Below are 55381 nucleotides of genomic sequence, written 5' to 3'. Positions count from 1 at the left end.
CCACGAGGACGGCGCCGCGCAGCTCGAGATCAACCTGCGGCACGGCCATCCGGTGGAACTGGCCGATCAGGTCTTCATGTTCAAGCGCACGATCCGCGAAGCGGCCATGAAGCACGATATCTACGCGACCTTCATGGCCAAGCCGATCCAGGGGCAACCCGGCTCGGCCATGCATATCCACCAGTCGGTGGTGGATCGCGGTTCGGGACGCAACATTTTTTCCGACGCCGATGGCGCCCCCTCGCGCCACTTCTTCAATTTCATCGGCGGCATGCAGCGCTACGTGCCAGCGGCGCTGGTCATGATGGCGCCCTATGTGAACTCCTACCGGCGCCTGACCCACGGCATGAGCGCGCCGACCAACAATGCCTGGGGCTACGATAACCGCACCACGGCCTTCCGGGTGCCGACCTCCGAGCCCGCGGCGCGCCGGGTCGAAAACAGGCTCCCCTCCTCCGACGCCAACCCCTATCTGGCGCTCGCCGCTTCGCTGGCCTGCGGCTATCTCGGCCTGACGCAGGAGATCGAGCCGGACCAGCCGACCGACCGGACCGTCAATGAAGACGGGATCATCTCCCTGCCGCGTGGGCTCCTGGAAGCCGTCGCCGCCTTCGAGGCGGAGGACTCGTTCCAGGAGGTGCTCGGCCGGGAGTTCCTCGGAACCTATGCCGGCATCAAGCGGGGCGAGTTCGAAACCTTCATGCAGGTGATCAGCCCCTGGGAGCGGGAATTCCTCCTCCTCAATGTCTGAGCGCCCCTACCAGTCCCCCATTTCGCCCGGACGTTCCTATTACGAGGACTCGGTCGCGGCCCGCCCGCGCCACCCGCCCCTTCAGGGCGACGCATCGGCGGATGTGGCCATTATCGGTGGCGGCTTCACGGGCCTGTCGGCCGCCGTCCACCTGGCGCGCGCCGGCGTCTCCACCATTCTTCTGGAGGCGCACCGCCTGGGCGATGGCGCCTCCGGCCGCAATGGCGGACAGTTCGGGACCGGCAACCGGCTCTGGCCCGAAGAGATCGAGCCGCAGATCGGCCTTGAGCGCAGCCGCCTCCTCTTTGCGCTGGCGCAGGAGGCCAAGCAGCACGTCCTGGATTTTGCGGCCGAGCACGCAATCGAAGCGGACATCGCCGCAGGACAACTTTCCGTCATTCATCGCCGTCGCTTCGCCGATGACTACCGGCGGCATGCCGACCGGATGGCCGAGGCTTACGACTATCCGCACCTTTCCTGGCATGCGCCGTCAGGCCTTGCGCCGCTGCTTGGCTCCACCGCCTATCATGGCGGGCTGCGCGATGCCGGAACCTACCATCTGAACCCGCTGAAGCTGCTCATCGGCACCGCCCGCGCCGCGCAGGCTGCCGGCGCACGGCTCCACGAGGATACGCACGTCGACCGCATCCGCCGGACCGGATCGGGCTTTGCGCTGGATACGCCCCACGGCATCGTCACCGCTTCCCGCGTGCTGATGGCCACCAATGCCCATGGCGGCACGCTCGACGCGGCGGCAGCCGCGCATATCATGCCGATCCGTTCCTACATGGTCGCGACCCAGCCCCTCGACGATCCGCAATCGGTCCTGCCCGGCGGCGAGGCGGTCGACGACTCCCGCTTCGTGGTGCGCTATTTCCGCAAGAGCGCGGATGGCAGGCTGCTCTTCGGCGGGCGCGAAGCCTATATGAGCGGCGACGGCGACATAGCCGGCCCGATCCTGCGCCAGATCGCGGAGATCTATCCGCACCTGGCCGCCACCGGAGTAACCCATGCCTGGGGCGGTTCGGTGGGGATCACCATGACGCGCATGCCCTATGTGGCCGTGCCCCAACCGGGCCTGACCGTGCTCGGCGGCTTCTCGGGCCACGGGGTAATGCTGTCCAACTATTTCGGGCGGCTCTATGCACAAGCGGTTTGCGGCGGCGAGGATCGCCTGCTTGCCTACCGCGACTTGCGCGTTCCAGCGTTCCCGGGCGGGCGTCGATTCCGCAACCCGTTGTTATTTCTTGCCATGAGCTGGTTTTCCCTTCGCGATCGTTTGTGATAGGCGGCGCCTATGGCTTGACGCAAAGGTGGCCCATGTCGAAACCCGCACCCGACAGATCCTCGCTCCGCTTTCTTCTGAGAGAGGGGACACGGGAGGAACATGATGGGCTCGACCGCTCCTTTGCCGCGCTGCTCCCCCCGCGCGACCGTGCCGTCTACCATCACTTCATCCGCATGAACCACGCGGCGCACGAAGCCGTCGAAACCTGGCTTGCCGATGGGCCGCTCATTGCCTGGCTGCCGGAATGGCCGAGCTGGAGCCGGCTCGACGATCTGCGCAGCGACATGGAGCATATGGGACTGGAGATCGTTTGCCGGCCACGCTTTTTACCGGGCGCATCCGCACTGCCCCAAAGCGTGGGCGTGGCCTATGTTCTGGAAGGCTCGCGCCTCGGCGCCGTCTACATTCACCGCGAAATGATCCGGCACGCCATCATGGACCATTGGCCGCAGGACAGCTTCGCCTACCTTGCCAAGTCAGGAGAGGGTCGCCATTTCACGACCCTGGCGACGCGCATGGTGGATCTGGACTTTTCGCCGGACGATCAGGCGCTGTGCATCGAAGCGGCGCGTGCGACCTTCGGCTATTTCGAAACGCTGCGCCAGCTGACCGGCCAGCCCGCGGACAAGGTGACGGAGACAGCTTGAGCCCTGACACCAGCGCGGTCGACTTCGTGGTGGACCTGACCAATTGCGACCGGGAGCCGATCCAGTTTCTCGGGTCCATCCAGCCTATCGGCTTCCTCCTGTGCGTTTCGACGGACTGGCTGATCCAGAGGGTCTCGGCCAACATTGCCGACTATGCCGGACAGAGCGTGGACGCGCTTCTGGGTGAACCGGTGGAGGCCCTGCTGCCGCAGGGCACCATTCACATGCTGCGCGGGCGCCTGCAGCTGCTGGCATCCCCGGATACACCCGAGCGCATCTTCAACGTCGACATCTTCGAGGATGATCGCCGCTTCGACGTGAGCCTTCACATTTCCGGCCAGTCCATCGTCATCGAGGTCGAGCCGCGCGCGGCGGAGACGGGAAATCCCGGTGCCTTGATCAAGACCATGATCACCCGGGTCCAGAAGGCGGAGACGCTGGCCAATCTGCACCGGGAATGCGTGCGGCAGCTGAGGGCCGTCACCGGCTTCGACCGGGTCATGCTCTACCGTTTCTCGGCCGACAATTCGGGACATGTCGTGGCCGAAGCGGCCCGGACGGGCATCGGCTCCTTCCTGGATCTTCATTATCCGGCATCCGATATTCCGGCGCAGGCGCGCACCCTGTACCTGCGCAACCCGATCCGGGTGATCGCCGACATCGATGCCCCTGGCGTTCCCGTCCTGCCGCTGCTCGATCCTTCGGGCAAGCCGCTGGACCTGTCGCTTGCTGGCCTGCGTTCGGTGTCGCCCATTCATCTGGAATACTTACGCAATATGGGCGTCGGCGCCTCCATGTCGGTGTCCGTCATCATCGATGGCAAGCTGTGGGGTCTTTTCGCGCTCCATCACTACCAGCCCCGCGTACTCGGCATGGAACTGCGCGCCGCCGTCGAGCTCTTTGCGCAGATGGTGTCCCTGACGATCGAGGGGCGGCTCAACAAGGAGCGGCGCCTGGCCGAGGAAGCCGCGCGGGAACTCCACGACCGTTTCATCTCCAAGATCGTGGCGTCCATGCCCTCCGCCGATGCCATGGCCGATTTCGGCGAAGAGCTGCGCGGCATCATCGCCTGCGACGGGTTCGTGGTCTGGGCCAAGGGCGAGGCCAAAGCATCCGGGCGCTGCCCCGGCACGGATGAGATCCGCCAGCTGGCCCGGTTCCTCAACCGCGCCGGTGCCAGCCGCATCTACGCCGCGGACAACTTGAGCGCTGTGCATCCGCCGGCCGAAGCCTATGTGGACGAAGCCGCGGGGGTCCTTGCCATCCCCATCTCACGCGCCCCGCGCGACTACATGCTCTTCTTCCGCCAGGAGATCGTCCAGACGGTCACCTGGGCCGGCGATCCCGCGACCAAGGAAAAGCAGATCGGCCCGCATGGTGCGCGGCTGACGCCGCGCAAGAGTTTCGACGCCTGGAAGCAGACGGTCTATGGCCGGTCCGAGCCCTGGTCGGAACGCGATCTGAAGGCCGCCGAGGCGCTGCGCGTCTCGATCCTCGAAATCCTCCTGCGCTTCAACGAGGAAACCGAGCGCCAGCAAGGTCTTGCGACGCAGCGCCAGGAACTGCTCATCGCCGAGCTGAACCACCGCGTTCGCAACATATTGAGCCTGATCCGCGCCATCGTGGCGCAGTCCAAGCCCGGCGCCAAGTCGGTAGAGGATTTCGCCCGGATCATCTCCGGCCGAGTGCAGGCCCTGGCGCGCGCGCATGACCAGATCACGACCGACAGTTTCCAGCCGGTTTCGCTCGGCAGCATCGTGCACACCGAAGTGTCGGCCTATATCGGCAACAAGGCCTCGCGCGTGGACGTGTCCGGGCCGCGGCTGGTGGTGGAGGCCTCCGCCTTCTCCACGCTGGCGCTGGTGTTCCACGAGCTCGTCACCAACTCGGCCAAATACGGCGCCCTGTCGGATTCCCGCGGGAGCGTGGCAGTTTCCACCATGGTGGACGATCATGGGAGCTGCCACATCGTCTGGCGCGAAAGCGGCGGCCCGGCGGTTCAGGCGCCGACACGGCGCGGCTTTGGCTCGACCATTATCGAACGGTCCATCCCGCACGATCTGGGCGGCGAGGCGAAGCTCGATTACCGGCTGGGCGGGCTCGTCGCCGAATTCATACTCCCGCCCAACACGTTCCGTCACGAACCGGATGGCGCTACCATCCAACAGACCGGCCGCGCCGGGGAGGCTGCCAATACCATGACCGACGCACCCGCACTCAGCCTGGACGGGCTGTCCGGCCTGATCGTGGAAGACAATATGATCATCTCGCTCGATGCCGAACAGCTCATGCTGGACAACGGCATGCGCACCGTCTTCACGGCGGCGAGCGTTGCCGATGCCGAGCGCATCATCGAGGAAGAGACGATCGACGTGGCCCTGCTCGACGTCAATCTCGGGCCGGAGACGTCCTTCCCGCTGGTCAAGCCGCTCAATGCACGCGGCGTGCCCTATGTCTTCGTGACGGGCTACGGCGAAAAGGTGGAATTGCCGGCGGAAGCCGCCGGGACAACGGCGATCAAGAAGCCCTTCGCCTCCGACGAGCTGATCGCCGCGCTGCGCAACGTGTTGAAGGACCGTTCCTGACGCCGCCGGCGTGACGACGGGCTTGCCTAAAGGATCAGGTCAGCCCGCGCGAGCGGCAGAACTGCGCCCGGTCGAACATGTTGTCGGCCTGCAGCTCGGAGTAATAGGCACTGCCATCCGGCGCGTGGGTCAGATATCCGCCAAACAGCACCATCCGCGCATCGGTGCCCGTCTGGTTCTTGGACTGGGCCAGGCCGCAGAGTTCCACGGCGCCGGAGGGTCGGCTGCGCGCCTGAAGCCGGACGATCCGCGCCGATTGCGGATCGGACCAGTTCGATCCGACTTTTGCCAGGATGGCCGCGACATCGCCTTCGCCCGGCTGGTAGGGCGTGCCGAGCTGCGGCTTCTTGTCCTTGCGCGGGAACGGCGTCAGCCGGGAATAGTCGTAAGTCTGCAGCGCGCTGGCCGCATCGAAGGGCTGCGGCATGGCCGATTGGGTACAGCCCGCCGGGATGAAGGCGACGAGCGCCACCGCCATTCCCCTGCCGATCGTCGACCCACGCTTGCCCACGCGCTGAACTCCCCTCGTTTACGTTCGGGTGCAACATACGCCTTCCGGCCATGTCGGCAGAGGGTGGGCGCGGTCACTTTGTCTATCGCTGCGACTCCGAGAGTGAGGTCGTGTCGAAGGCGACCTTCCGATAGACATAGGGTCCGAGCCGGCCGATATGCTTGGGGGCAAGGCGGAGCTGCGTGCGCGCGCGCCGCAGGTGGAAGGGGATCGTCGCCAGACGCAGCGGCAGGCGCGTGCGCGCCGCCTGCACCGAGGATGCGACGGTGCCGGCCTGCCCGTTCCGCGCGGCCATCACATGTTCCTGAATCGCCATGGCCGGCTCGCAGATCATGCTGGCAAGCCCCGTTTCGGCATGCAGGAAGGCATCGGCCGGCGCGCCCCCCCGCTGCGCACGCGCCAGGAGCTTGCGGGCCCCATGCGGCCACAGGATGTAGGCCGCCGAGCCGGCCTTGTCGCGCACCAGCGGAACCGCGTCGATCCCGTCGCCAAGACTGATCCGGCCGCCGCGCCGCAGGAAACGGCGCTTGCCGAAATCCTCGAGGTTGAGAAGGTCGACCCCGTCGAGCCCGGCCGCCCGGTCCAGCACCGCCGTCACGCGCGGCGACAGGATGACGTCATCCTCCAGGATGAGCATCGGCGCCTCGCCGCGGGCGACCATGTCCCAGGCGCGGTAATGGGACAGGAAGCAGCCGAGCTCCGGCGCGCTGAGCGGCCGCTCCCAACTGCGGCCGAGCCCCTCCATCTCTTCGGCGGAAATATCGGCGGCCGCAACCGCTGGCAGGCGCTCCAGGGACAGGCCGAGGGCCGCGGCGCGGTCCTGCATGCGGGCCCTGCGTTCCGGCGCATGGTCGAGATTGATGAGCAGACAGCGCATCAGCGCCCCCTCCAGAATGCCGGCGACAGGAGAATGAGCACGGTGACGATCTCCAGCCGGCCGACCAGCATCAGGAAGACCAGAACCCAGAGAGCATGATCGTCGATAGCGGCGAAATTGCCGGCCGGCCCGATAATGTCGCCGAAGCCCGGACCGGTGTTGGCCAGTGCCGTCAGAGCGCCGGAGAAAGCGGTGACGAAGTCGAGGCCCAGCGTAGCGAGGGCGCCGGTGCCGATCATCAGGAGCGCGAAGAAGAGCGAGATGAAGATGGTGACGCTCTGCACCCCATCGGCCGAAATGTCGCGGTGCCCGTAGCGCAGCGGCTGGATGGAGCGGGGCCGCAGCAGCTTGCCGAAGCCTGCCTGGACAACGCTCCACAGAATGAGGATGCGGTTGACCTTGATGCCGCCCGATGTCGATCCCGCGCAGCCGCCGATGAACATGGCGATGAAGAAGATGCCCACCGCCGCATGCGACCAGCCGGTGAAGTCCTCGGAGGCAAAGCCCGTCGTGGTGATGATCGACACGAAGTTAAAGGCCGAGGATACGAAGGCATCCCAGGGCCCGACGTCGTTGTGCCACAGGCGCATGGTGATGAGGATGACCGTGCAGATGACGGTGATCCAGAGAAAGAGCGCAACCTGCGGATCCTGCCAGCGCTGGAACTGGCGCGGCAGGAAGAAGCGGATATAGAGCACGAAGGGCAAGGCCCCGAGCAGCATGAAGACGGTGGCGACGAGCAGGATTCCGTCGCTGTCGAAATAGCCGAGGCTCGCATCGTGGGTGGAGAAACCGCCGGTGGCCACCGTGGCCATGGCATGCGCGACGGCGTCGAAATCATCCATGCCGAAGGCGCCGTAGGCCACGGCACAGGCGACCGTCAGCACCAGATAGATCGAGATGATGCCGCTGGCGAGCTGCTGCACACGCGGCAGCATCTTGTCCGACCGGTCGGAACTTTCCAGATGGAACAGGGACAGGCCACCCACGCGCAGGGACGGCAGGATCAAAAGCACCATGCCGATGATGCCGATGCCGCCGAGCCAGTTCAGCAGCGCGCGCCACAGGAGAATGCCGCGCGGCAGCGCATCCAGCCCGACGATCACCGTGGCGCCGGTGGTGGTCAGGCCGGAGACGGATTCGAACATGGCATCCGCAACGCTGAGGCCGATCGAGGCGAGATAGAGCGGCACGGCCGCCACCACGCAGGAGACGAGCCAGACGCCCGTGACGAGGACGAAGCCGAGCTCGGGCGTCGGCTGGATGCGCTGGCCGCGCGTCGCCACGGCCACCAGGCTGCAGACCGAGCCGATCAGCGCCGCGGAGCCCAGGAAGACGCGGTAGTCGTCATTGCCGTCGGCAAAGTCCAGGAGAGCGGGCAGGAGCATGGCGCCGGCCAGCGCCAGCCCGAAAATGGACGACACGTGGGAAACGGTTCTGAAAATTGCGTTGTTTCCCCTGCCGGCAGACCGATCGTCTGCTTGTAACCCGTCGCGGCTGGCCTGCCTACCGGCCGCCGCGACGAGATGGACCTCAGGCCGCCAGGCCCGACCCGCTCTGATGCTCCGTCAGGCTGCGATAGATGCCGCCATTGAGGGTCATCAGCGTATCATGCGTCCCGTCCTCGACGATCCGGCCCCGATCGAAGACCAGGATCCGGTCGAGCGTGCGCACGGTCGACAGACGGTGGGCGATGACGAGCGAGGTGCGCCCGGCCATCAACCGCTCCATCGCCGCCTGGATGAGACGCTCCGATTCCGAATCGAGGGCCGAGGTCGCCTCGTCCAGGATCAGGATCGGCGCATCCGCCAGGAAGGCGCGCGCCAGGGCCACGCGCTGCCGCTCGCCGCCCGACAGTTTCACGCCCCGCTCCCCCACCAGCGTGCCATAGGCTTGCGGCAGGCGCAGAATGAAGTCGTGGGCGGAGGCGAGCCGCGCCGCCTCCTCGATCTCTACCTGCGACGCGTCGGGGCGGCCATAGGCGATGTTCTCGGTCAGGCTGCGGTGGAACAGGATGGATTCCTGCGGCACCACCGCCACGTTGCGGCGCAACGAGGCCTGCGTGACCTGGTCGATCGCCTGGCCGTCGATCCGGATTTCGCCGCCGGTCACGTCGTGCAGGCGCTGGATCAGCTTGACGAAGGTCGTCTTGCCCGATCCCGAATGACCGACTAGCCCGACCCTCTGGCCGGCCGGGATGGTGACCGTCAGCCCGTCATAGAGCGGGGTGGCGTGGCCCCCATAGCGGAAGTGCACCCGATCGAAGACGATCTCCCCGTGCGTCACCGCGATCGGCTCGGCGCCAGGCCGGTCGGCCACCGCGGGCACCTCGTCGTGCAGATCGACCAGTTCCTCCATCTCGTTCACCGAGCGCTGCAGGTTGTTCACATGCATGCCGATGTCCCGCAGATAGCCCTGCACCACGAAATAGGTCGTCAGCACATAGGTCACGTCACCGGGTGTCGCCTGCCCGATGGCCCAAAGATACACGGACAGGCCGGCCAGCCCGATCCGGACGGCCCAGAGCAGCGCCGTCTGCAGGGTCGCGGCCCAGGTGAAGCGCATCCATGTCACGTCGGTGCGGCGCTGCCACTCCGCCACCGCATCGGACAGGCGCGTCTCTTCCCGCGCCTCGGCGGCGAAGGTCTTGACCACGGCGTTGCAGGCGAGCGCATCGGCGAGCACGCCGCCGACGCGCGTGTCCATCTTGTTGGACTGGCGCGCCACGGGGGCGATCCAGCGCAGCGTCAGGAACACGGTGAGGAAGATATAGGCGAGCGCCCCTGCCCCCATGGCCAGGCCCATGATCGGCCACTGCCAGCCCAGAATCGCCACCGCGCCGACCAGCACCACGACCGAAGGCCACAAGGCCAGCAGAAGCACGTCATGGAGGATGTCCAGCGCCCACATGCCGCGCGTGATCTGCCGCACGGTGGAGCCGGAGAAGCTGTTGGCGTGCCAGTCGGCGGAAAAGCGCTGGACCTGCGCGAACCCCGCCTGGGACACCCGCCCCATGATGCGCAGTGTCATGGGCACGACCGCCGCCCAGGCCAGATGCCGCAACCCGACATAGGCAAGGCCGAGCCCGGCCATGGCGGCCAGCGCGTTCAGCGCCGAGGAAAGGCCCGCCTCCCGGTCGACGGAGGCGACCGCATCGACCAGCCGGCCGGCAAAGACGGGCATGGCGATATCGGCCAGCGTCGCCAGCGTAATGGTACACAGGATCAGGCAGACCAGCCGCCACTCCTGGCGCCAGTTGCCGATGGTGAAGGCGAGCACGCGGCTCATGGCGCTGCGCGCACGTGTCTTGGACTGGGTCATGATCGTCTGCGGCGGGAAAGCCGCTCCTCAATGCGGGCGAATCGGACGCCCGTCAGCGATGGGGATTGCCTTGCAGGGGTGGGCAAGCAGCGAAGCCGGATGGGCAGAGGGGCCTATCGAGCGGGAAACGAAAGGCAGGCCGTGTCAGGCCTGGATCGTCGAGGGGCGCGCGAACATCGGATATCTCATCAAGCCGCCCCCTTTCCTGGTGCGTCGTTGCAAGGTCTCCCAAATTAGCAGCGCCCCGCGCGGATGGTCAACCGCCGGCCCGGCCGCCGGAGGCGGGACGCGGACAGGACTGTGGCCAACGTGCAACCCTTGTTGTCTCCACCGCAGGCGTCCTCTATTGAAGGAGCACGATGCAGGGGCCACCTGCGACGCAGCACCGACCATCGAAAGTATCAAGCCATGACTGCCGAGCGTCACGCGGAGATTCTGATCATCGGGTCCGGCCCGGCCGGCTACACGGCGGCGATCTACGCCGCGCGCGCCATGATGAAGCCGCTCATGGTCGCCGGGCTGCAGGAGGGTGGCCAGCTGACCATCACCTCCGATGTCGAGAACTATCCCGGCTTCGCCGATCCGATCCAGGGCCCCTGGCTCATGGAACAGATGAAGGCCCAGGCCCTGGCGATGGGCACCGAGATGGTGGCCGACCTGATCGTGGAGGCCGATCTTTCGGTGCGCCCCTTCCGCCTGCGCGGCGATGGCGGGGCCGTCTACACCGCCGATGCGCTGGTCATCGCCACCGGGGCACAGGCCCGCTGGCTCGGCCTCGACAGCGAAGCAGAGTTCCAGGGCTTCGGCGTTTCGGCCTGCGCGACCTGCGACGGCTTCTTCTATCGTGGCAAGGATGTCGTGGTGGTGGGCGGCGGCAACACGGCCGTGGAGGAGGCCCTCTATCTGTCGCACATCGCCCGCAGCGTTACGGTCGTCCATCGGCGCGATGCCTTCCGGGCGGAGCGCATCATGCAGGACCGTCTTCTCGCGCGGGAAAACGTCTCCGTCATCTGGAATGCGGAGATCGCCGATGTCGTCGGCATGACGCATCCCATGCGCCAGGTCACCGGGGTCCGGCTGCGCGACCGCACGAGCGGCGCCGTGACGGAGCACCCGACGGACGGTGTCTTCGTGGCCATCGGCCATGCGCCGGCCACGGAGCTCTTCGCCGGCCAGCTGCGCATGAAACAGGGAGGATATCTCTGGGTCGAGCCCGGCACGACGCAAACCTCGATCGAGGGCGTCTTCGCGGCGGGCGACGTGGCGGACGATGTCTACCGCCAGGCCGTCACGGCCGCAGGGCTCGGCTGCATGGCCGCGCTGGAAGCGGAGCGCTGGCTGGCCGCACGCGCGCCGGCGACAGGCGAACGGCAGGCCGCGGAATAAACGACACGTCGGACAGGCGGGACGCAACGGGAGGCGGACGACACAATGGCGCTGGACTGGGACAAGCTGCGCATCTTCCACGCGGCGGCGGAGGCCGGCTCGTTCACCCATGCCGCCAACGCGCTCAATCTCAGCCAGTCGGCCATCAGCCGCCAGGTCGCCGCACTCGAGCAGGAAATCGGAGCCCCGCTCTTCCATCGCCACGCCCGTGGCCTGGTCCTGTCCGAACAGGGCGAAATCCTGTTTCGCACCGCCACGGACGTGCTCAAGCAGCTCGAAACCGTGCGCATGCAGCTCACCGAGACGAAGGAAAAGCCGAGCGGCAAGCTGCGCGTCACGACGACGGTGGGCCTCGGTTCCGGCTGGCTCACCCACCGTGCCCAGGAATTTCTCGAACTCTACCCGGAGTTGGAGCTGCAACTGGTCTTCGACAACGAGGAGATCGACCTGACCATGCGGAAGGCCGATTGCGCCATCCGCCTGCGCCAGCCCCAGCAGCCCGACCTGATCCAGCGCCGGCTCTTCACCGTGCATCTGCATGTCTATGCCGCGCCGAGCTACCTGCAACGCTACGGACGGCCCGAGACCATCGCCGATCTGGACCGGCATCGGCTCATCACCTTCGGCGAGCCGGCCCCGCCCTATCTGCGCAACCTGAACACGCTGGAAACGGTCGGCTTGCCCGACGGCATGTCGCGCAGTGCGATCCTGCAGATCAACAATCTCATGGCGGTCAAGTCGGCGATCGAGCGCGGCATCGGGGTGGCCCTCTTGCCCGACTACATGGTCGACAAGGACTCCAAGCTCGTGCAGGTCCTGCCGGAAATGGAGATGCCGGCTTTCGATACCTATCTCTGCTACCCGGAGCAGTTGCGCGACTCCGCCAAGCTGAAGGTCTTCCGGGACTTCCTCATCGCCAAGGCGCGGACCTGGGCCTTCTAGGGAACCCGATGCCCTGCCGCATGTTATGACGGTGGCCGGATCACTCCGGCCGGGGGTGTCATGCTTAAAACGCATGACTGGCATGCGCAGACCGCTCTGGTGGACCAATCGGGGCGTGTTATTCTTGCCATCAGTCGGGGCCGGGGAATACCTCCTCCCATTCCTCCGCCCGACCGTTTCCTCCCAAGGGTTTGCCTATGTAGGCCCTTCGATTGGCCGGGTTCTTCGAACCCGGCTTTTTTTTCAATCGATTTTACGGTTCTTTCGGACGACGGTTCCCGTAGCTGCGGACCGCTCGCCCGCAGCCATGCCACATCGCGCCGGGGAACACACACGGCCGAGCACCAGGCAAAAGAAAAGCGGGCCGAAGCCCGCTTTCCGAACCGTCATCGCACCGTTGATCAGCGCAGGCTGGCGGCGAAGCGCTGGATGCGGGTGCAGGCTTCCTCGAGCAGGGCTTCGGAGGTCGCGTAGGAGATGCGGAAGTTCGGGCCGAGGCCGAAGGCCGAGCCGTGCACCACCGCGACACCTTCCTGTTCCAGGAGTTCGGACACGAAGTCCTCGTCCGTTTCGATCCGCTTGCCGGACTGCGTGACCTTGCCGATCAGGCCCTGGCAGGACGGATAGACGTAGAAGGCGCCTTCCGGCGTCGGGCATTCGATGCCCGTGGCCTGGTTCAGCATGGACACGACCAGATCCCGCCGCCCCTGGAAAATACCGCGATTGCGCTGGATGAAATCCTGCGGGCCGTTGAGCGCCTCGACGGCGGCCCATTGCGCGATGGAGCAGGCGCCGGAGGTCTGCTGCCCCTGGATCATGTCCATGGCCTTGATCAGCTTGGCCGGGCCGCCGGCATAGCCGATGCGCCACCCCGTCATGGCATAGGCCTTGGACACGCCGTTGATGGTGAGCGTGCGCTCGTAGAGCGCCGGCTCCACCTCGGCCGGCGTGGCGAAGGTGAAATCGCCATAGACGAGATGCTCGTACATGTCGTCGGTCATGACCCAGACATGCGGGTGGCGCATCAGCACATCCGTCAGGGCCTTGACCTCGTCGTGGCTGTAGGCACCACCGGACGGGTTCGAGGGGGAGTTGAAGAGGAACCACTTGGTGCGGGGCGTGATCGCCTTTTCCAGCGCCTCGGCCGTCAGCTTGAAGCCCGTGTCGATCGTCGTTTCGACGAAGACCGGCGTACCGCCGCACAGGAGCACCATTTCCGGGTAGCTGACCCAGTAGGGCGTGGGGATGATCACCTCGTCGCCAGGGTTCAGCGTCGACATGAAGGCGTTGAAGAGGACCTGCTTGCCGCCCGTGGAGACGATGGTCTGCGCGGGCGTATAGTCGAGCCTGTTCTCGCGCTTGAACTTCTGCGAGATCGCCTCGCGGAGCTGCGGGATCCCGGATACCGGCGTGTACTTCGTCTCGCCGCGCTGGATGGCATCGATGGCCGCGGCCTTGATGTTGTCGGGCGTGTCGAAATCGGGCTCGCCCGCGCCCAGTCCGATGACATCGCGCCCCTTGGCTTTCAGGTCCCGCGCCTTCTGCGATACGGCGATGGTTGCGGACGGCTTCACGCGGTCGAGCGCGGCGGCAAGGAAGGCCATGATCCTCAAAACTCCGGTATGGCATGAACTGTCGTCTTGCGGGCCCCTCCCGCAAAATCGGCGGACCATAAGCGCATTTGCCCGCTCGAAGGAAGACCCGCGCGAGACACATACGCGCCGCCGTGCCGCGCCGCAAACGCATTGTGACGATCCGAACCATCAGCGGCGGTGATGCCGGGGTCGCAGATTATGAATTGGAGCCGGCCGGCGCGCCCGCCTAGAACAGGGTGAACCACCATGGTGGCCTACACGGGAGCGGCGATATGCGGATCTTCGGAATGCTGGACAGCGGCAATTGCTACAAGCCGCGCCTACTGCTGGCCCTGACCGGCCAGGACTTCGTCCATGTGGAACAGTCCACGCGGGATGGCTCGACACGCGCGCCCGGTTTTCTCGCCCGCAACCCGATCGGCCAGTGCCCGCTCCTCGAACTCGACGATGGGCGCTTCCTGGCCGAATCCGGGGCCATCCTGCATTATCTGGCAGCCGGAACGGCCTACCTGCCGACCGAGCGCTACGCCCATGCGGCCATGCTGCAATGGATGTTCTTCGAACAGAACCAGCACGAGCCCGCCATCGCCGTGCGGCGTGCGATCAGCGTCTACCCGGAACGGCAGGCCGTCGCCACGCCGGAACGGATGGGCCAGTTGATGGAGCGCGGCCTTGCGGTGCTGGCCGTGATGGAGAGGGTCCTGGCACAGCAGGACTTTATCGCCGGCCCTGTGCCGACCATCGCCGACATTGCCCTCTATCCCTATACGAAAGACGCCCCGGAGGGCGGCTTCGACCTCGGGGCGTTCCACCATGTCATGCAATGGCTCGGCAGGATCGAGTCCCTGCCCGGCTACCGCCCGAAGGACTGGACGCCCGCCGCATGACGGGCGCCCCGATCCGCCGGCTGGGCTCAGTCGCGGCCGAGCACCATGGAGTCGACATCGACGTCCTGCGCGTTTTCCAGCTCGGCGCGCGTCAGGAGCGGCGCGTCGATCCGCAGGTCGTTGTCCTGCACCTTGATATCGAGCGCATTCCAGTCGACGAGCACGTCCTTCTCGCCGATGCCCAGGAAGCCACCAACCTCGATCACCACGGCCGCGATGCTGCCGTCCGTGCCGACGACGAAGTCCTCGATCTCGCCGACCTTCTCGCCATCCGCGCCGTAAACATTCTCATCGTCCAGATCGTCGATCAGGAAATGCGCCGGGGCTGCGCCCTGCGTGGCCGGAGGCAGCACCACGATGACCGGGTTGCTGCCGGCCGGGGTCGTCGCCGCCGTCGCAGCGGCCGGGGTCTCGGCGGGGGTCGCGGTCTGTGCGAGGGCGGTACCGCCCATCAGTGTGGCAAGGCCTGCGGCGATCAGAAGCGTCTTCATGAAATCCTCGTAGAAATTGAGCGGAGCGTAGCGCTCGCGCCTCACAAGAAGGCGCTGATGGCCAAAACGGTTCCATCACCGGTCGGCTCGGCTGCCCACACCCATCACATCCGGTTGAGGCCAGCCGCATGACCCGCCTTCAGGCGAACCTGCTCCTGCTGCTGGCGGGGATGATCTGGGGCCTCGGCTTCGTGGCCCAGTCCACCGCCATGGACAAGCTCGGACCCTGGACCTACACCGGCGTGCGCTTCCTGATCGCGGCCGCGGCACTTCTGCCGCTGGCGCAGCGCGAAGCCCGCCGGGACGCGCAGCCGCTGACGCGCCGGCAACGGACGGGCCTTGCCGCCATTGGCTGTTTCCTCTTCGCCGGCTCGATCCTGCAACAGATCGGCATGGTCACCACGAGCGTCACCAATGCCGGCTTCCTGACCGGGCTCTACGTGGTGCTGACGCCACTGATGGCCCTGACGCTGTTTCGCGTGCGTCCGCACGCCGTGGTGCTGGTGGCCGCGCCCATGGCCTTTGCCGGCATCGCCATGATGGGCGGCGCGCATCTCGGCCCCCTGTCGCCGGGTGATCTCCTGGTCATCGTCGGCGCCATTTTCTGGTCGCTACAGATCCTCTTCATCAGCCGCTTCGCGGCCGATACGGGCCGCCCCTTCGGCCTGTCCTGCGTGCAGTTCGCCGTAGCGGGTGGCCTGTCGCTGATCGGCGCGCTCCTGCTGGAGCCCTTTGACCCGCCCGCCATCCTGGCCGCCGCGCCGGAGATTCTCTTCGCGGGCCTCGTCTCCGCCGCCATCGGCTTCACCATCCAGAGCTTCGCCCAGCAATATACGAGCGGCCCACAGGCCGCCGTCATGCTGTCGTCCGAAACCCTCTTCGCCGGCCTGTTCGGGGCACTCATCCTCGGCGAAAGGCTGGGGCCGGTCGCCCTGGCGGGGTGCGGCCTGATCTTCGCGTCCATGCTGCTGGTCGAACTTGGCCCCCCACTCATGTCGCCTCGTCGGCATCCGGATGCATGATGGAAGGGCCGTGCTAGCACGCATCGTGCGCGATACGCCGGATGCCGCCGTCCCCTCGCGCCGCGGATGCGTCGCCAAATTGAACCGGCCCCCGTCATGCGCTACGCGAAAGGCAAGCGGTGACGATGTTGCAGAATCGCGAAAGGACAGCGCATGGGCGAGAATGTCGAAGAGCCGGCCGGGCAGTTGACGGTGCGGGTCCCGGCCATGCCGGCGGATGCCAACGCGGCAGGCGATATTTTCGGGGGCTGGGTCATGTCGCAGATGGACCTGGCCGCCGGCATTCGCGGTGCGGAGCGCGCGCAGGGGCGGGTGGCGACGGTCGCCGTCGACAAGCTCACCTTCCGCAAGCCCGTCAAGATCGGGGACACGCTCTGCGTCTACACGGCGATCGATCATGTGGGGCGCACCTCCATCCGCATCCGGGTGGAAGCCTGGGCGCTGCGTTACCTGACGCGGGAGCGTACCATGGTGACGGAGGGCGTCTTCACCATGGTCGCGCTGGATCATTCCGGTACGCCGACCCCCGTACCGGCCGAAGCCTGACCTTCACTTGCAGACGGGACGCATCCGGGCCTTCAGGTCCAGGTGGAAATGGTCGTCATGGGCGCGGTTGTAGCCCGGTCCGAGGACCGTGCCGAAATGCCGGCAGCTCGCCTGGCGCACGCTGTTCTGGAAGCCGCGCTCGCGGAACCGGAAGAAGCCCTTGGGCTCGACGCGGACCGTCGAGCCATCGGAAAAGCGGAAACCGGCCACATCCAGCGCATTGCCGCCTGCATGTTCCGACACGGTCCGTGAGCCGGCAATGCGCGAGCAGCGGTAGGACGAGGCATTGATGAGCCCGGTCGGGTTCTTGAGGAGCCGCCACCGCGCGGCCGAACGGACATCCTCGTCCAGCCAGCGGGCAACGGCCAGCGCCGTGCGACAATTCAGCGTGGCGGGTGGCTGCATGGCGATTCCGCGCGCAGCCGTGTGCACCTTGAGCGCATAGGGAACGCCGCAGGCATTGCTGCTGCGCACGGAACCCGCTTCGGAAAATTGCGCGCCGAGCCGCGCCAGGGCCTTGCGGCACATCGCCTCCCCTTCCGGCAGGCTCCGGTAGCCGGACGGCGCCCCTGCGACCGGCGGCGCCTGTTGCACCGGCAGGCCACGGTCCGGCACATAGGGCTCGCTTTCCAGCGCGGCGACGGATTCATCTTCCGCGCCGATGGGCGGCAGGAGCTCAGCATTGCGTGGGGGCGACGCACGCAGACCAGGAGTCCGAGGGGCCGGCGGCGCAGGCTGCACGGGCGCAGGCGTTTCGAAGCTCGGCACATAGACCGTGGACTGGCCGGGCTGAGGCATGGCTGGGACGCGGACACCCCAGACGAGATCACCGCGCGGGCGGCCGGCTGGCGGGCCTGCCGGGGCGGCGCCGGATGAGAGGGTCGGCATGTTCCCGTCCATCGGCGCCAGTCCCGTGGCGGCGGCGGGAAAGACTGTGCTCGCCGTCGCAATACACGCAGCGGCGAGCACAGTCGGTTGCCATCTCCTGTTACGCAGTACCATGGGGGATGGCCTTCTCATCTCCCGCGAACTCGAGCGGACGAAAGGGAGCCTAGAACAGGGTTGGTAAGCGAATGGTGAAGATGGGCCGAGGTCTTTCCTCCGCCCCTGGCAAGGACCATATTGGGCTCATGGTCGACCCTCAGAAAAAGCCACCGCGGCGCTCGCCGATCCTCGATTACTCGGACGCGTCCGAGCCGCTGCGCCCACAAGGCGGCATGGAAGAGGCGCCCGCCGCGCCCTTCGATGCGACGCCCTATGACGGCCCCATCTCCGGCTGGGCGGAGGCCATTGCCGAACAGCTCGAAGACGGCGCCGAACGGAGCGCCGATGCCGCCGACACGGCCGGCCCGGCGGCAGAGACGGGGTCCGCCCCGCAACGCAGCCGCAAGCCGAAGGCGGCCGGCGGCAAGAACGCTGCCGGCGGCAAGAGCGCAGCCGGCAGCCGCACCGCGCGCGGCACGTCCATGGGCGGCGCGGCCGACCCTGCGTCACGCGCGCGGGCCGGGCTCACGCCCGTGGCCGGCATGGATGTCTCCCTGGAGGAAGCGGCCGCCCTGCCCGAAAGCGGCGTCACGGCGACGGTCGAGGCGCTGACCCGGCTGATCAGCGAGGGCAACCCCCTCCTGAAGAACGGCGAGATCTGGGTGCCGCACCGGCCGCACCGACCCCAGAAGTCCGAAGGCGGCCGCCCGTTCAAGATCGCCTCGGACTACACGCCCAAGGGCGATCAGCCGCAGGCCATCGCCGACCTCGTCGCCGGCATAGCGGATGCGGACCAGACCCAGGTTCTGCTCGGCGTGACCGGATCGGGCAAGACCTTCACCGTCGCCAATGTGATCGAGGCGACGCAGCGCCCCGCCTTGATCCTGGCGCCGAACAAGACGCTGGCGGCGCAGCTCTACGGTGAGTTCAAGAATTTCTTCCCCGACAATGCGGTGGAGTATTTCGTTTCCTACTACGACTACTACCAGCCCGAAGCCTATGTGCCGCGGTCCGATACCTTCATCGAGAAGGAAAGTTCGATCAACGAGCAGATCGACCGGATGCGCCACTCGGCCACGCGCGCGCTGCTGGAGCGCGACGACGTCATCATCGTGGCCTCCGTCTCCTGCATCTACGGTATCGGATCGGTCGAAACCTACACGGCCATGACCTTCCAGATGACGGTCGGCGACCGCCTGGACCAGCGGCAACTGCTCGCCGATCTGGTCGCGCAGCAATACAAGCGCCGCGACATGGATTTCACGCGTGGTTCCTTCCGGGTGCGCGGCGACACGATCGAGATCTTCCCCGCCCACCTGGAAGACCGCGCCTGGCGTATCTCCCTGTTCGGCGACGAGATCGAGCGCATCGACGAGTTCGACCCGCTGACCGGGCAGAAGTCGGATTCTTTGAAGAGCGTGAAGATCTACGCCAATTCGCACTATGTGACGCCACGTCCGACGCTGCAGCAGGCGGTCAAGTCCATCAAGGAGGAGTTGCGGCACCGGCTGGTGGAGCTGAACCGCGCCGGCCGGCTCCTGGAGGCGCAGCGTCTCGAGCAGCGGGTCAATTACGATGTGGAGATGATCGAGGCGACCGGCTCCTGCAACGGCATCGAGAACTACTCCCGCTACCTGACCGGCCGCCAGCCCGGGCACCCGCCCCCGACCCTCTTCGAATACATGCCGGACAACGCGCTCGTCTTCATCGACGAGAGCCATGTGACCGTGCCGCAGATCGGCGCCATGTACCGGGGCGACTTCCGCCGCAAGGCGACCCTGGCGGAATACGGCTTCCGCCTGCCCTCCTGCATGGACAACCGGCCGCTGCGCTTCGAGGAATGGAACGCCATGCGCCCGCAGACCGTCGCCGTGTCGGCGACGCCCGGACCGTGGGAAATGGAAGAGGCGGGCGGCGTCTTTGCCGAGCAGGTCATTCGCCCGACGGGGCTCACCGATCCCCCGGTCGAGATCCGGCCGGCGCGCAGCCAGGTGGACGACCTCGTGGGCGAAATCCGCGAGACGGTGGCGAACGGCTACCGCGTCCTGTGCACCGTTCTGACCAAGCGCATGGCGGAGGACCTGACCGAGTATCTGCACGAGCAGGGCATCCGCGTCCGCTACATGCATTCCGACATCGACACGCTGGAGCGCATCGAGATCATCCGCGATCTGCGGCTCGGCACCTTCGACGTCCTGGTGGGCATCAACCTTCTGCGTGAAGGTCTGGACATACCGGAATGCGGGCTGGTGGCCATTCTGGATGCCGACAAGGAAGGCTTCCTGCGATCCGAGACATCGCTGATCCAGACCATCGGACGTGCCGCGCGCAATGTGGACGGACGTGTCATCCTCTATGCCGATGTCATGACGGGCAGCATGGAACGCGCCATTGCGGAAACCAACCGCCGGCGTGAAAAGCAGGAAGCCTACAATACCGAGCACGGCATCACGCCCGAAAGCGTGAAGGCCCGGATCGCCGACATTCTGGATTCCTATTACGAGAAGGATCACGTCCGCGTCGATGCCGGCCCGGACACGCAGGAAGGTGCCTTGGTCGGCGCCAACCTGCAGAGCCATATCGACCATCTGGAAAAGGAGATGCGGGATGCGGCCGCCGACCTCGATTTCGAGCGCGCCGCCCGCCTGCGCGACGAGATCAAGCGGCTCCAGGCCACCGAGCTTGCCATTTCCGACGATCCGCTCGCCCGCGAGGTCTTCCTGGAAGGCGATGGCGGGCGGCGGCGCGGCAAGTCGAAGGCCCCCGCCAATCCACGCTTCGGACCGCGCGGCGAGCCGCTCGCTCCACGAGGAGAGGCCAGCCTGTTCCGCAAGAATTCGCTGGACGAGATGACGGTCGGCCGGACCGAGAAGCCCCTCGGCGGACCGGCGCCGCGCAAGCCGGACGACGCCGCGCCACTGCGCCGTGAGAAGGTTGGCCTCGGCTCCTATGAGGATCCGGCCGACGAGAAGCGCCGCAAGAGGCGCCCCGGAAAGACGGGCCGCCCGGGCCGTTAGCCCGGGCTGGCTACGCCTGCCTCTAGTTGTTGGACGCCGCCGGGGCCCCCAGCGGAATGCCGAAGCCACCCGTGTCGGAGGTGCCTGGGATCGAACCATCGTTCGTCACGGCCGAACCCGACATGCTCGGCGCCGACATGCCCTGCGCGCCGACGCCGTTCTGCAGGCCGCCGGGGCCGCCGATGCCCGACACATCCGGCGCTGTCGAGGTGCCGAGGCCGACGCCGGGAAGTGCGCCCGTGCCAAGCACGTTGTCGACCTCTGCGCCGCCACCCATGGTGGAGGGTGCCATTGCATCGGGCGCCATCGTTCCGGCCGGCTGATCCTGCGCCAGCGCAGCCGAACTGACGCTCGCGACAAGGCTTGCCCCAAAGGCAAGAGCTACAAGACGATCGGCTTTCATCGGTTCATCCTTCTTGCATGCGTGGACGGGAGCCGGCACATGACCGCCGGATATCCCGTTGGATGGCATCCATTTGGGGTTCGCGAGCGCTGCGTGAAGGGGCCGCGATACAATCGGGCGTTATCAGGCACCCCCTCCACCAAAAGGACAGGGTGTTTGCCGCAATGCACCCTCACCTCGTTTTGGACGTCGCTGAGACGGTTATCCGCGCAGGCTCCCGGGTCGGCGCAGCCCCGGCGAGCGGTACATCCTACAGTGATAATAAGCGGCGCAGATCATTGTGCAACGCATATAAAATCACCGCGTTCTGCTTCGAATTAGTCACCTTTTGCACAAAACTTTTGCTTGCAAACGCCTGCTGTCGCCGTCAGAAAAGTAACGTTCGGGCAAACTCGCGAACAGGGCAATGGACGTACTGCGTATCGGGGGCGCATTCCCCGGGCAGTTTGCTGGCAAACTGCGATGTACTGGTTCCTTTTCCTCGCATCAAGACTTGCCTGCATGCCCGAAAGGGCGCCCACGACAGCATCTCAGGGAAAAGGGTTCCAGCATGGCGCAGACCGGTACGGTCAAGTTCTTCAACACCGACAAGGGTTTTGGCTTCATCAAGCCCGACAATGGCGGTGCCGATATTTTCGTTCACATTTCCGCGGTGCAGGCCTCCGGCCTCTCCGGCCTCGTCGAGAACCAGAAAGTGTCCTACGACACCGAGCCCGACAAGCGCGGCAAGGGTCCGAAGGCCGTCAATCTCGAGGCGCAGGACTGAACGACGCCTTCGGGCGACGCATGACCGGATCGGCCGGCCACCCGGCCGGTCCGCATCGATCCATCGGCATATGCGATGAGGGCGTCCTGCGCGCCTTACGCCGGCCCTTGCAGGAAGGGGTTGGTCCGGCGCTCCGCGCCGATGCGGCTTCCGGGCCCGTGGCCGCACAGGAAGCCGACCTCATCCCCCAGCGGCAGGATCTTGTCGCGGATCGTCGCCATCAGGGTCGCATGGTCGCCGCCGGGCAGGTCCGTGCGGCCGACAGAGCCGGCGAAGAGCACGTCCCCCGCATGCAGGAAACCGGCTTCGCGGTTATAGAAGACGACATGGCCGGGCGCATGGCCGGGCGCGTGGATCACCTCGAAGACATGCGTGCCGATGGCCAGGCTGTCCCCGTCGTCCAGCCAGCGATCGGGCGTGGCATTAGCAAAGGCGCCGGGTACGCCGAACATCTTGGCCTGATCCTCGATCCGCGACAGAAGCGGGGCATCGGCGGCGTGCGGGCCGATCAGTTCCACGCCCAGTGCCGCCTTCAGCGCCATAGCGCCGCCGGCATGGTCGAGATGGCCATGGGTCAGCCAGATCGCTTCGATCGTCAGGCCCAGCCGGTCAATGGCCTGCCGGATGTCCGGAACATCGCCCCCCGGATCGATCACGACGCCGCGCAGGCTGTCCGCATCGTAGAGAAGGCAGCAATTCTGCTGGAAGGGCGTGACGGGAACGATCTCGGCCGCAAGACGGGCCATGGGCACCTCCATTTCGACCGGCGCGCAGGCACCGGCCGCAAAAAGATGGGGCGGCATGCGCCGCCCCGCCAGTCCTTGAACTTTCCGTCCGGCCGGGTGCCGGACTACTCGGCCGCCATCCGCTTCGGCTGCACCTCGGCCATGTAGTCATCGACCAGCATGCGGGTGATCTCGCCCGGCGTGAAGCGATAGGGCCCGATCTCGGCAATGGGCGTGACCTCGGCCGCCGTGCCGCAGAGGAAGGCTTCGGTGAAGCCGCTCAGCTCTTCCGGCTGGATAGCGCGCACATTCACCTCGAGGCCCCGCCGCTTGGCCAGCTCGATGACGGTCCGCCGCGTGATGCCGTCCAGGAAGCAGTCCGGCGTCGGCGTGTGGATCGCGCCATCCTTGACGAAGAAGACGTTGGCCCCCGTCGCTTCCGCGACCTGGCCGCGCCAGTCCAGCATCAGGGCGTCGGCATAGCCCTTCGCCTCGGCCGCATGCTTGGAGATGGTGCAGATCATGTACAGGCCGGCGGCCTTGGAGCGCGACGGCGCCGTGCGCGGATCGGGGCGCCGATACTCCGCAATGTCGAGCCGGATGCCCTTCATGCGCTGCTCGGGATCGAAGTAGCTTGGCCACTGCCAAATCGCGATGGCGAGGTTGATGCGGTTCTTCTGCGCCGCGACACCCATGGATTCCGAGCCGCGCCAGGCGATCGGACGGACATAGGCGTCCTGGAAGCCCTGGCGCTCCAGAAGGCCGTTGCAGGCGGCATCGATCTCGTCGGCGCTGTAGGGAATGGTGAAGCCCAGGATACGACCCGACTCGATCAGCCGTTCGGTGTGTTCGCGCAACTTGAAGATGGCGCCGCCATAGGCGCGCTCACCCTCGAATACGGCGCTGGCATAATGCAGACCATGGGTCAGGACGTGGACTTTGGCATCCTTCCAATCGACGAATTCGCCATTGTACCAGATCTGCCCGTCCATTTGATCGAATGGGACGCTCATTTTTCTCCCCTCGCCCGTGCGGGCGACCTTTCTTGTCCATTGCATTGTCTGGCAAAGAGGATATCCGGTTTGCCGCGCGGCAATGCGCCTGATGATAACGCGGCCAACCGGCGTGCCGATCCTCTTGGGGATCATGATCCCATCGGATCCTAGCCGCATCGGGCTGGCATGACGAGTGTTCCAACGTTGCAGCGGAGTGTGTAACAATAACGTCCGGATATGTCAACAATGCTGACCTATTTTCGTGGATGCTATCTTGCTTGAAATGACGGAAACCACCGCCGATCCCGATGCGATCGAGCGCGAAGCCCTGCCCACTACGGGCGACGTGGATTACCGGCTGATCGAGCTGTTCTTCTTCGCCTATCGCGAGTTCACGGCCGATGCCGACGAGCTCCTGGCCGAATACGGGTTCGGCCGCGCGCATCATCGCATTCTGCATTTCGTGAACCGGGCCCCCGGCATGACCATCGCCGATCTCCTGGACCTGTTGCAGATCACCAAGCAATCGTTGTCCCGCGTGTTGCGGCAGCTTGTGGAGGATGGCTTCATCGCCATCCTGCCGGGCGACGGGGACCGGCGCCAGCGCCTCCTGTTTCCCACGCGGCGGGGCCGCGCCCTGACGCTGGCCCTGTCGCGCGCCCAGGCACGCCGCATCGATTCCGCCATGGCGGGCACCGGGCCGCGGCATTCCGGGCCGATTCACCGTTTCCTGCAGCTGATGGGCCAGGACCGCGCCGTCACGCGCGAGTGGTTCGACCGCCAGGGCATTGCCAAGGAGGACGATCAGTGAGCGACCCGTCGGACACCCCTGCCCCCGGCCGTACGCCCCCCGGCGACGATGCGCCGCACATCCTCGTCATCGACGACGACCGGCGCATCCGCAGCCTTCTGTCGCGGTTCCTGACCGAGAACGCCTTTCGCGTCTCCACCGCGGCGGACGCCGCCGAAGCACGCCGGATCCTCGGCGGGCTCGATTTCGATCTCCTCGTCGTGGACGTGATGATGCCGGGCGAAAGCGGGCTCGATCTTGTACGGGCCGTCTCCGGGCAGCGCGACACGCCCATCCTGATGCTGACTGCCCTGTCGGAGACGGAGCAGCGCATCTCCGGACTGGAGGCCGGAGCGGACGATTACCTGCCCAAGCCCTTCGACCCGCGCGAGCTTCTCCTGCGCGTCAACAATATCCTGCGCCGCGGCGCCCCGCCCCAGATCCAGAAAGTGGAGAATGTCCGCTTCGGCCCCTTCACCTTCTCCCTCTCGCGGCGGGAGCTGAAGCGCGGACCGGAAGTGATCCGTCTGACGGATCGCGAGCAGGAGATCATGGCGCAGTTCGCCAGCAATGCCGGCGATACGGTCCAGCGGCACGAGCTCCTGGGCGGCGAGGGCGAAGTCGGGGAGCGCACGGTGGACGTGCAGATCAACCGGCTGCGCCGCAAGATCGAAAGCGACCCGGCCAATCCGCTTTGGCTGCAGACGGTGCGCGGCATCGGCTACCGGCTGAACGTCGATTGAAGACGCCCGGCCTCACCGCACTCAGGCGGCTCGGGCCGGTGCTCGGCGGCTTACGCGCGCGGCTGGGGGAGCGGCTGGGGGATCGGCTCGGGCAGCGTCCTGGGCGGCTTTCGAAAGTACCACGGCTGCGCAGCCTGCCCGGCATGCGCTGGCTCTCACGGCGCACGCCCAAGGGCCTTTATGCGCGCTCGCTCATCATCATCATCGCCCCCATGGTGCTGCTGCAGGCCGTCGTCGCCTCGGTCTTCATGGAGCGGCACTGGGCGACGGTAACGCAGCGCCTGTCGGCGGCGGTCGTCCAGGACATCGCCGCGGTGATCGAGGTCATCGAGACCTTTCCGGGGAACGGCGATTTCACCGAAATCACCCGGATCGCCCGCGACACGCTCGACCTCAACATCCTGGTCCTGCCGCCCGAGCCCCTGCCACCGGCCGCACCGCGCCCCTTCTTCAACATTCTGGACGGCGTCCTGTCGGAAGAGATCACGGCCAAGATCGGCCGTCCCTTCTGGATCGATACGGTGGGCGATTCGCGCCTGGTCGAAATTCGCATCCAGCTCGAAAACCACATGCTGCGCGTCTTCGCGCGCCGCAACTCCGCCTATGCGTCCAACACGCATATCTTCATTGCCTGGATGGTCGGCACCTCGCTCGTCCTGATCCTCATCGCGGTCCTGTTCCTGCGCAACCAGATCCGGCCGATCCAGCAACTGGCGGCGGCCGCCGAGGGCTTCGGGCGCGGGCAGTCCCTGCCACCGGACTTCCGCCTGCGCGGCGCATCGGAGGTGCGCAAGGCCGCCCTCGCCTTCATCCAGATGCGGGACCGGATCGAGCGGCAGATCGAGCAGCGCACGCAGATGCTGAACGGCGTCAGCCACGATCTGCGCACCGTCCTGACGCGCTTCCGGCTGCAGCTCACCTTCTTCTCGGACAGCGAGGACCGGCGCGAGCTGGAATCCGACATTTCGGAAATGCAGCGCATGCTGGAAGGCTATCTGGCCTTCGCGCGGGGCGAGGCGGGCGAGGATGTCGGCGTTCTCGACCTGGAGACGGTTTTCGACCGCTTCCGATCCGAGGCGCAGATGAAGGGCAAGAACCTGACCGCGGCTGTGCTGGGCGACCCGACCATCCTCGTGCGGCCGGACGGCTTCACCCGCGCCATCTCGAACCTCGTCTCCAATGCGCTGCGCCATGCGCAGACCGTGGAACTGACGGCCCGTCACGAGGGCCGCTGGCTGACCGTGACGGTGGAGGATGACGGGCCCGGCATTCCGCCCGATGCGCGCGAAGAGGCTTTCAAGCCCTTCGTGCGGCTGGACAGCGCCCGCAACATGGATGATGGCGGCACGGGCCTCGGCCTCTCCATCGCCCGGGATATCGCCCGCAGCCACGGCGGCGACATCCTGCTCACCGAATCGACCCTGGGGGGCCTGCGCGCCGTGATCCGTATTCCGGCCTGACGCGCCGGCCGCAGCCATCCGCCGTCAGAACAGGCGGCCGCCATTCGGCACATCCTGGGTGACGGAGGCCAGGACGACGTTCCCTTCCGCATCCGGGAAGCCGAGCGTCAGGACCTCGGAGCGCATCGGCCCGATCTGGCGGGGCGGGAAGTTCACCACGGCCATGACCTGCCGGCCGACCAGTTCATCCAGGCTGTGGCGCACCGTGATCTGCGCGGAGGATTTGCGCGTGCCGATCTGCGGCCCAAAATCGATGACCAGGCGGAAGGCCGGCTTGCGTGCCTCCGGGAAGGGCTCGGCGGACACGATCGTCCCGACCCGGATGTCGACTTTCATGAAGTCGTCATAGCCGATCTGAGGGGCGATATCGGTATGGTCCTGGCTCGCCATGGTGGATCAATCCTTTGAAAGCTCGGTCGCGCGATCGGCCGCCGCGGCAACTGCCTTCGCCATCAGGGCGGACAGTCCGTCATCGGCCATGAGGACTTCCAGCGCCGCAGCCGTGGTGCCGTTGGGCGAGGTCACGTTCCGGCGCAGCGTGTCGGGCGAATCTTGCGAGCGGATCATCAATTCGCCGGCACCCGCCACGGTCTGGCGCGCCAGCCGCATGGCAAGCTGCGGGTCGAGGCCGAGCTTCTCCCCTGCCTGTGCCAGCGCTTCCGCCATCAGGAAGACATAGGCCGGGCCGGAGCCGGACAGGCCGGTTACCCAATCGATCTGCCGCTCCTCGGGTACCCATTCGACGCCGCCCGTCGCCGCCAGCAGCGTGTCTGCGACGGCGCGCTGCCGGGCTCCCACCCGGGGGTTGGCAAAGGCGCCGGTCACGCCGCGGCCGATCATGGCCGGCGTGTTCGGCATGGCGCGGACGATGGCGTGAGGGCCGAGCAACCGCTCCATGAAGGCGACCGGCTTGCCTGCGGCCACGGAGATCACGACGCTGCTTGAATCGAGCACCGGGGCAAGGCCGGGCAGGACGGCCTCCATCACCTGCGGCTTCACGGCAATGACAAGGGCGTCGACGCGGCCGGCGGGCGCGCCGGCGACATGCCGCACGCCGGCGTCCAGCAGCGGCTGCAGGGCTGCGCCGGGCTTGGGGTCGCAGACCGTCAGCCGCGCGGCATCCAGTCCTCCGGCCAGCCAGCCGCGCGCCATGGCCGCCCCCATATTGCCACCGCCGATCAGGAGGATCGTGTCGATATCGGAGAAAGCGGCCATGTCGATGCCTTTGCGATTGTGGCTGTGGCGTTCAGGAGAATGCGCGTTCAGGCGTTGCCGACCGTTTCGAACAGCGTGTCGGACAGCGCCTCCTCCGCCGGCTTGTTCGCCCAGACGACGAACTGGAAGGCCTGAAAATAGCGGTCGCAACATTCGAGCGCGATCACCAGCATGCGCTCGACCTGCGCGCCGGTGGGCTCCGCGCCACCGCACAGGAGCTGCGCGTGCCGGAACATGATGGCGTTCTCGCTGGCCCACAGGTCGAAATGGCCGACCAGCATCTTCTCGTTCACGGCGCAAAGCAGCCGATGCACCTCAGCCAGGCGCCGCTCGGGCACCTTGAGCTCGAAGGCGCAGCCCAGATGCAGGGCCTCGCAATCCTCTACCCAGGAGAAGGACACCGAGTAGTCCGCCCATTGCCCGGCGACGCTCATGGAGATTTCGTCATCGCACAGCCGTTCGAACGACCAGTCCCGATCGGCGGCGACCAGTTCGATCACATCCACCGGGTGCGACTGCCGCACGAATTCCAACTCACCAAACCGCATGACGATGATCTGCCCCAACCCCGGTGCCGAACGGCAATGCCAAACCGAATCAGCCTTTAGAATCAGTGTATAGGGCGGGAGTCCGGACACCAGAGGGGAAACCGGATTTTAACGTTTCCATGCTGGCGCGCGGCAACGCCGCGCAACCGGGGACGGAGTCAAGCGACTCCACGATAAGGTTTTTTCAGCTTTTCCACCGCGGTGCGAAGGTCGTGGATAAGTCCTCGGCACCCTGTGGAAAACGTCTGGACAACCGGTCAGAGCGTCGGCGCGGCCGGGCTCGGTGTGTCGGCATCGCCCGGCGCGGCGGGATCTGTCCGCCCCAGTTGCACCTCGAGCGCGGCGATGCGGCGCTTCAGCTCCTCGTTCTCGGTGCGGGCCCGCACCGCCATGTCGCGGACGGCTTCGAACTCCTCGCGCTGCACGAGTTCGAGCTGGTTGATCAGCCGCTCGACCTGCGAGCGCACGACGGTCTCGACCTCGCGGCGCACGCCCTGGGCCGCGCCGGCCGTATCGGTGAACACTTTCGAGAACTCGTCGAGAATGCGGTTGGGGCCTCTGGTCGTCATCGTCCGCGTCTCCTGTCTTCAAGGACCTTTGAGGTAGGTGATGGCAGCCGCCTTGGCAATGGCGCCGGAGGGCCGCCGATGCCGGGCCGCTTGACCCTGCGCCGGCATCGGGACACACCTGCCCCTTCAGAGCGATCAACAGGACATGCCATGCCGACCCTGCCCTATCTCAGCGTCCTGACCTATCCGCAGATCGACCCCGTCTTCCTGCAAGTTGGGCCCATCGCCCTTCGCTGGTACGGGCTGGCCTATGTGGCCGGCATTCTCTGCGGCTGGCTCTACGGCCGCTCGCTGGTGTCCAACGGGCGTCTGTGGCCCGGAGGAAAGGCGCCGCTGACGCGGGAGGATATCGACGATTTCATCGTCTGGATCACCATCGGCATCGTGGCCGGCGGGCGCATCGGCCATATCCTCTTCTACGATTTCGCGCGCATCGCGGACGATCCCCTGTCGGCGCTGCGCGTCTGGGAAGGCGGAATGTCCTTCCATGGCGGGCTGATCGGCGTCACCCTGGCCATGGTGCTCTTCGCGCGCAGCCGTAAGGTCGCCATGTTCAGCCTGATCGACGTCGTCGCCGCGTCCGTGCCCTTCGGCCTGTTCTTCGGGCGCATCGCCAATTTCATCAATGGTGAGTTGTGGGGCGCCCCGACGAGCGTCGCCTGGGCCATGGTCTTTCCCTATGCCGGGCCCGAGCCGCGCCACCCGAGCCAGCTCTACGAAGCGCTGCTGGAGGGTGTCGTGATCTTCCTGGTGCTACGCCTTCTCACCCACCGGTTCGGGGCCCTCGGGCGGCCGCGCCTGACCAGCGGCACCTTCATCCTGCTCTACGGGCTGGCGCGCATCTTCGTGGAGTTCTTCCGCATGCCCGATCCGCAGCTCGGCTACCTCCTGGGCACGAGCTGGCTGACCATGGGCATGATCCTGTCCCTGCCGATGGTCGTCATCGGCATCTGGGCCATTCTGACCGCGCGCCCCATGCGGCAGGCGCAGGCGTGAGCACGCTGGAGCGGCGCATCCGGGAGCGTATCGCCGCCGAAGGCCCGCTCCCGCTCGACGCCTTCTGGAACATGGCCCTGTTCGATCCGGATGGCGGCTACTACACGACGCGGCAGGATCCGATCGGCGCGGCGGGCGATTTCACCACCGCGCCGGAGATCAGCCAGATGTTCGGCGAGCTTCTCGCCGCCTGGACGCTGGCGGCCTGGCGGGCGCTCGGCGCGCCCGACCCCGTTGCGCTGGTGGAGATCGGGCCGGGCCGCGGCACGCTCATGGACGATATGCTGCGCACCCTGCGCCGCCTGGATCCGGCCTTCCTGCGCGCCGCCCGGATCCATCTGGTGGAGGTGAGCGACAGGCTGCGCCGGATCCAGGCCACGCGCCTGGCGCCGCACGATCTGCCCCTTCATCATGTGCCGAGGCTCGACCGGGTGCCCGCCATGCCGCTCATTTCGGTGGCGAACGAATTGTTCGATGCCATCGCCATCCGCCAGTTCCGCCTGGCCGGCGCGCTCTGGCGGGAACGCCGGATCGGAACGGCGCCGGACGGAACGCTTCTCTGGCTGGACGGTCCGCCGGTGGACGGCACGATGCTGCCGCTGCCGCCGGGGGTGGAGCCGGCCGAAGGGGACATCTTCGAATGGTCCCCGGCGCGTGAGGCCCTGGCGCTTGCGCTCGGCCGGCGCATCGCTGCGCATGGAGGCGCGGCCCTGTTCCTCGATTACGGCCACGCGCGGAGCGCCTTCGGCGATACGCTCCAGGCCCTGCGCAACCATGCCTATGCCGATCCGCTGCAGGCCGTCGGCCGGCAGGACCTCACCTCGCATGTGGATTTTGCGCGGCTTGCAGAGGCATTGGGCGCGGGCGGCGCAATTGCCTCGCCCGTCATGGCGCAGGGTCCGTTTCTCCTGGCCCTCGGCCTTGCCGAGCGAGCCGGCGCGCTCGGAGCGCAGCGCGACGCGGCCGGGCGGGCTTCGATCACCGCGGCCGCCCATCGCCTGGCGGGCGATCGGCCGGGCGAAATGGGGCAGCTCTTCAAGGTTCTGGCCGCCTCATCGCGGCCCATTGCCCTGCCGCCCTTCGATTGACTTCGGCAGCCCGCTCCACCACCATTCGCGCCATGTGGGACATGCATTCCGAATCCATACCAGAGCTTGCCGAAGCCGATGTGGTGAACGCCGCGTCGCTCAGTGCCATAGAGGGCCTGCGCCACGGTTTCTTCACCCGGCGGGGCGGCATATCGGAGGGTCTCTATGCGGGGCTGAACGCCGGCATCGGCTCGCAGGACGACCCCGGACGCGTGCGCGCCAACCGGCGCGCGGCGGTGCGCTATCTTGGCATCGACGCCGAAGGGCCGCAGACGCCCTGGCAGGTCCACTCGCCCGACGTCGCCGTGATCGATCAGCCCTTTTCGGGCGAACGCCCGAAGGCCGATGCCGTGGTGACGGGCCGGCGCGGACTGCCGATCGGCGTCGTCACGGCGGATTGCGGCCCCATTCTCTTTGCCGATCGGCGGGGGCGCGCCGTGGGCGCCGCCCATGCCGGCTGGAAGGGCGCGCTGACCGGCGTGCTGGAGGCGACCATCGAGGCCATGGAGGGCCTCGGGGCGGAACGGGCCGACATGGTGGCTGCACTCGGCCCCTGCATCACCCAGGCCCATTACGAGGTCGGCACCGACCGGCGCGACGAAATCGTGGCGCTCGACGCCCGGGCCGAGCGCTTCTTTGCGACGGGCCGGCCCGGCAAATGGCAGTTCGACCTGCCCGGCTACATCGTCGACCGGCTGGGCCGTGCCGGCGTTGCAGCCTCCTTTGTCGGGCGCTGCACCTATGGTGAACCCGACACCTTCTTTTCCTTCCGGCGCACCACGCATCGCAGCGAGCCCGATTACGGGCGGCAGCTTTCCGCGATCATGCTGGACCCCCTGAATTAAAGGATCCACCCGATGCCCCATTTCGCACCGGACGAGTATGCTGCGCGCCTGAACCGCCTGACGGCGGAGATGGCCGAGCAGAAGCTCGACGCCATGCTGCTCTTCGCGCAGGACTCCATGTACTGGCTGACGGGCTACGACACGTTCGGCTTCTGCTTCTTCCAATGCCTGATCGTGAAGTCGGATGGCGAGATGCGCCTGCTCACGCGCTCGGCCGATCTGCGCCAGGCGCAGGCAACGTCCAACATCGGCAACATCGTCCTGTGGCGGGACCGCGCCGGCGCCGATCCGGCGATCGACCTGCGCGATCTGTGCGACGATATGGGGCTTCTGGGCACCCGGATCGGCGTCGAATATGCCACGCATGGCCTGACGGCGGCCAATGGCCGGCTGGTCCAGGAAAAGCTCGGCTCCTTCGCCACGCTGAAGGACGCATCCGATCTCGTCCCGGCGCTGCGCCTCATCAAGAGCCCGGCGGAGATCCTGCATGTGCGGGAGGCCGCGCGCCTGGCGGACGATGCGTATGAGGCCATGCTGCCCCTGGTGCGCGAGGGCGCCGACGAGGGCGAGCTCCTGGCCGTGCTGCAGGGCGAGATCCTGCGCCAGGGCGGCGACTACCCGGCCAACCCCTTCATCATCGGGTCTGGCGCGGACGCGCTTCTGTGCCGCTACAAGTCCGGCCGCCGCAAGCTCGCCGCGCAGGATCAACTGACCATCGAATGGGCCGGCGTCCATGCGCAGTACCATGCGGCGCTGATGCGAACCCTCATCGTCGGCAGCCCCCTGATGCGCCACGAGGAGCTGCACAAGGCAGCCTACGAGGCGTTGATGGCCGTGGAAGAGGCCATGCGCCCCGGCCATACGTTCGGCGACGTGTTCGACGCCCATGCCCGGGTGATGGAGGAGCACGACCTCGTCCGCCACCGGCTGACCGCCTGCGGCTACTCCCTCGGCGCCCGCTTCGCGCCTTCCTGGATGGACCCGCAAATGTTCTATTCCGGCAATGCCGAGCCGATCCTGCCGAACATGACGCTCTTTGCGCACATGATCATCATGGATTCCGATTCCGGAACCGCCATGTGCCTCGGCCGAACCTACCTCACCGGCGACGGCGCCCCCGAACCGCTCTCCCGCCTGCCGCTGGAGCTCGCCGTTGCGGGATGAGGCGGCGGGCGGCGCAAAGCCGCCCATCCCCCCGGGACTCGGAAATCCTTGAAACGTGTCGCGATTCTGCTTAGAGGCTGCGCATCGGACGGGAGGGCCCGTTTCGTCCCATTTCATCGGTTGCGAGCAGGAACGGTATGAAACTCTTCGTCGGCAACTCCAATCCCGTTCTGGCGCAATCCATCGCCCGTTACCTCGACCTGCCGCTCGGACGGGCCACCGTGCGTCGCTTCGCGGATCAGGAAATCTTCGTCGAAATCCAGGAGAATGTGCGCGGCGAGGATGTCTTCATCATCCAGTCGACCTCCTACCCGGCCAACGATCACCTGATGGAACTGCTCATCATGATCGACGCCATGCGGCGCGCCTCGGCGCGGCGCATCACGGCCGTGCTGCCCTATTTTGGCTATGCCCGTCAGGATCGCAAAGCCGGCGGACGCACCCCCATTTCGGCCAAGCTGGTGGCCAACCTCATCACAGAGGCCGGGGCCGACAGGGTCATGACGATGGATCTGCATGCCGGGCAGATCCAGGGCTTCTTCGATATCCCGACCGACAATCTCTTTGCCGTGCCGCTCATCGCGCGGGACATCAAGGAGCATCTGGACCTCGACAACGTCATGGTCGTGTCGCCCGATGTCGGCGGCGTGGTCCGGGCACGCTCGCTCGCCAAGCGGCTGGATGCGCTCCTGGCCATCGTCGACAAGCGGCGCGAGAAGCCGGGCGAATCCGAGGTCATGAACATCATCGGCGATGTCGATGGCCGCCATTGCATCCTGATCGACGACATCATCGATTCCGGCGGCACGCTGTGCAACGCCGCCGACGCGCTCATGGCCCATGGCGCCAAGAGCGTGCGCGCCTACATCACGCACGGCGTCCTGTCGGGCGGGGCCGTGCCGCGCATCGTCAATTCCAACCTGGAAGAGCTCGTCATCTCCGACTCGATCCAGCCGACCACCGCCATCCGCGAAGCGCGCAACATCCGCGTGGTGACGGCGGCCAACCTTCTGGCCGAAGCCATCGCGCGCACCGCGACGGAACAGTCCGTCTCCAGCCTGTTCGACTGAGCGACCGGGCGCTTGCGTCTCAGTCGCGCGGTGGCGCCAGCGCACCGTCGATCTCCCGCGCGCGGACGGCGGCGGGACGCGCCATGAGCGGGTCGGCATAGGCCTCGAAGGCGGGCCGTTTTTCGATCCGGCCGGACATCATGCCCCAGCTCAACTGGGCGCCGACATAGAGATCGGCCACACTGAACCTGTCGCCGGCCAGATATTGCCGCCCCGATACCGCGCCTTCGATCGTGGACAGGACATCCTCGTAGCTGCCGTAGCCGAGCATCCGGCTGTGCTCGGGCGCGGCGACAAAGCCGAGGGCGCGGTTGGTGACGGCCTGTTCCAGCGGGCCGGCCGCAAAGAACAGCCAGCGGTAATAGGAACCGCGCGCCGGGCTGGTGACATCGGGCGCAAGCCCGGCCTCAGGGAAGGCATCGGCAAGATAGGCGCAGATGGCGGCGCATTCGGTAACGATCGTCTCGCCATGCCGGATGGCCGGCACCTTCCCCATGGGATTGATGACGCGATAGGCCGTCGACTTCATGCCGGAGGCGCCATAATCGACGAGCTCGGTGTCGTAGGGGACGCCCGCCTCCTCCAGCATCCACCGCACGATGCGCCCGCGGGACATGGGATTGGTGTAGAAGGTCAGATCGGCCATGCTCTCATCCTCGCGCTTGCCGCATGGCGCGTGTTCTACCACGCCGGCGTGACGGCCAGAAGCGCGGGCCGGCCCAAGCTTGAAAAAGCGGGTCGCCTCGGCTATAGGCACGCCATCCGCGCAGACACCCTTGGAGGCAGCGCGGAGTGAAGCGCTCCCCGCAGCGGCCGATGGTTTTCCTCAGGCCGGCGCGTCGGCGCTTTTCGTCGTTTGTGCGCCATCGGGGCGCTGAACGGCTTCTCCTGTACGAAGCAAAGGACTTTGCCATGAGCGAGAGCTATACGTTCAAGGCCGAGGCGCGCGAGAAGGTCGGCAAGGGGGCCGCCCGTGAACTTCGCCGCAACGGACTGGTGCCCGCCGTCATCTATGGTGACAAGCAGCCTCCCCTGCCGATCGCGATTCCCTACAAGGAAACCTTCCTGCGCCTGCATAGCGGCGGCTTCCTGACGACCGTCGCGACGGTCGAGGTCGGCGGCCAGTCGATCCAGGTCCTGCCGAAGGATTATCAGCTCGACGTCGTCAAGGACACGCTGACGCATGTGGACTTCCTGCGCGTTTCCGCGCGGTCCATCGTGACGGTCCGCGTGCCGGTGCACTTCGTCAACGAGGACGAGGCTCCCGGCCTGAAGGGCAAGGACGGCGTCCTGAACGTCGTTCAGCACGATGTCGGCGTGAATGCGCCGGCCACCAGCATCCCGGACGCGATCACCATCGACCTGACGGGTCTCGACATCGGTGATTCCGTCCACGCCTCGCAGCTCACCCTGCCCAAGGGCGTGACGCTGGCCGACGATGCCGACCAGGCCATCGCCTCCATCACGCCGCCGGTCTCCGACGTCGAGGACGAAGACGGCGCCGAGGTCGAGGCCGCGGACGACGAAGCCAAGGAAGACTGATCCCTCGCCCTTTCGGGCGGACGGATCCATGTCGCAAAGCGGAGGCCGGGCGTACCATGCTGCTCATTGCAGGACTGGGCAATCCCGGCCCCCGCTACAGTGCGAACCGACACAATATCGGTTTCATGGCCGTGGACGCGATCCAGCGCGACCCGGCCTTCTCCCCCTGGTCGAAGAAGTTCAAGGGCGAGATCTCCGAAGGCCGGATCGGCTCGGAAAAGGTCCTGCTGCTCAAGCCGCAGACCTTCATGAACCTGTCGGGCGACAGCGTCGCCGCGGCGGCCGCCTTCTACCGCATCGAGCCCAAGGACATCATCGTCCTGCATGACGAGCTGGACCTGCCGCCCGGCAAGGTCCGCGTCAAGACCGGTGGCGGGCATGGCGGTCATAACGGGCTGAAGAGCATCGACGCGCATCTGGGGCGCGATTACCGCCGCGTGCGCCTGGGCATCGGGCATCCCGGCGCCAAGGAGCTTGTGTCGCCCTATGTGCTCAGCGATTTCGCCAAGGTCGACGGGGAATGGCTGCAGCCGCTGCTCGACGATGTTGCGCGCCACGCGGCATTGCTCGCCAAGGGTGACGATGCCGGCTTCATGAACAAGCTGGCGCCCGGCCAGTCCAAGGCCGAGCCAGCGGCGGCACAGCCGAAGGCGGCCACGCGCACCGGGCAGAGCCATATCCGCCAGGCGCGGTCGGGCGCCCCCGCCCGGCTGCCGACGAGCGGGCCGATGGCCGACATGCTGAAGCGCCTGTTCGGCAAGGATTGAACGTGACGCCCGGCCGGGCCGTGCCGGCGGGCAACAGGAATGGAAGAGTTTCATGGGTTTTCGTTGCGGTATCGTCGGTCTGCCGAATGTCGGCAAATCCACTCTGTTCAATGCCCTGACCAAGACGGCAGCGGCCCAGGCGGCGAACTATCCCTTCTGCACGATCGAGCCCAATACGGGCGATGTCGGCGTGCCCGATCCGCGCCTGAAGGACATTTCCACCATCGGCAAGTCCGCGCAGATCATACCGACGCGCATCACCTTCGTGGACATTGCCGGGCTGGTGCGCGGCGCGTCCAAGGGCGAGGGCCTCGGCAACCAGTTCCTGGCCAATATCCGCGAAGTGGACGCCATCGCCCACGTGCTGCGCTGCTTCGAGAATGACGACATCACCCATGTGGAAGGCCGGATCGACCCGGTTGCCGATGCCGAGACGGTCGAGACGGAGCTCATGCTCTCGGACCTCGAAAGCATCGAGCGGCGCATCGTGAACGTGCGCAAGCGCGCCGGCGCCAAGGACAAGGAATCCCTGGCGCAGCTTCCGGTCATGGAAGCTGTTCTGGCCAAGCTGCAGGCCGGCGAGCCGGCCCGGGTGTTGGTGCCGGATCTGGATGCGGACGAGCGCGCCCAGCTGCGCGCGCTCAACCTTCTGACCTCCAAGCCGGTCCTCTACGTGTGCAATGTGGCGGAGGCCGACGCCGCATCCGGCAATGCGCATTCGCAGGCCGTGGCCGAGATGGCCGCACGCCAGGGGGCGCGCAGCGTGGTGATCTCGGCCGCCATCGAGGCGGAGATCGCCCAGCTCCCCGATGAGGAGGTCGGCGAATATCTGGAAGCCATGGGCCTGGAGGAGCCGGGCCTCGACCGGCTGATCCGCGCGGGCTACGAACTTCTGGACCTCATCACCTACTTCACCGTGGGGCCGAAGGAAACGCGGGCCTGGACGATCCGCCGTGGCTTCAAGGCGCCCCAGGCGGCCGGCGTCATCCACACCGATTTCGAGAAGGGCTTCATCCGCGCCCAGACCATCGCCTATGACGACTTCGTCCGGCTGAAGGGCGAGGCCGGCGCCAAGGAAGCCGGCAAGGCACGCGACGAAGGCAAGGAATATGTCGTCCAGGACGGCGACATCCTCCTGTTCAAGTTCAACGTCTGATCCAGTCCGCGGCGCGCTCGCGCCCGGCCGCATCGGGAGGGAGGGCCATGATGCGCATGTTCGAGGATTACTCCGTCGGCACGATCCTGCCGATGGGTCCGCATGCGGTCAGCCAGGAGGCGATCATCGCTTTTGCGGCACAATACGATCCCCAGCCCATGCATCTGGATCCGCGCTATCCTGTCGACGGGCCGACCCGGGGCTTCTGCGCCTCGGGCTGGCACGTCTGCGGGATCATGATGCGGATGATGTGCGATTCCTTCGTCAACGCCTCCGCATCGGAGGGATCGCCCGGCGTCGATCGCCTCGCCTGGCGCCACCCGGTCCGGCCGGGTGACGTCCTGAGCGGCGGAACGGAAGTGCTGGAGGCACGCCCCTCCGCCTCCCGCCCCGCGATCGGCTTTCTCAAGCTGCGGACGCGACTCGTCAATCAGGACGATGTGGTGGTGGTCGAGGCGGAATATTCCGTCATGCTGCGCCGGCGCGCGGAGGCAACGTCATGAGCTGGTTCGACGAACTCGTGCCCGGGGCGGTGATGGAGCTCGGCGAACATGTCTTCACCGCAGAAGAGATCATCACCTTCGCCACGGCGTTCGACCCCCAGCCCTTCCATCTCGACGCAGAGAAGGCGCGGCACAGCCTGTTCGGCGGGCTTTGCGCCTCCGGCTGGCATGTGACGGCCGTCTTCATGAAGCTCAACGTCGCCACCATGAACCGCCTGGCAGAGGACCGTCGCCTGGCGGGGTTGGACGAACCGCAACTGGGTCCGTCCCCCGGTATCGAAAAGCTCCGCTGGCTGCGCCCCGTCTATGCCGGGGACAGGCTCGCCTACCGCTCGACCGTCCTGGCCACACGGCATTCGGCCAGCCGGCCGGGCTGGGGCATCCTGCAATCGCGCATCGACGCGCAGGATCAGGAGGGCCGGCCGGCCCTGACCTTCGAAGCCAGTCTTTTCCTGCGCAGCTAACGCAGCCTGGCATGAACGCGCCGTGCCTCGACGGTGAGCGTCGCCGCGGCGCCGGGCGTGTCGGCAATGTCGCTGTCGACCAGCGCGGCAATGGCCCGGATATCGTAATGAAGATCGGCACCGCGCGGGTAGCGCGCGGTCAGGTCCAGATCGTCCGCGGCGATCCGGGTCGCTGCGGGAGCCGATCCGTTATCATCAAAGGCGAGCTCCGCGCGCATGGCGCGGACGGTCATGTCGATCGTCGCCGCCCGGCCGTCGAAGGACAGGCGCGCCGCCTCCCCGTTCAGCCTGACCGCGCCGAAGGCGCCGGACAGGCTGATGTCGGACGCTGTTTGATCGATGGAAAGGTCGACCTGCGGCGGCACGTCGATGGTGAAGGTCACGGCGCAATCGTCCGAGCCGTCCTGCGTCTCCAGGATCAGCGTTTCGCCCTCCAGCCGCATGCCTGCGGCAGAGGCGCAGTCTCCGTAGTACCAGCTGGAGGGTATCCACCCGGACAGCCACCCATCGGCGCGGGCGGAGGCGCTGGCCCGGTAGGCCCCACCGGCGGCGGCCTGCAGGCGCAGGATGCTTGCAGCACCGGACAGGCGCACCGCGCTGACGCCGGACGTGTCGATGGTGGCCTGCGTCTGGGCAGGGGCCGGCATGGCCCACCCGGCCAGGAGGATCAGGGTTGCGGCCACGGCCGCGGCGAAGCTTCTATGTTGCATCAGGGCGCCCTTGTGCGATTGCCTCGCCGAGGGAGGGCATGGGATCATCGCCCGATGCGTCCCGGATCGCGATACAGGACGACCGTGATCCCGATCCGGGCCATGACGGTCCCGCTTCACTTTGCCCGCACAAGGACGTTCCACCGCCTATGCTGCTCGTTCCCCTGCCCTTTTTCGTGGCCTTCCTGTTACTGACCCTTCTGGCGCGGGAGTATCTGGACCGTAACGCCGCCGGCCCGCGCACCGAGGAAGGCTTCTTCTCCGCGCTCATGGCCACCTACGCGCTGCAATCGATCCTGGTGGGCCTGCGCTGGGGCTATGGCATCACGGCTGTGCTTCCACTCATGGCGGTCACCGCCTGCGTCATCGCGCCGCTCGCCTGGCTGAGCTTCCGCTCCCTCGTCGGCGGGCGGACCGATCCGGGCCTGCCCCAGGCATTTGCGCATCTTCTGCCGGCGCTGCTCGTCGGTGCCCTGGTTCTTCTAGCGCCGCAGGCGGTGGGAACCGCCATCGTTCTCATCTTCGTCGCCTATGGCTGCGCCATTCTCTGGGACGCGCGGCACGGACCGGACGGGCTGACGGCCTCGCGGCTGGATGGGGTCATCCGCTCCCACCGCGCCATGTGCGCAACGGGCGTCGCGCTGCTCGCCTCGGCCGCGTCGGATATCGGCATCGGGCTGGACCTTGCATGGCACGGCGGCCGGCACGGCGCGACCATCGTCGCCTTCGGGAATCTCGTCATCATCATCGCCCTTGCCGGTGCCGCATCGCTTGCACGCGGCAGCCGCTCCGGACCTATGGAGGCTCAGGGGCAGCAGGAGCGCACGCCTGCCCCCTCAAAGGCCGCTTCGCAAACCGAGACGCAGACGGCGTTGCGGATCGAAGCGCTGATGCGCGAGACGCGGATCTATACGGACCTCGATCTCAACCTTTCCCGCATCGCACGCAGGCTCGGCCTGCCGGCCCGCGACGTATCGGCTGCGATCAACCGAAGCCTTGGCATGAGTGTGTCGCATTACGTGAATGCGCTGCGGGTGCAGCATGCCGCCGAGCGTCTGGCGACGACGAGCGACAGCATCACGGCGATCATGCTGGACTCCGGCTTCTCGACCAAATCCAACTTCAACCGCGAGTTCCAGCGCGTTCTCGGGACCACCCCGAGCGCCTGGCGTCGCGCGCACGGAGCCGGCGGCAACGAGGCGACGCTGATCGCAGATCCGGCAGCGCCCCTTCTACACTGAAGCGGCAGTGCCGAACACCGAGGCGCGCGAATGGTCGGCTCGTCATCCGCAGGCTCCGCCCGGCCCGATGGCCGGCCGGCAAGTCACGCGGCGACGAACTCAGCCGATCATTCGATTGGGTCCTAAAATGAAACAGGGGCCACACGGGCCCCTGTCGATCGACGTGAAATGACGCGTCCCGTCAGTGCGGGATCTTCGCCCAGACCCGGCGCTTCACGGCATAGAGCATGCCCGCGAAGATGACGAAGAAGATCATCACCACGAAGCCGGTGGACTTGCGCTCCACCAGATGCGGCTCTGCGGCCCACATCAGGAAGGAGGCGATGTCGCGGGAATATTGCTCCACCGTCTCGGGCGCACCGTCATCATAGGTCACCTGGCCGTCGCTGATGGGCTGCGCCATGGCCAGGGCCGAGGATGCGATGAAGTACGGGTTGTAATGCGTGCCGGGCTGGAGCTGCAGATTGGCTGGTGGCTCCTCGCCATAGCCGGTCAGCAGCGCGTGGATATAGTCCGGCCCGCCTTCCGCATACTGGGTGAAGATATCGAAGACGAAAGCCGGGAAGCCGCGCTCGACCGCACGTGCCTTGGCGATGAGCGACAGATCTGGCGGATGGGCGCCGCCGTTCGATGCTGCGGCCGCTTCCGGGTTCGGGAAGGGCGCGGGGAAATGATCGGTCGGGAGGCCGGGGCGCTCGAACATGTCGCCGCTCGCATCCGGCCCGTCCTGGACCTGATACTCGGCGGCCAGGGTGCGGACCTGCGCATCGCTGTAGCCGAGCGCCTGCAGGTTGCGGAAGGCGACGAGGTTCAGCGAGTGGCAGGACGAGCAGACCTCACGATAGATCTTGAGGCCGCGCTGCAACTGACCGAGGTCCCACTTGCCGAAGGGCCCCGCGAAGCTCCACGACAGGTGTTCCGGCTTCTTCAGCGGGTAATGCGGCGTGGCATGGCTTTCGCCCTCGGCATGGGCGACTTCGCCCTGGCCGCTGGACACCGTATCGACGCCGGAGCCGGAGGTCGGCGCCTCGCCCGGGGCCGGTCCTTCGACCGGCGCGGGCGTTGCCGCCGGAACGGGTTCGGCGTCCTGGGCCGAGGCGGAGAGCGGAGCAAAGAGGACACCCGCCGTCAGAAGTGCTGATAGAAGCCGTTTCATTGCAAGTTCCTTCGTGCGCTTCATCAGCCTTTGGCCGCCGCCGACGCTTCGGCATGGCGAGCACCATTCTTGGCGAGCACCGCATCCGTGATGGAGGCCGGCAGCTTCCTCGGCGTTTCGACCAGGCCGAGAACCGGCAGGACGATGAGGAAGTGGGCGAAGTAGTAGATCGTGCCCATCAGCGACAGCGCCGGGTAGATGCCTTCGGCCGGGCGCGAGCCGAGCCAGCCCAGGAACACGGCGTTGAAGGCGAAGATCCAGAAGAAGATCTTGTACACCGGCCGGTAGGCGGTGGACTTGACCTTCGACGTGTCGAGCCAGGGCAGGAAGAACAGGACGATGATCGAGCCGAACATCACCAGGACGCCGCCGAGCTTGGAATCGATCGGGCCGATGTTGAAGGTGATGGCGCGCAGCATGGCGTAGAAGGGCAGGAAGTACCATTCCGGAACGATGTGCGCCGGCGTCTGCAGCGGATTGGCCGGGATGTAATTGTCCGGATGGCCGAGATAGTTCGGCATGTAGAAGACGAAATAGGCGAAGACGGCCAGGAAGACGATCATCGCGAACGCATCCTTGATGGTCGCGTAGGGCGTGAAGGCCACCGTATCCTGCGGCGTCTTGACCTCGACGCCCGTGGGGTTGGTCTGCCCCGTCACATGCAGGGCCCACACATGCAGCACGACCACGCCCGCAATCATGAAAGGCAGGAGATAGTGCAGCGAGAAGAAGCGGTTCAGGGTCGGGTTATCGACCGCGAAGCCGCCGAGCAGGAGGGTCTGGATCGGGTCGCCGATGCCCGGGAAGGCGGTGAAGAAGCCGGTGATGACCGTGGCGCCCCAGAAGGACATCTGGCCCCAGGGCAGGACGTAGCCCATGAAGGCCGTCGCCATCATCAGAAGGAAGATGATCACGCCGAGAATCCAGAGGATCTCACGCGGGGCCTTGTAGGAGCCGTAATAGAGGCCGCGGAAAATATGCAGGTAGACGGCCACGAAGAAGAAGGAGGCGCCGTTGGCGTGCATGTAGCGCAGCATCCAGCCCCAGTTCACATCGCGCATGATGCGCTCGACCGAGGTGAAGGCCAGTTCCGTCGACGCGGCATAATGCATCGCCAAAACGACGCCGGTGATGATCTGTAGGCCCAGGAACAGGGCGAGCACGCCACCGAACGTATAGGCGTAGTTCAGATTGCGCGGGACCGGATAGGCGACGAAGGAGTCATAGACGAGCCGCGGAAGCGGAAGCCGCGAATCGATCCACCGCTCGATGCCTGTGGACGGAACGTAAGACGAGTGACCACTCATGATTCAGCGCTTCCCCCCGTCAGCCGATACGAATTGTGGTGTCATTGGTGAACTCATACACCGGAATATGCATGTTCTCGGGCGCGGGGCCCTGCCGGATACGGCCGGCCGTATCGTAATGCGAGCCGTGGCACGGGCAGTACCAGCCGTCGTAATCCCCGGCCTGGCCGAGCGGAATACAGCCCAGATGCGTGCAGACGCCGATCATGACCAGCCACTGCTCGCGGCCGGGCACGGCGCGGTTTTCGTCCGTGGCCGGCGCGTCGGCGGCCAGGTTCTCGTTCCGGGCGATGGGATCCTTGAGCGATGCGAGCGGCACCTGCTTGGCTTCCTCGATCTCGGCCGGGGTGCGCTGGCGCACGAAGACCGGGCGCCCGCGCCACTTGGCGGTGATGGACTGGCCTTCGGCGATCTGGCTGACATCGACGTCGATCTGCGCCAGGGCGAGCGTGGCGGCATCCGGGTTCATCTGGTCGATGAAGGGCCACGCCACGGCGACCGCGCCGACGGCCGCAGCCGCCCCCGTCGCAATGAAGAGGAAGTCCCGGCGGGTGGTTTCCGATGTGTCGTGGACGCTCACGGCCAATCACGCTCCTTCAGGCTTGCCGGTGACGACCGGCGCATCAGGCCGGCGGCACCGCGACTCGGCCGCGCGAAAAGCACGGCACGGCCGAGGGTCCTACGACCGGCCGGTTTTCTTAAGCGGCCACTTGGAACTTGTCCAGACTATGGCTGCATGACGGCGGCATTATCCTTCGACCGTGCCTTCCGCGCCGCTTTCGAGGAAGCCGCCGACCTGCCGTGCCCACAGTTGGGCATAGATGCCCTGGGCGGCGATGAGGTCGGCATGCGTACCCTGCTCCACGATGCGCCCCTTGTCCATCACGACGAGCCGGTCCAGCGCGGCGATGGTCGACAGGCGGTGCGCCACGGCGATGACGGTCTTGCCCTCCATCAGGCGGTATAGGTTTTCCGCGATGGCGGCCTCCACCTCCGAATCCAGCGCCGATGTGGCCTCGTCCAGGAGCAGGATGGGCGCGTCTTTCAGCATCACCCGGGCGATGGCGATCCGCTGGCGCTGGCCCCCCGAAAGCTTCACGCCGCGCTCGCCCACCTCGGCGTCGAGGCCGGCCCGGCCTTCCCGGTCGCTCAAAGCGCCGATGAAGCCGCTGGCCTCGGCCCGCTCGATGGCGCGTGTCAGATCCTCCGGCGATGCGTCCGGGCGGCCGTAGAGGACATTGTCGCGGATGGTCCGGTGCAAGAGCGACGTATCCTGCGTGACCATGCCGATCTGCCGGCGCAGCGATGCTTGGCTGACCTTCGAAATATCCTGGCCATCGATCAGAATCCGGCCGGACGATACGTCGTAGAAGCGCAGGAGAAGGTTCAGGAGCGTGGTCTTGCCGGCGCCGGACCGCCCCACGAGGCCGATCTTTTCTCCGGGCGCGATCGTCAAGGTGAAATTCTCGACCACCGCGCCGGCCGGCCGGTGCTTGCGCGGCGCCGCATAGGAGAAGGACACGTCCTCGAAGCGCACCTCGCCCTTCGATACGGTCAGTTCGCGCGCGTCGGGCTTGTCTTCCAGCGCCACCGGCAGGGTGAAGGTCGAGATGCCGTCGCGGATCGTGCCGATATTCTCGAACAGGGCGGACACTTCCCACATGATCCATTGGGACATGCCGTTGAGGCGCAGGACGAGCCCCGTCGCCACGGCGATGGCGCCGACGCTGAGGAGTTCCTCCAGCCACAGCCCGATGCCGACCGCGGTCACGGCAAAGAGCAGGAGCGAGTTCAGAAGATACAGGCAGACATAGAAGGCGGTGATCAGCCGCCCCTGCCCGTAGACGGTCGTCAGGAAGCCGGACATGCTGTCGCGCGCGTGGCCGGCCTCACGCCGGGTATGGGCGAAGAGCTTGACCGTGCCGATGTTGGAATAGGCGTCGACGATCCGCCCCGTCATCAGGGCGCGCGCATCCGCCTGCCGCTCGGCCACGACCATGAGCCGGGGAATGAAGTAGCGCAGCATGAGCACGTAAAGGATCAGCCAGCCGATGAAGGGCAAGGCCAGCCGCCAGTCCGCGGCCGCGATCAGCACCACGATCCCCGTGAAGTAGACCGCGACGTAAAGCAGCACCTCGATGCTCTTCATGACGGTTTCGCGCACGGCGAGCGCGGTCTGCATCAGTTTGGTCGCCACCCGGCCGGCGAACTCGTCGTGGAAGAAGCCGAGCGACTGGTCGAGCAGCCAGTTGTGGACCGTCCAGCGGAACCGCATGGGGAAGTTGGCGAAGATGCCCTGGAAGGTGAACAGGGACTCGATGAAGACGAGACCCGGCAACAGGACCAGGATCACCAGCGCCATGATGACGAGCGTGCCGCCCTGCTCGGCCAGGAACGCCTCACGCGGGGTGGAGGACAACCAGTCCACGATGTCGCCCACGAAGGAGAAGAGCATCACCTCCAGGACGGCCACCACCGCGGTCAGGATGGCGACGATCAGGAAGATGGGCCAGAGCGGGCGGACATAATGCCACACGAACCCTGACAGCGTCTGCGGCGGACGCACGCCCCCGACATCGGGGAAAGGGTTCACCAGCCGCTCGATCCTGCCAAACATGCGTTACGCTTCCTGCTGTTCGCGCGCCCCGCTTTGAACGGGGTACGGCTTGATCTATCAGTGCGCCATGACGCTTTCCATCGCCCTGTACCAGCCGGACATTGCCGGCAATGCCGGCACCATCCTGCGCCTTGGCGCCTGCATGGGAGTTCCGGTGGAGATCATCGAACCGGCCGGTTTCGACCTGTCCGACCGCAACCTGCGCCGCGCCGGAATGGACTATGTGGCGCTGGCGACCCTGCGCCGCCACCTCGACTATGCGCAGTTCGCTGAGGAACGTGCGCGCACCGGGCGGCGGCTCGTCCTTCTGACCACGCGCGCGCAGGCCGCCTATACGGATTTCACCTTCCGCCCGGACGATATTCTTCTGTTCGGCCGCGAAAGCGCCGGCGTGCCCGAGAGCGTCCATGCGCAGGCCGATGCACGCCTGACCATCCCGATGCAGGATGGCGCCCGGTCGCTCAACCTGGCCGTCAGCGTGGCGATGGTGCTGGGCGAGGCGCTGCGCCAGACGCGCGCCACGGGCTAACCGGCCTGCGCCTGTGCAAAGGCGGGCAGGAGCCAGTCCCGGAACAGGGCGACCTTGCGTGGTACGCGCCCGCGTCCATGGCACAGATAGTAGGACTGGCCGTCCGCAGCCGCATGATCGAAGGGCCGGACCAGCCGCCCCTGCGTGAGTTCCGCGCCGTAGAAGAAGGGCGTCAGCATGGCGGCTCCGCGACCCGCCATGGCGGCCTGAGCCTCCAGGTGCTGGGCGCCCATTCGCGTTCCCGACCTGCGCGGGCTGTACTGCACACCCAGCTCGGCGAACCATAGCCGCCACCAGGGGTCGTCCTCGTCAATCAAGGGAAGCGTCAGCAGCGCCTCCGCCCCACAATCCGACGGGAGTTGCCGGGCCAGCGCAGGCGCCATCATCGGCGTGAAGGTCACCGGCATCAGCCGATGCATCTCCAGGCCCGGCCAGTCACCGCGACCCGACCGGATGGCGAGGTCGAAGGACCCGGCCGACAAGTCTTCCAGCGCCTGTGTCGAATCGAGGCGCACCGCAATGTCGGGATGGGCGAGCTGGAACGCGCCGATATTGGAGGCCAGCCATTGGGCGGCGAAGGTCGGCAGAACCGTAATGGACAGGACCTCGGCCGTCGCTGCGCGGGCTTGCGCATAAGCGCGCGCCAAAAGAGCCAGTGCCTCACGCGTATCCGGCGCCAGCCTGCGCCCCAGCGGCGTCAGTGCGATGTGCGGGCGGCTCCTGCGGAACAGCGGTCCGAGCCGGTCTTCCAGGACCCGGATCTGGTAGCTTACCGCAGCCTGCGTCATGCCGAGTTCGGCCGCGGCCCTGGTGAAGCTCAGGTGCCGCGCAACGGCGTCGAAGGCGCGGATCGCCGTGAGTGGCGGAAGAACTTCCATCAAAATGCCTTATGATATCCCGCTGCGCTTCGATTGGATCGCACCGGCGCCGCGTGGAATAGCTGCATCGGCACGATCGCAGGAGATTCCGCATGGTTTCACGTTCGATGGACCCCGTTCCATACCAGGCCATACGGCGGTGGCCCTGGCGCCAGCATGGCCTTTCGTCATTGATGCGCCTTATCGATGCACTGCGCAAGCGGCGCAAAAGGCTGCAGGAGGATGAATTGCCCACGTCTCTCAAGCGCGATATCGGCCTTCTGGACGGGCGGCCGATCCATCGGCCGGACGGGCGGTGGCGTTGACGGGGGCCTGCTTGCGGCGCGGACGGTTCGACGCTATCGCCTGATCTCATGCGCGGCGAGCCTGAGGATATGCGAATGCCAACGAGCCGGGACCTTCTGGAACGCCTCGTCGCCTTCGACACGACCAGCCACAGGTCCAATCTGCCGTTGATCGACTTCGTCGTCGGATATCTTTCGGACCACGGGCTGGAATGCACGCTGCAGCGGGACGAAACCGGCCTGAAGGCCAATCTCTGGTGTACGATCGGACCCTCCGGCCAGGATGGCGGCATTATCCTGTCCGGGCACACCGACACCGTTCCCGTCGACGGGCAGGACTGGTCGAGCGACCCGTTCACCCTGTCGGAGCGCGGTGGGCGGCTTTATGCGCGCGGCGCCTGCGATATGAAGGGTTTCCTGGCCTGTGTCCTTTCGGCCGTGCCGAAAATGCTGGCCGCGCCGCAGCGCCGGCCATTCCATATCGCCTTCACCCATGACGAGGAGGTGGGCTGCATCGGGGCGCGGCAGCTGGTGGAAAAGCTCGCCGCCGAGACGGTCCGCCCGGCCTTCTGCGTGGTGGGGGAGCCGACCATGATGGGCGTCGTCACCGGCCACAAGGCCAAGCGCTCCATGCGCGTGACGGTGCATGGGCGCAGTTGCCACTCCTCGCTCGCGCCGAAGGGCGTCAACGCCATCGACCATGCTGCCTCACTGATCCTGGCGCTGCGCGCCATGGGCCGGCAACTGGCGACATTGCCGGGCGATCCGGCTTACGACATCGCCGTCACGACGGCGCATACGGGCACGATCGAGGGCGGAACCGTCCTGAACATCGTGCCGGACCGCTGCAGCTTCACCTGCGAGTTCCGCGTGCTGCCGGACCAGGATCCCGACGCGCTGGTGGCTGAGCTGCGCCAGGCGATCGCATCGGAAGAAGCCGCCATGCGCAGGCTCGCGCCGGAAGCCCGGATCGAGCTCGACGTCTATGCCGGCTTTCCCGGCCTCGATACGCCGGACGATGCGGAGATCGTCCGGCTCGCCAAGGGTTGGTCGCAGTCCAACGGACAATCGAAGGTCGCCTACGGCACCGAGGCGGGGCTGTTCGCGAACGGACTGGGCACCGCCACCATCGTGTGCGGGCCCGGCTCCATCGATGTCGCGCATCGTCCCGACGAATATGTCGAGATCGCGCAGCTCGATCGCTGCGACGCCTTCCTGGAGCGTCTCATCGCATGGAACGGGGCTTGAAGGACGGCATCCGTGGCGGCGATAATGCGGCTGCGCCTGTGATGGCGCCCATGCACCGGGAAGCCACCATTGCGTCATGATCCGGGCATCTCCGCCGCCCGATTGCCGAAAGCGGCACCGCAGGCCCGACGCGGCGAGGCCGCCTCCGGCGGGCGCGCGCGCGGCTGGATCTGGATCGTGGTCATGGCGATCCTGGCAGCATCCGCCTACGCCGCCAACCTTGCCTATACGCGCGCGCTGGACCAGACCATCGCCAATGGCGCGGAAACGCTGAACCTCGTGCGGACGGGGCTCGAGGGCCACCTGGCCCGCTACGAGAACCTGCCGGAACTGATTGCCGACCAGGATATCGTCAAGCAGGTCCTGAGCGAGCCCGTATCCCCCATGACGGAATCGCTCGCCAATCTGTATCTGGAAGACGCCGCCGCGCTTCTGGGCGTCATGGATGCCTATGTCATCCGCCCTGACGGGGAAACCATCGCGGCCAGCAACCACGATACGCAGATGAGCTTCGTCGGCCGCAATTTCCGCTACAGGCCGTATTTCCAGGATGCACTGGCTGGCGCGCCGGGCCGCTTCTTCGGCATCGGCACGACGTCCAACAAGCGCGGCTACTACTTCTCCGCCCCGGTGCGGGTGGGCGGCAACATACTGGGCGTCGTCGCCCTGAAGATCGATATGGATGCGCTGGAAGCCTCCTGGGGGTCCGGCATCTCGGAGATCATGGTGGTCGACCCCGAGGGCGCCGTCTTCATGGCCGGGCGGCCGGAATGGCGCGTGCGCAGCTTCGTCCCGCCGGGGCCGGACGCCATGGCGCGAACGGCCGAGACACGGCGCTATGCGGATGCGCCGCTCGAGGCGATCGGCTTCGGCTTCCAGACCGACGAGAACGGGCACGAGGTGGCGCGGATCGGCTCGGGCGCCGATGCCCGCAGCTATGTGGTGCTGAGCCAGGACATGCCCGATGCCGGATGGACTGTGAAGGTCCTGGCGGACCGGACGGTGGCGCAGGACCAGGCGCTTGCGGTGGGCGTCGCCGCCCTTCTTCTTCTGGCGCTGATCGCCGCGCTTGGCGGCATTCTGTACCTGCGCAAGGTGCGTGGCCTGGAGCGCCTGCGGCTCCAGCGCGAAGCGCAGGAGCAGCTGGAGCGGCGCGTGGCTGAGCGCACCACCGAGCTCGGTCTTGCCAACACGCTCCTGGAGCGGGAGGTGATCGAGCGGCGCGCCACCGAGCACACCCTGCGCCAGACGCAGTCGGACCTGGTGGAAGCCGGCAAGCTGGCCGCGCTCGGCCAGATGTCCGCTGCGCTGAGCCACGAGTTCAACCAGCCGCTCGCGGCCGCCAGCGCCTATGCTGAAAATGCGCTCGTGCTGATCGAGCGCGGCCGGATCGCGGAAGGGCGGGCCAATGTGGAACGCATCGCCGATCTGATGGACCGGCTCTCATCCATCTCCCGCCACTTGCGCACCTTTGCGCGGCGGCCGGACGACATGCTGCAAGAGGTCCGGCTGACGCAGGTGGTCGAGGATGCCATGACCATCATCGGCCGGCGCGTCACGACCGCCGATGCCAGCATGGACATCCGCATCGACCCGGCGGCCGACGCCGTCATGGCCGTGGGGGTGCGTCTGCAACAGGTGCTCGTCAACCTGATCTCCAATGCGGCGGACGCAGTGGAGGACACGCCGGATCGCCGCATCACCGTGACGTCGCAGCCCTCGGCGGACGGCACGGTGGAGCTCAGCGTCGAGGATACGGGGCCCGGTGTGCCCGAAGCGATCCTGCCCCGCATCTTCGACCCGTTCTTCACCACCAAGGGTGTGGGCAAGGGGCTGGGCCTCGGACTGTCGATTTCCTACAACATCGTGCGCGATATGGGCGGCACCCTGCATTGCGAGCGCGGTGCCGCCGGCGGTGCACGCTTTACCCTCTCGCTGCAGACGCCGGGCTTTGGGACGGACGGTTCATGAGCCAGCCACAGGTCATTCTGGTCGATGATGAAAAGGAGGTCCGCCTCTCCTATTCGCAATCGCTCGAACTGGCGGGATTTGCGGTGCGCGCCTTTGCCAGCGCCGAACATGCGCTCGACCTCATATCCCCCGAGTTTCCGGGCGTCGTCGTGTCGGACATTAGGATGGCCGGGCTCGATGGCATGTCTTTCCTGTCGCGCGTGCGCAGCATGGACCGGGAGCTGCCGGTCATTCTCATCACCGGCCATGCCGATACGGCCCTGGCCGTGGCCGGCATGCGTGAAGGCGCCTACGACTTCATCGAAAAACCCTGTCGCCCACGCAAGCTGGCCGATGTCGTGGCGCGCGCGGCCGATTACCGCCAGCTGATCCTGGAGAACCGCCGCCTGCGGGACTGGTCCACCCGGCAGGAGGACACGATCGAGGCGCGGCTCATGGGGCGCACGCCGGCCATCGCCGACCTGCGGCGTTTCATCCGCACCATCGCGCCGAGCGATGCCGATATTCTCCTCGTCGGCGCCACGGGCACCGGCAAGGGGCTCGTCGCGCGGCTCATCCACGATGTCAGCAAGCGCGCCGCCCGGCCCTTCGTCCTGGTCGACTGCGCCACCCTCTCGCACGCAGCGCCGGAAGCCGAACTTTTCGGAGTCGAAGCCGGGGCGGCGGGCTCCGGGCGCGCCCGCTTCGGCAAGATCGAGCAGGCGCATGGCGGCACGATCCTGTTCGACAATCTGTCCCGCATGCCGCTCGATCTGCAGGCCCGCCTCGCCCGCGTGATGGAAGATGGCGCCCTGACCCGCATCGGCGGCCATGGCAGCATCCCGGTCGATGTGCGCTACATGGCGGCCCTGCGCGTCGACCCGGACGCGGAAGTCGCCGCCGGCCGCCTGTCGCCCGAGCTTCTGTACAGGCTGAACGTCGCGACCATCCATCTGCCGCGCCTCGACGAGCGACGGGAGGATATCTCCCTCCTGTTCCTCAAACTCGCAAACGACGCCGCCGCGCGCATGGGCACGGAGCTGGACCCCGTGCCGCCGAGCATCCTGCAGGATCTCATCAACCGGCCCTGGCCCGGCAATGTCCGCGAACTCGCCAATGCGGCGGAGCGCTACGTGCTCGGCGTCGGGCACGGGCCTGCACCCGCCGCGGCGCAGGACAACGCCACCAGCCGTCGGCTGGCCGATCGCGTGGCGGAATACGAGCGCTCGCTGATCATCGGCACGCTGGCCACCTGCGGCGGCAACCTGAAGGCCGCCTATGAAATCCTCGGCCTGTCGCGCAAGACGCTCTATGAGAAGATGCAGAAGTTCGGCCTCGACAAGCGCGACTTCCGGGATCCCGACGATCCGGCCTGAAGATGCGGATGGGTGGATTTCCACCCATCCTGAGCGTGGCCTTGGGTCGTAAACCACCCATGCCTGTCGGTGGTTCGGCCGCAACCGTGCAGGGACATGCCAAAAGGCACTTGCGCATGAGGCGGGCACACTATCTCGTAAGGGCACATGTCCGGATTGTCTGATGTGGGATTGCCGCGGCCTCGGGAGGGCCGGTGACGATCCTGGCCTACGGCGCGCTGCGCCGCATGCGCCGTCGCAAGACGCTTCAGAACCGGACTCAATTGCCGGAACCTCCGGCAACGCAACGGGAGGAATGGTCTTGCTGAAATCTTTCGCGCTTTCGACGCTCATGGTGCTCGGTGCCGCTTCGGGTGCCCTCGCCCAATCGGACTACCCCACGCAGCCGATCACGGTCGTGGTGCCCTTCTCGGCCGGCGGGCCGACCGACACGGTCGCGCGGCTGGTGGCGCAGGTCATGTCCAAGGAGCTCGGGCAGCAGGTGCTGATCCAGAATGTCGGCGGTGCCGGCGGCACGCTCGGCGCCGGCCAGGTGGCGAACGCCACCAATGACGGCTACACCCTCCTCCTGCACCATATCGGCATGTCGACCGCGCCGACGCTCTACCGCAACCTCGCCTTCGATCCCCTGACCGACTTCACGCCGGTGGGTCTGATCACTTCGGTGCCCATGACGATCGTGGCGCGCAAGGACTTCGAGCCGACCGACATGGCGAGCCTGACGACCTACCTGAAGGCGAATGGCCAGGACGTGACCTACGCCAATGCGGGGATTGGCTCGGCATCGCATCTATGCGGCATGCTCCTGCAGGATTCGCTCGAGGTGCAGATGATCACCGTGCCCTACCAGGGCGCCGGCCCGGCCATGACCGACATTGTCGGCGGCCAGGTGGACCTGATCTGCGACCAGACGACCAACACGACCAACCAGATCAAGGCCGGCGAAGTGAAGGCCTATGCGGTGACGTCGCCGGCGCGGGTGGACTCCCTGCCCGACCTGCCCACCACCGCCGAGGCGAACCTGCCGCGGCTGGAGATCGGCGTCTGGCACGGGCTGTACGGCCCCAAGGACATGGACCCGGCCATCGTCGCCAAGCTGGAAGCGGCACTGCAGACAGCCCTCCAGGATCCGACCGTCATCCAGCGCTTCGCCGAACTCGGCACCGCGCCCGTCCCGCTCGACCAGGCCACGCCGCAGGCCCTGACCGAAGAGCTGAAGGGCCAGATCGAGCTGTGGAAGCCGATCATCGAGGAAGCCGGCGTCTACGCCGACTGATCAGGGCGGCGCCACCGGCCATGCTGGAACGGCATGGCCGGGGCACTCGGGGGGATATGTCATGACGAACACCGTCACATCCAGGTCCCGGCGCGATATCACCGCTGGGCTGATCTTCATCGTCATCGCCGCGGGCTTCGCGGTGGAGGCGATGAATTACCAATTGGGAACGGCCCTTCGGATGGGGCCGGGCTTCATGCCGCTGATGCTGGCCGGCGGCCTTGCGGGCTTTGGCCTGCTCATCGCCATCCAGGGGTTCCGGCGGCATGACGATACGGTTTCCGAACCCGTCGCCTGGCGCGGCATTCTGCTCATATGCCTGGCGCTCGCCGTCTTCGGCTATGCCGCACGCTCGCTCGGCCTGGTGCCCATCGTCGCGCTCTGCACCTTTCTGTCGGCGCTGGCATCGCGCAACAACAGCATCGTCAGCGCCCTGATCATGGCCGCTGCCATGTCGGCGCTTTGCTATCTCATCTTCAAGATCGGCCTCGGCATCACTTTGCCGACCTTCGGCCCGGTCTTTGCGTTGTAGGCGGAGGGACAGATCGTGGAACTGATTTCTCATCTGGCGCTCGGCTTCGAGACCGCCCTCACCCCCGTCAACGTGTTCTGGTGCTTCATCGGCGTTCTGTTGGGAACGCTGGTGGGCGTGTTGCCCGGCATCGGCCCCACGGCCACCATCGCCATGCTGTTGCCGATCACCTTCACCTTTTCCCCGGTGACGGCGCTGATCATGCTGTCGGGCATCTATTACGGCGCCCAATATGGCGGCTCGACCACGGCCATCCTGATCAACCTGCCGGGGGAGAGCTCGTCGGCGGTGACAGCCATCGACGGCTATCAGATGGCACGCAAAGGGCGAGCGGGGCCGGCGCTCGCCACGGCGGCGCTCGGCTCCTTCTTCGCAGGCTCGGTCGCCACGCTGCTCCTGGCCATCGCCGCGCCCCCGCTCGCCCGCATCGCGCTGAACTTCGGCGCGCCGGAATATTTCGCGCTGATCGTGCTCGGCCTGCTCGTCTCGATCTCGCTGGCGCACGGCTCCGTCACCAAGGCCATGGGGATGATCCTGCTTGGCCTGCTTCTGGGGACCGTGGGTCAGGACATCTACACCGGCACGCCGCGCTTCACCTTCGGCCAGCTCGAACTCTATCAGGGGCTGAACTTCGTGTCGGTCGCCGTCGGCGTGTTCGGCGTGGCGGAGATTTTCCGCAACCTCGAAAACGAGCGGAACCGTGAGGTGATGGTCAAGAAGGTCAGCAATCTCTGGCTGACCAAGGACGACTTCCGCCGCATCGTCGGCCCGGTCCTGCGCGGCACGGCGCTCGGCTCGATCCTCGGCATCCTGCCGGGTGGCGGCCACGTCCTGTCTTCCTTCGCCTCCTATTCGGTCGAAAAGAACCTGTCGCGCCACAAGCACGAGTTCGGCCAGGGCGCAATCGAAGGCGTGGCCGGCCCGGAAAGCGCCAACAACGCCGCGGCGCAGACCTCCTTCATCCCGCTCCTGACGCTCGGCATCCCGGCCCATCCGGTCATGGCGCTGATCGTCGGGGCCTTCATCCTGCAGGGCATCACGCCCGGGCCGGATGTGATCAACTCCCAGCCCGCCCTCTTCTGGGGCATCATCGCCTCCATGTGGATCGGCAACGTCCTGCTCATCATCCTCAACCTGCCGCTGATCGGCCTTTGGGTGAAGATGCTGACCATTCCCTACCGGGTGCTCTTCCCGGCCATCGTCCTCTTTGCGTCGATCGGCTGCTACTCCATCAACAACAACCCGTTCGATGTCTATGCGATCGGCATTTTCGGGCTGCTCGGCTATGTCCTGATCCGGCTCGGCTGCGAACCTGCGCCGCTGCTGCTCGGCTTCGTGCTCGGCCCTCTGCTCGAGGAGCATCTGCGCCGCGCCATGATCATCTCACGCGGGGATCCGATGGTGTTCCTGGAGCGTCCCATCTCGGCCACGCTGCTGGCCATCGGGCTGGCCTGCGTGATCTTCGCGGTGCTGCCCTCCATCCGCAACAAGCGCAAGGAAGTCTTCGTCGAAGACGATTGATCCTTCGCATTCCGGGGCGGCACGTGGCCGCCCCGCTCCACCGCGCGCCCCGCCTGACGGGACGCGCATCGACCATTCGAAAGGGCGAGACTGACAA

The 55381-nt window shown here is 66.6% G+C and carries 54 protein-coding genes (1 of these 54 cut by a window edge); 33 read left to right on the top strand and 21 right to left on the bottom strand.

The window, feature by feature from the left end; genetic code table 11:
• The 4 genes in view from AUL30_RS18505 to AUL30_RS18490 are tightly spaced (at most 35 nt apart) and all read left to right on the top strand, a layout consistent with a single transcriptional unit that may run on beyond the window.
• A protein-coding gene (locus tag AUL30_RS18505; protein ID WP_083508072.1) for a glutamine synthetase family protein crosses the window boundary here: on the top strand, positions 1–751 show its final stretch. 773 nt of this gene lie to the left of the window's left edge; 751 of the gene's 1524 nt are visible here — the last part of the coding sequence; its start codon lies off the left edge, out of view; its stop codon occupies positions 749–751.
• Positions 744–2036 (top strand): NAD(P)/FAD-dependent oxidoreductase, encoded by a 1293-nt coding sequence (locus AUL30_RS18500; protein WP_062229378.1) that lies wholly within the window; start codon positions 744–746, stop codon positions 2034–2036. The genes AUL30_RS18505 and AUL30_RS18500 overlap by 8 nt, the downstream gene beginning before the upstream one ends.
• A gap of 35 nt (positions 2037–2071) precedes the next feature.
• The gene (locus AUL30_RS20180; protein WP_062229377.1) at positions 2072–2686 is read left to right on the top strand and encodes a biliverdin-producing heme oxygenase; all 615 of its coding nucleotides are present in this window, start codon (positions 2072–2074) and stop codon (positions 2684–2686) included.
• On the top strand, positions 2683–5271 hold the full coding sequence (locus AUL30_RS18490) for an HWE histidine kinase domain-containing protein (protein ID WP_062229376.1): 2589 nt from the start codon (positions 2683–2685) through the stop codon (positions 5269–5271). The genes AUL30_RS20180 and AUL30_RS18490 overlap by 4 nt, the downstream gene beginning before the upstream one ends.
• 34 nt (positions 5272–5305) lie before the next feature.
• Here the strand turns inward: AUL30_RS18490 and AUL30_RS18485 are convergent, their stop codons facing one another.
• From AUL30_RS18485 to AUL30_RS18470, 4 genes are all read right to left on the bottom strand, one after another.
• The gene (locus AUL30_RS18485) at positions 5306–5782 is read right to left on the bottom strand and encodes a hypothetical protein (protein ID WP_157070311.1); all 477 of its coding nucleotides are present in this window, start codon (positions 5780–5782) and stop codon (positions 5306–5308) included.
• A gap of 82 nt (positions 5783–5864) precedes the next feature.
• Entirely contained in the window at positions 5865–6659 is a 795-nt protein-coding gene (locus AUL30_RS18480; RefSeq protein ID WP_062229374.1) for a glycosyltransferase family 25 protein, read from the bottom strand.
• The gene (locus AUL30_RS18475; protein ID WP_062229420.1) at positions 6659–8059 is read right to left on the bottom strand and encodes a TrkH family potassium uptake protein; all 1401 of its coding nucleotides are present in this window, start codon (positions 8057–8059) and stop codon (positions 6659–6661) included. The genes AUL30_RS18480 and AUL30_RS18475 overlap by 1 nt, the downstream gene beginning before the upstream one ends.
• 133 nt (positions 8060–8192) lie before the next feature.
• Entirely contained in the window at positions 8193–9980 is a 1788-nt protein-coding gene (locus AUL30_RS18470; protein ID WP_062229373.1) for an ABC transporter ATP-binding protein, read from the bottom strand.
• 408 nt (positions 9981–10388) lie between these two features.
• Between AUL30_RS18470 and trxB the strand changes: the two genes are divergently transcribed.
• Together trxB and AUL30_RS18460 are read left to right on the top strand one after the other, a co-directional pair.
• A complete protein-coding gene (gene trxB, locus AUL30_RS18465) occupies positions 10389–11366 on the top strand; it encodes a thioredoxin-disulfide reductase (protein WP_062229372.1) in 978 nt (325 codons plus the stop codon).
• Positions 11367–11411: 45 nt separating this feature from the next.
• Positions 11412–12308 carry a LysR family transcriptional regulator gene (locus tag AUL30_RS18460; RefSeq protein WP_157070309.1) on the top strand — a complete coding sequence of 299 codons (897 nt, stop codon included), beginning with the start codon at positions 11412–11414 and terminating at the stop codon, positions 12306–12308.
• Between the two features lie 401 nt (positions 12309–12709).
• Here AUL30_RS18460 and AUL30_RS18455 read toward each other — a convergent pair whose 3' ends face one another.
• A complete protein-coding gene (locus AUL30_RS18455; protein ID WP_062229371.1) occupies positions 12710–13912 on the bottom strand; it encodes a pyridoxal phosphate-dependent aminotransferase in 1203 nt (400 codons plus the stop codon).
• Between the two features lie 263 nt (positions 13913–14175).
• Here AUL30_RS18455 and AUL30_RS18450 point away from each other — a divergent pair, with 263 nt between their 5' ends.
• Positions 14176–14790: a glutathione S-transferase family protein gene (locus AUL30_RS18450; RefSeq protein ID WP_062229370.1), complete on the top strand. Its 615-nt coding sequence runs from the start codon at positions 14176–14178 to the stop codon at positions 14788–14790.
• Between the two features lie 26 nt (positions 14791–14816).
• On the opposite strand, the gene AUL30_RS18445 is transcribed toward AUL30_RS18450, so the two are convergent.
• Entirely contained in the window at positions 14817–15281 is a 465-nt protein-coding gene (locus tag AUL30_RS18445) for a PRC-barrel domain-containing protein (protein ID WP_157070308.1), read from the bottom strand.
• A gap of 128 nt (positions 15282–15409) precedes the next feature.
• Between AUL30_RS18445 and AUL30_RS18440 the strand changes: the two genes are divergently transcribed.
• Positions 15410–16303, top strand: a complete 894-nt coding sequence (locus AUL30_RS18440) for a DMT family transporter (RefSeq protein ID WP_062229368.1) — start codon at positions 15410–15412, stop codon at positions 16301–16303.
• 153 nt (positions 16304–16456) lie between these two features.
• Positions 16457–16849, top strand: coding sequence for an acyl-CoA thioesterase (locus tag AUL30_RS18435; RefSeq protein ID WP_062229367.1), 393 nt, complete (start codon positions 16457–16459; stop codon positions 16847–16849).
• Between the two features lie 3 nt (positions 16850–16852).
• On the opposite strand, the gene AUL30_RS18430 is transcribed toward AUL30_RS18435, so the two are convergent.
• Positions 16853–17737, bottom strand: a complete 885-nt coding sequence (locus tag AUL30_RS18430; protein ID WP_244490892.1) for an extensin-like domain-containing protein — start codon at positions 17735–17737, stop codon at positions 16853–16855.
• A 329-nt stretch (positions 17738–18066) separates the two neighbouring features.
• Between AUL30_RS18430 and uvrB the strand changes: the two genes are divergently transcribed.
• Entirely contained in the window at positions 18067–20850 is a 2784-nt protein-coding gene (uvrB, locus tag AUL30_RS18420; protein ID WP_062229418.1) for an excinuclease ABC subunit UvrB, read from the top strand.
• A 22-nt stretch (positions 20851–20872) separates the two neighbouring features.
• Here the strand turns inward: uvrB and AUL30_RS18415 are convergent, their stop codons facing one another.
• The gene (locus tag AUL30_RS18415) at positions 20873–21253 is read right to left on the bottom strand and encodes a hypothetical protein (RefSeq protein ID WP_062229364.1); all 381 of its coding nucleotides are present in this window, start codon (positions 21251–21253) and stop codon (positions 20873–20875) included.
• Between the two features lie 550 nt (positions 21254–21803).
• Here AUL30_RS18415 and AUL30_RS18410 point away from each other — a divergent pair.
• A complete protein-coding gene (locus AUL30_RS18410; RefSeq protein WP_062229363.1) occupies positions 21804–22019 on the top strand; it encodes a cold-shock protein in 216 nt (71 codons plus the stop codon).
• A gap of 95 nt (positions 22020–22114) precedes the next feature.
• Here AUL30_RS18410 and AUL30_RS18405 read toward each other — a convergent pair whose 3' ends face one another.
• Positions 22115–22765 (bottom strand): MBL fold metallo-hydrolase, encoded by a 651-nt coding sequence (locus AUL30_RS18405; RefSeq protein ID WP_062229417.1) that lies wholly within the window; start codon positions 22763–22765, stop codon positions 22115–22117.
• A gap of 104 nt (positions 22766–22869) precedes the next feature.
• The gene (locus AUL30_RS18400) at positions 22870–23757 is read right to left on the bottom strand and encodes a branched-chain amino acid aminotransferase (RefSeq protein ID WP_062229362.1); all 888 of its coding nucleotides are present in this window, start codon (positions 23755–23757) and stop codon (positions 22870–22872) included.
• 265 nt (positions 23758–24022) lie between these two features.
• Here AUL30_RS18400 and AUL30_RS18395 point away from each other — a divergent pair, with 265 nt between their 5' ends.
• The 3 genes from AUL30_RS18395 to AUL30_RS18385 all read left to right on the top strand — a co-directional run bounded on the left by AUL30_RS18395 (position 24023) and on the right by AUL30_RS18385 (position 26732).
• On the top strand, positions 24023–24550 hold the full coding sequence (locus AUL30_RS18395; RefSeq protein ID WP_157070315.1) for a MarR family winged helix-turn-helix transcriptional regulator: 528 nt from the start codon (positions 24023–24025) through the stop codon (positions 24548–24550).
• Positions 24547–25272 (top strand): response regulator, encoded by a 726-nt coding sequence (locus AUL30_RS18390; protein ID WP_062229360.1) that lies wholly within the window; start codon positions 24547–24549, stop codon positions 25270–25272. The genes AUL30_RS18395 and AUL30_RS18390 overlap by 4 nt, the downstream gene beginning before the upstream one ends.
• Positions 25273–25415: 143 nt before the next feature.
• A complete protein-coding gene (locus tag AUL30_RS18385) occupies positions 25416–26732 on the top strand; it encodes an ATP-binding protein (protein WP_062229359.1) in 1317 nt (438 codons plus the stop codon).
• A 24-nt stretch (positions 26733–26756) separates the two neighbouring features.
• Here the strand turns inward: AUL30_RS18385 and AUL30_RS18380 are convergent, their stop codons facing one another.
• The 4 genes from AUL30_RS18380 to AUL30_RS18365 form a co-directional block, all read right to left on the bottom strand.
• Positions 26757–27122 carry a tRNA-binding protein gene (locus AUL30_RS18380; protein ID WP_062229358.1) on the bottom strand — a complete coding sequence of 122 codons (366 nt, stop codon included), beginning with the start codon at positions 27120–27122 and terminating at the stop codon, positions 26757–26759.
• Positions 27123–27128: 6 nt separating this feature from the next.
• Positions 27129–27947 carry a pyrroline-5-carboxylate reductase gene (gene proC / locus AUL30_RS18375; protein WP_062229357.1) on the bottom strand — a complete coding sequence of 273 codons (819 nt, stop codon included), beginning with the start codon at positions 27945–27947 and terminating at the stop codon, positions 27129–27131.
• A gap of 47 nt (positions 27948–27994) precedes the next feature.
• Positions 27995–28495, bottom strand: coding sequence for a type III secretion system chaperone family protein (locus AUL30_RS18370; protein ID WP_062229416.1), 501 nt, complete (start codon positions 28493–28495; stop codon positions 27995–27997).
• Positions 28496–28752: 257 nt separating this feature from the next.
• Positions 28753–29064, bottom strand: coding sequence for an accessory factor UbiK family protein (locus AUL30_RS18365; RefSeq protein ID WP_062229356.1), 312 nt, complete (start codon positions 29062–29064; stop codon positions 28753–28755).
• 150 nt (positions 29065–29214) lie between these two features.
• Here AUL30_RS18365 and lgt point away from each other — a divergent pair, with 150 nt between their 5' ends.
• The 5 genes from lgt (at position 29215) to AUL30_RS18340 (ending at position 34227) form a co-directional block, all read left to right on the top strand.
• Positions 29215–30060: a prolipoprotein diacylglyceryl transferase gene (gene lgt, locus AUL30_RS18360; RefSeq protein WP_062229355.1), complete on the top strand. Its 846-nt coding sequence runs from the start codon at positions 29215–29217 to the stop codon at positions 30058–30060.
• Positions 30057–31148, top strand: a complete 1092-nt coding sequence (locus AUL30_RS18355) for a class I SAM-dependent methyltransferase (RefSeq protein WP_062229354.1) — start codon at positions 30057–30059, stop codon at positions 31146–31148. The genes lgt and AUL30_RS18355 overlap by 4 nt, the downstream gene beginning before the upstream one ends.
• Before the next feature lie 41 nt (positions 31149–31189).
• On the top strand, positions 31190–31993 hold the full coding sequence (gene pgeF / locus AUL30_RS18350; protein ID WP_062229415.1) for a peptidoglycan editing factor PgeF: 804 nt from the start codon (positions 31190–31192) through the stop codon (positions 31991–31993).
• A 12-nt stretch (positions 31994–32005) separates the two neighbouring features.
• Entirely contained in the window at positions 32006–33157 is a 1152-nt protein-coding gene (locus AUL30_RS18345; RefSeq protein ID WP_062229353.1) for a M24 family metallopeptidase, read from the top strand.
• Positions 33158–33294: 137 nt separating this feature from the next.
• Entirely contained in the window at positions 33295–34227 is a 933-nt protein-coding gene (locus AUL30_RS18340) for a ribose-phosphate pyrophosphokinase (protein ID WP_062229352.1), read from the top strand.
• A 19-nt stretch (positions 34228–34246) separates the two neighbouring features.
• Here the strand turns inward: AUL30_RS18340 and AUL30_RS18335 are convergent, their stop codons facing one another.
• On the bottom strand, positions 34247–34873 hold the full coding sequence (locus AUL30_RS18335) for a glutathione S-transferase family protein (protein ID WP_062229351.1): 627 nt from the start codon (positions 34871–34873) through the stop codon (positions 34247–34249).
• A 266-nt stretch (positions 34874–35139) separates the two neighbouring features.
• Between AUL30_RS18335 and AUL30_RS18330 the strand changes: the two genes are divergently transcribed.
• Genes AUL30_RS18330 through AUL30_RS18310 form a run of 5 tightly spaced genes read left to right on the top strand, consistent with a single transcriptional unit; the run spans position 35140 to position 38659 of the window.
• Positions 35140–35769 carry a 50S ribosomal protein L25/general stress protein Ctc gene (locus AUL30_RS18330; protein WP_062229350.1) on the top strand — a complete coding sequence of 210 codons (630 nt, stop codon included), beginning with the start codon at positions 35140–35142 and terminating at the stop codon, positions 35767–35769.
• A gap of 56 nt (positions 35770–35825) precedes the next feature.
• Positions 35826–36536, top strand: a complete 711-nt coding sequence (pth, locus tag AUL30_RS18325; protein ID WP_062229349.1) for an aminoacyl-tRNA hydrolase — start codon at positions 35826–35828, stop codon at positions 36534–36536.
• A 52-nt stretch (positions 36537–36588) separates the two neighbouring features.
• Positions 36589–37692: a redox-regulated ATPase YchF gene (gene ychF / locus AUL30_RS18320; protein ID WP_062229348.1), complete on the top strand. Its 1104-nt coding sequence runs from the start codon at positions 36589–36591 to the stop codon at positions 37690–37692.
• A 47-nt stretch (positions 37693–37739) separates the two neighbouring features.
• A complete protein-coding gene (locus tag AUL30_RS18315) occupies positions 37740–38195 on the top strand; it encodes a MaoC family dehydratase (protein WP_062229347.1) in 456 nt (151 codons plus the stop codon).
• Entirely contained in the window at positions 38192–38659 is a 468-nt protein-coding gene (locus AUL30_RS18310) for a MaoC family dehydratase (RefSeq protein WP_062229346.1), read from the top strand. The genes AUL30_RS18315 and AUL30_RS18310 overlap by 4 nt, the downstream gene beginning before the upstream one ends.
• Here the strand turns inward: AUL30_RS18310 and AUL30_RS18305 are convergent.
• The gene (locus AUL30_RS18305; protein WP_062229345.1) at positions 38656–39369 is read right to left on the bottom strand and encodes a hypothetical protein; all 714 of its coding nucleotides are present in this window, start codon (positions 39367–39369) and stop codon (positions 38656–38658) included. The genes AUL30_RS18310 and AUL30_RS18305 overlap by 4 nt on opposite strands.
• A gap of 149 nt (positions 39370–39518) precedes the next feature.
• On the opposite strand from AUL30_RS18305, the gene AUL30_RS18300 reads away from it, so the two are divergent.
• The gene (locus tag AUL30_RS18300; protein ID WP_062229344.1) at positions 39519–40610 is read left to right on the top strand and encodes a helix-turn-helix domain-containing protein; all 1092 of its coding nucleotides are present in this window, start codon (positions 39519–39521) and stop codon (positions 40608–40610) included.
• A gap of 181 nt (positions 40611–40791) precedes the next feature.
• Here AUL30_RS18300 and AUL30_RS18295 read toward each other — a convergent pair whose 3' ends face one another.
• The 4 genes from AUL30_RS18295 to AUL30_RS18280 all read right to left on the bottom strand — a co-directional run bounded on the left by AUL30_RS18295 (position 40792) and on the right by AUL30_RS18280 (position 45690).
• Positions 40792–41766, bottom strand: coding sequence for a cytochrome c1 (locus AUL30_RS18295; RefSeq protein WP_062229414.1), 975 nt, complete (start codon positions 41764–41766; stop codon positions 40792–40794).
• Between the two features lie 23 nt (positions 41767–41789).
• Entirely contained in the window at positions 41790–43073 is a 1284-nt protein-coding gene (locus AUL30_RS18290; RefSeq protein WP_062229343.1) for a cytochrome b, read from the bottom strand.
• Positions 43074–43092: 19 nt separating this feature from the next.
• Complete coding sequence (gene petA / locus AUL30_RS18285; RefSeq protein WP_062229413.1) at positions 43093–43653, bottom strand: ubiquinol-cytochrome c reductase iron-sulfur subunit; 561 nt, start codon at positions 43651–43653, stop codon at positions 43093–43095.
• A 168-nt stretch (positions 43654–43821) separates the two neighbouring features.
• Positions 43822–45690 (bottom strand): ABC transporter ATP-binding protein, encoded by a 1869-nt coding sequence (locus tag AUL30_RS18280; RefSeq protein WP_062229342.1) that lies wholly within the window; start codon positions 45688–45690, stop codon positions 43822–43824.
• Positions 45691–45757: 67 nt separating this feature from the next.
• Here AUL30_RS18280 and AUL30_RS18275 point away from each other — a divergent pair, with 67 nt between their 5' ends.
• Entirely contained in the window at positions 45758–46219 is a 462-nt protein-coding gene (locus AUL30_RS18275; RefSeq protein WP_062229412.1) for a tRNA (cytidine(34)-2'-O)-methyltransferase, read from the top strand.
• On the opposite strand, the gene AUL30_RS18270 is transcribed toward AUL30_RS18275, so the two are convergent.
• On the bottom strand, positions 46216–47097 hold the full coding sequence (locus tag AUL30_RS18270) for a LysR substrate-binding domain-containing protein (protein ID WP_062229341.1): 882 nt from the start codon (positions 47095–47097) through the stop codon (positions 46216–46218). The genes AUL30_RS18275 and AUL30_RS18270 overlap by 4 nt on opposite strands.
• Positions 47098–47189: 92 nt before the next feature.
• On the opposite strand from AUL30_RS18270, the gene AUL30_RS19880 reads away from it, so the two are divergent.
• From AUL30_RS19880 to AUL30_RS18240, 7 genes are all read left to right on the top strand, one after another.
• Positions 47190–47402 carry a hypothetical protein gene (locus AUL30_RS19880; RefSeq protein WP_157070306.1) on the top strand — a complete coding sequence of 71 codons (213 nt, stop codon included), beginning with the start codon at positions 47190–47192 and terminating at the stop codon, positions 47400–47402.
• 75 nt (positions 47403–47477) lie between these two features.
• Positions 47478–48629 (top strand): acetylornithine deacetylase, encoded by a 1152-nt coding sequence (gene argE, locus AUL30_RS18265; RefSeq protein WP_306302742.1) that lies wholly within the window; start codon positions 47478–47480, stop codon positions 48627–48629.
• 183 nt (positions 48630–48812) lie between these two features.
• Positions 48813–50600: a sensor histidine kinase gene (locus AUL30_RS18260; protein WP_157070314.1), complete on the top strand. Its 1788-nt coding sequence runs from the start codon at positions 48813–48815 to the stop codon at positions 50598–50600.
• Positions 50597–51955: a sigma-54-dependent transcriptional regulator gene (locus AUL30_RS18255; RefSeq protein ID WP_062229340.1), complete on the top strand. Its 1359-nt coding sequence runs from the start codon at positions 50597–50599 to the stop codon at positions 51953–51955. Before AUL30_RS18260 ends, AUL30_RS18255 begins: the two co-directional genes overlap by 4 nt.
• A 295-nt stretch (positions 51956–52250) precedes the next feature.
• A complete protein-coding gene (locus AUL30_RS18250; protein WP_062229339.1) occupies positions 52251–53231 on the top strand; it encodes a tripartite tricarboxylate transporter substrate-binding protein in 981 nt (326 codons plus the stop codon).
• Between the two features lie 61 nt (positions 53232–53292).
• A complete protein-coding gene (locus tag AUL30_RS18245; RefSeq protein WP_062229338.1) occupies positions 53293–53763 on the top strand; it encodes a tripartite tricarboxylate transporter TctB family protein in 471 nt (156 codons plus the stop codon).
• A gap of 15 nt (positions 53764–53778) precedes the next feature.
• Positions 53779–55284: a tripartite tricarboxylate transporter permease gene (locus tag AUL30_RS18240; protein WP_062229337.1), complete on the top strand. Its 1506-nt coding sequence runs from the start codon at positions 53779–53781 to the stop codon at positions 55282–55284.
• The last annotated feature ends 97 nt before the right edge of the window (positions 55285–55381 follow it).

It is taken from the genome of Aureimonas frigidaquae, from assembly GCF_001463905.1.
GTDB classification, from domain to species: domain Bacteria; phylum Pseudomonadota; class Alphaproteobacteria; order Rhizobiales; family Rhizobiaceae; genus Aureimonas; species Aureimonas frigidaquae.
The sequence above is the reverse complement of the archived record's forward strand: the minus strand, read 5'-3'. Positions and strand labels throughout refer to the sequence as shown.

What these genes read in the sequence shown, in the direction of transcription:
- AUL30_RS18500 (WP_062229378.1), top strand. Translation starts at nt 744, where the DNA reads ATGTCTGAGCGCCCCTACCAGTCCCCCATTTCGCCCGGACGTTCCTAT.
- AUL30_RS20180 (WP_062229377.1), top strand. Translation starts at nt 2,072, where the DNA reads ATGTCGAAACCCGCACCCGACAGATCCTCGCTCCGCTTTCTTCTGAGA.
- AUL30_RS18480 (WP_062229374.1), bottom strand. Translation starts at nt 6,659, where the DNA reads ATGCGCTGTCTGCTCATCAATCTCGACCATGCGCCGGAACGCAGGGCC.
- AUL30_RS18470 (WP_062229373.1), bottom strand. Translation starts at nt 9,980, where the DNA reads ATGACCCAGTCCAAGACACGTGCGCGCAGCGCCATGAGCCGCGTGCTC.
- trxB (WP_062229372.1), top strand. Translation starts at nt 10,389, where the DNA reads ATGACTGCCGAGCGTCACGCGGAGATTCTGATCATCGGGTCCGGCCCG.
- AUL30_RS18460 (WP_157070309.1), top strand. Translation starts at nt 11,412, where the DNA reads ATGGCGCTGGACTGGGACAAGCTGCGCATCTTCCACGCGGCGGCGGAG.
- AUL30_RS18455 (WP_062229371.1), bottom strand. Translation starts at nt 13,912, where the DNA reads ATGGCCTTCCTTGCCGCCGCGCTCGACCGCGTGAAGCCGTCCGCAACC.
- AUL30_RS18450 (WP_062229370.1), top strand. Translation starts at nt 14,176, where the DNA reads ATGCGGATCTTCGGAATGCTGGACAGCGGCAATTGCTACAAGCCGCGC.
- AUL30_RS18445 (WP_157070308.1), bottom strand. Translation starts at nt 15,281, where the DNA reads ATGAAGACGCTTCTGATCGCCGCAGGCCTTGCCACACTGATGGGCGGT.
- AUL30_RS18440 (WP_062229368.1), top strand. Translation starts at nt 15,410, where the DNA reads ATGACCCGCCTTCAGGCGAACCTGCTCCTGCTGCTGGCGGGGATGATC.
- AUL30_RS18435 (WP_062229367.1), top strand. Translation starts at nt 16,457, where the DNA reads ATGGGCGAGAATGTCGAAGAGCCGGCCGGGCAGTTGACGGTGCGGGTC.
- AUL30_RS18430 (WP_244490892.1), bottom strand. Translation starts at nt 17,737, where the DNA reads ATGCCGACCCTCTCATCCGGCGCCGCCCCGGCAGGCCCGCCAGCCGGC.
- uvrB (WP_062229418.1), top strand. Translation starts at nt 18,067, where the DNA reads ATGGAAGAGGCGCCCGCCGCGCCCTTCGATGCGACGCCCTATGACGGC.
- AUL30_RS18415 (WP_062229364.1), bottom strand. Translation starts at nt 21,253, where the DNA reads ATGAAAGCCGATCGTCTTGTAGCTCTTGCCTTTGGGGCAAGCCTTGTC.
- AUL30_RS18410 (WP_062229363.1), top strand. Translation starts at nt 21,804, where the DNA reads ATGGCGCAGACCGGTACGGTCAAGTTCTTCAACACCGACAAGGGTTTT.
- AUL30_RS18405 (WP_062229417.1), bottom strand. Translation starts at nt 22,765, where the DNA reads ATGGCCCGTCTTGCGGCCGAGATCGTTCCCGTCACGCCCTTCCAGCAG.
- AUL30_RS18400 (WP_062229362.1), bottom strand. Translation starts at nt 23,757, where the DNA reads ATGAGCGTCCCATTCGATCAAATGGACGGGCAGATCTGGTACAATGGC.
- AUL30_RS18395 (WP_157070315.1), top strand. Translation starts at nt 24,023, where the DNA reads ATGACGGAAACCACCGCCGATCCCGATGCGATCGAGCGCGAAGCCCTG.
- AUL30_RS18385 (WP_062229359.1), top strand. Translation starts at nt 25,416, where the DNA reads ATGCGCTGGCTCTCACGGCGCACGCCCAAGGGCCTTTATGCGCGCTCG.
- AUL30_RS18380 (WP_062229358.1), bottom strand. Translation starts at nt 27,122, where the DNA reads ATGGCGAGCCAGGACCATACCGATATCGCCCCTCAGATCGGCTATGAC.
- proC (WP_062229357.1), bottom strand. Translation starts at nt 27,947, where the DNA reads ATGGCCGCTTTCTCCGATATCGACACGATCCTCCTGATCGGCGGTGGC.
- AUL30_RS18370 (WP_062229416.1), bottom strand. Translation starts at nt 28,495, where the DNA reads ATGCGGTTTGGTGAGTTGGAATTCGTGCGGCAGTCGCACCCGGTGGAT.
- AUL30_RS18365 (WP_062229356.1), bottom strand. Translation starts at nt 29,064, where the DNA reads ATGACGACCAGAGGCCCCAACCGCATTCTCGACGAGTTCTCGAAAGTG.
- lgt (WP_062229355.1), top strand. Translation starts at nt 29,215, where the DNA reads ATGCCGACCCTGCCCTATCTCAGCGTCCTGACCTATCCGCAGATCGAC.
- pgeF (WP_062229415.1), top strand. Translation starts at nt 31,190, where the DNA reads ATGCATTCCGAATCCATACCAGAGCTTGCCGAAGCCGATGTGGTGAAC.
- AUL30_RS18345 (WP_062229353.1), top strand. Translation starts at nt 32,006, where the DNA reads ATGCCCCATTTCGCACCGGACGAGTATGCTGCGCGCCTGAACCGCCTG.
- AUL30_RS18340 (WP_062229352.1), top strand. Translation starts at nt 33,295, where the DNA reads ATGAAACTCTTCGTCGGCAACTCCAATCCCGTTCTGGCGCAATCCATC.
- AUL30_RS18335 (WP_062229351.1), bottom strand. Translation starts at nt 34,873, where the DNA reads ATGGCCGATCTGACCTTCTACACCAATCCCATGTCCCGCGGGCGCATC.
- AUL30_RS18330 (WP_062229350.1), top strand. Translation starts at nt 35,140, where the DNA reads ATGAGCGAGAGCTATACGTTCAAGGCCGAGGCGCGCGAGAAGGTCGGC.
- pth (WP_062229349.1), top strand. Translation starts at nt 35,826, where the DNA reads ATGCTGCTCATTGCAGGACTGGGCAATCCCGGCCCCCGCTACAGTGCG.
- ychF (WP_062229348.1), top strand. Translation starts at nt 36,589, where the DNA reads ATGGGTTTTCGTTGCGGTATCGTCGGTCTGCCGAATGTCGGCAAATCC.
- AUL30_RS18315 (WP_062229347.1), top strand. Translation starts at nt 37,740, where the DNA reads ATGATGCGCATGTTCGAGGATTACTCCGTCGGCACGATCCTGCCGATG.
- AUL30_RS18310 (WP_062229346.1), top strand. Translation starts at nt 38,192, where the DNA reads ATGAGCTGGTTCGACGAACTCGTGCCCGGGGCGGTGATGGAGCTCGGC.
- AUL30_RS18305 (WP_062229345.1), bottom strand. Translation starts at nt 39,369, where the DNA reads ATGCAACATAGAAGCTTCGCCGCGGCCGTGGCCGCAACCCTGATCCTC.
- AUL30_RS18300 (WP_062229344.1), top strand. Translation starts at nt 39,519, where the DNA reads ATGCTGCTCGTTCCCCTGCCCTTTTTCGTGGCCTTCCTGTTACTGACC.
- AUL30_RS18295 (WP_062229414.1), bottom strand. Translation starts at nt 41,766, where the DNA reads ATGAAACGGCTTCTATCAGCACTTCTGACGGCGGGTGTCCTCTTTGCT.
- AUL30_RS18290 (WP_062229343.1), bottom strand. Translation starts at nt 43,073, where the DNA reads ATGAGTGGTCACTCGTCTTACGTTCCGTCCACAGGCATCGAGCGGTGG.
- AUL30_RS18280 (WP_062229342.1), bottom strand. Translation starts at nt 45,690, where the DNA reads ATGTTTGGCAGGATCGAGCGGCTGGTGAACCCTTTCCCCGATGTCGGG.
- AUL30_RS18275 (WP_062229412.1), top strand. Translation starts at nt 45,758, where the DNA reads ATGACGCTTTCCATCGCCCTGTACCAGCCGGACATTGCCGGCAATGCC.
- AUL30_RS18270 (WP_062229341.1), bottom strand. Translation starts at nt 47,097, where the DNA reads ATGGAAGTTCTTCCGCCACTCACGGCGATCCGCGCCTTCGACGCCGTT.
- AUL30_RS19880 (WP_157070306.1), top strand. Translation starts at nt 47,190, where the DNA reads ATGGTTTCACGTTCGATGGACCCCGTTCCATACCAGGCCATACGGCGG.
- argE (WP_306302742.1), top strand. Translation starts at nt 47,478, where the DNA reads ATGCCAACGAGCCGGGACCTTCTGGAACGCCTCGTCGCCTTCGACACG.
- AUL30_RS18260 (WP_157070314.1), top strand. Translation starts at nt 48,813, where the DNA reads ATGGCGATCCTGGCAGCATCCGCCTACGCCGCCAACCTTGCCTATACG.
- AUL30_RS18255 (WP_062229340.1), top strand. Translation starts at nt 50,597, where the DNA reads ATGAGCCAGCCACAGGTCATTCTGGTCGATGATGAAAAGGAGGTCCGC.
- AUL30_RS18250 (WP_062229339.1), top strand. Translation starts at nt 52,251, where the DNA reads ATGGTCTTGCTGAAATCTTTCGCGCTTTCGACGCTCATGGTGCTCGGT.
- AUL30_RS18245 (WP_062229338.1), top strand. Translation starts at nt 53,293, where the DNA reads ATGACGAACACCGTCACATCCAGGTCCCGGCGCGATATCACCGCTGGG.